General features: G+C 37.5%; 45 protein-coding genes and 3 pseudogenes (2 of these 48 cut by a window edge). 10 read left to right on the top strand and 38 right to left on the bottom strand.

The features are described 5' to 3' along the window. The 8 genes from J7E81_RS09060 to J7E81_RS09025 form a co-directional block, all read right to left on the bottom strand. A protein-coding gene (locus tag J7E81_RS09060) for a YncE family protein (protein WP_215041832.1) crosses the window boundary here: on the bottom strand, window positions 1–639 show its 5' portion. Its footprint begins 381 nt before the window's first position; 639 of the gene's 1,020 nt are visible here — the first part of the coding sequence; the start codon lies at window positions 637–639; the stop codon falls past the left edge of the window. 161 nt (window positions 640–800) lie between these two features. Continuing rightward, on the bottom strand, window positions 801–1,271 hold the full coding sequence (locus J7E81_RS09055; RefSeq protein ID WP_215041831.1) for a DUF4288 domain-containing protein: 471 nt from the start codon (window positions 1,269–1,271) through the stop codon (window positions 801–803). An 82-nt stretch (window positions 1,272–1,353) separates the two neighbouring features. Further along, on the bottom strand, window positions 1,354–1,824 hold the full coding sequence (locus tag J7E81_RS09050) for a hypothetical protein (protein WP_215041830.1): 471 nt from the start codon (window positions 1,822–1,824) through the stop codon (window positions 1,354–1,356). A 160-nt stretch (window positions 1,825–1,984) separates the two neighbouring features. Further along, entirely contained in the window at window positions 1,985–2,395 is a 411-nt protein-coding gene (locus tag J7E81_RS09045) for a hypothetical protein (protein ID WP_215041829.1), read from the bottom strand. A 160-nt stretch (window positions 2,396–2,555) separates the two neighbouring features. Next, window positions 2,556–2,936, bottom strand: a complete 381-nt coding sequence (locus J7E81_RS09040) for a DUF6262 family protein (RefSeq protein WP_215041828.1) — start codon at window positions 2,934–2,936, stop codon at window positions 2,556–2,558. Then, a complete protein-coding gene (locus tag J7E81_RS09035) occupies window positions 2,929–5,043 on the bottom strand; it encodes a tyrosine-type recombinase/integrase (RefSeq protein WP_215041827.1) in 2,115 nt (704 codons plus the stop codon). Before J7E81_RS09035 ends, J7E81_RS09040 begins: the two co-directional genes overlap by 8 nt. 13 nt (window positions 5,044–5,056) lie before the next feature. Continuing rightward, window positions 5,057–6,175: a tyrosine-type recombinase/integrase gene (locus J7E81_RS09030; protein WP_215041826.1), complete on the bottom strand. Its 1,119-nt coding sequence runs from the start codon at window positions 6,173–6,175 to the stop codon at window positions 5,057–5,059. Between the two features lie 159 nt (window positions 6,176–6,334). After that, complete coding sequence (locus J7E81_RS09025; RefSeq protein ID WP_215041825.1) at window positions 6,335–7,060, bottom strand: zincin-like metallopeptidase domain-containing protein; 726 nt, start codon at window positions 7,058–7,060, stop codon at window positions 6,335–6,337. A gap of 867 nt (window positions 7,061–7,927) precedes the next feature. Between J7E81_RS09025 and J7E81_RS09020 the strand changes: the two genes are divergently transcribed. Together J7E81_RS09020 and J7E81_RS09015 are read left to right on the top strand one after the other, a co-directional pair. Continuing rightward, a complete protein-coding gene (locus J7E81_RS09020) occupies window positions 7,928–8,905 on the top strand; it encodes a DUF3231 family protein (RefSeq protein WP_215041824.1) in 978 nt (325 codons plus the stop codon). 733 nt (window positions 8,906–9,638) lie between these two features. After that, window positions 9,639–10,646: a DNA/RNA non-specific endonuclease gene (locus tag J7E81_RS09015; protein ID WP_215041823.1), complete on the top strand. Its 1,008-nt coding sequence runs from the start codon at window positions 9,639–9,641 to the stop codon at window positions 10,644–10,646. 246 nt (window positions 10,647–10,892) lie between these two features. Here J7E81_RS09015 and J7E81_RS09010 read toward each other — a convergent pair whose 3' ends face one another. From J7E81_RS09010 to J7E81_RS08985, 6 genes are all read right to left on the bottom strand, one after another. Then, window positions 10,893–11,396: a hypothetical protein gene (locus J7E81_RS09010; protein WP_215041822.1), complete on the bottom strand. Its 504-nt coding sequence runs from the start codon at window positions 11,394–11,396 to the stop codon at window positions 10,893–10,895. A 404-nt stretch (window positions 11,397–11,800) separates the two neighbouring features. Continuing rightward, on the bottom strand, window positions 11,801–12,181 hold the full coding sequence (locus J7E81_RS09005; RefSeq protein ID WP_215041821.1) for a DUF6262 family protein: 381 nt from the start codon (window positions 12,179–12,181) through the stop codon (window positions 11,801–11,803). Next, complete coding sequence (locus J7E81_RS09000; protein ID WP_215041820.1) at window positions 12,174–14,288, bottom strand: tyrosine-type recombinase/integrase; 2,115 nt, start codon at window positions 14,286–14,288, stop codon at window positions 12,174–12,176. Before J7E81_RS09000 ends, J7E81_RS09005 begins: the two co-directional genes overlap by 8 nt. Further along, the gene (locus J7E81_RS08995) at window positions 14,285–15,412 is read right to left on the bottom strand and encodes a tyrosine-type recombinase/integrase (RefSeq protein ID WP_215041819.1); all 1,128 of its coding nucleotides are present in this window, start codon (window positions 15,410–15,412) and stop codon (window positions 14,285–14,287) included. Before J7E81_RS08995 ends, J7E81_RS09000 begins: the two co-directional genes overlap by 4 nt. A gap of 248 nt (window positions 15,413–15,660) precedes the next feature. Then, window positions 15,661–16,104 carry a JAB domain-containing protein gene (locus J7E81_RS08990; protein ID WP_215041818.1) on the bottom strand — a complete coding sequence of 148 codons (444 nt, stop codon included), beginning with the start codon at window positions 16,102–16,104 and terminating at the stop codon, window positions 15,661–15,663. 712 nt (window positions 16,105–16,816) lie between these two features. After that, complete coding sequence (locus tag J7E81_RS08985) at window positions 16,817–17,005, bottom strand: hypothetical protein (protein WP_215041817.1); 189 nt, start codon at window positions 17,003–17,005, stop codon at window positions 16,817–16,819. 569 nt (window positions 17,006–17,574) lie between these two features. Between J7E81_RS08985 and J7E81_RS08980 the strand changes: the two genes are divergently transcribed. The 3 genes from J7E81_RS08980 to J7E81_RS08970 all read left to right on the top strand — a co-directional run bounded on the left by J7E81_RS08980 (window position 17,575) and on the right by J7E81_RS08970 (window position 19,057). Further along, a complete protein-coding gene (locus tag J7E81_RS08980) occupies window positions 17,575–17,748 on the top strand; it encodes a hypothetical protein (protein ID WP_215041816.1) in 174 nt (57 codons plus the stop codon). 478 nt (window positions 17,749–18,226) lie between these two features. After that, window positions 18,227–18,430 carry a hypothetical protein gene (locus J7E81_RS08975; protein ID WP_215041815.1) on the top strand — a complete coding sequence of 68 codons (204 nt, stop codon included), beginning with the start codon at window positions 18,227–18,229 and terminating at the stop codon, window positions 18,428–18,430. Window positions 18,431–18,907: 477 nt separating this feature from the next. After that, the gene (locus J7E81_RS08970; protein ID WP_215041814.1) at window positions 18,908–19,057 is read left to right on the top strand and encodes a hypothetical protein; all 150 of its coding nucleotides are present in this window, start codon (window positions 18,908–18,910) and stop codon (window positions 19,055–19,057) included. 1,012 nt (window positions 19,058–20,069) lie between these two features. On the opposite strand, the gene J7E81_RS08965 is transcribed toward J7E81_RS08970, so the two are convergent. The 12 genes from J7E81_RS08965 to J7E81_RS08910 all read right to left on the bottom strand — a co-directional run bounded on the left by J7E81_RS08965 (window position 20,070) and on the right by J7E81_RS08910 (window position 34,507). After that, the gene (locus tag J7E81_RS08965) at window positions 20,070–23,222 is read right to left on the bottom strand and encodes a type I restriction endonuclease subunit R (protein WP_215041813.1); all 3,153 of its coding nucleotides are present in this window, start codon (window positions 23,220–23,222) and stop codon (window positions 20,070–20,072) included. Window positions 23,223–23,225: 3 nt separating this feature from the next. Further along, window positions 23,226–24,443: an SIR2 family NAD-dependent protein deacylase gene (locus tag J7E81_RS08960; protein ID WP_215041812.1), complete on the bottom strand. Its 1,218-nt coding sequence runs from the start codon at window positions 24,441–24,443 to the stop codon at window positions 23,226–23,228. A gap of 15 nt (window positions 24,444–24,458) precedes the next feature. After that, a complete protein-coding gene (locus tag J7E81_RS08955; protein ID WP_215041811.1) occupies window positions 24,459–25,838 on the bottom strand; it encodes a restriction endonuclease subunit S in 1,380 nt (459 codons plus the stop codon). After that, the gene (locus J7E81_RS08950; protein WP_215041810.1) at window positions 25,828–27,540 is read right to left on the bottom strand and encodes a type I restriction-modification system subunit M; all 1,713 of its coding nucleotides are present in this window, start codon (window positions 27,538–27,540) and stop codon (window positions 25,828–25,830) included. Before J7E81_RS08950 ends, J7E81_RS08955 begins: the two co-directional genes overlap by 11 nt. Before the next feature lie 406 nt (window positions 27,541–27,946). Beyond that, complete coding sequence (locus J7E81_RS08945; protein ID WP_215041809.1) at window positions 27,947–28,327, bottom strand: ubiquitination-like system serine protease family protein; 381 nt, start codon at window positions 28,325–28,327, stop codon at window positions 27,947–27,949. Further along, complete coding sequence (locus J7E81_RS08940; RefSeq protein WP_215041808.1) at window positions 28,317–29,483, bottom strand: ThiF family adenylyltransferase; 1,167 nt, start codon at window positions 29,481–29,483, stop codon at window positions 28,317–28,319. Before J7E81_RS08940 ends, J7E81_RS08945 begins: the two co-directional genes overlap by 11 nt. Next, entirely contained in the window at window positions 29,458–29,703 is a 246-nt protein-coding gene (locus J7E81_RS08935; protein WP_215041807.1) for a hypothetical protein, read from the bottom strand. The genes J7E81_RS08940 and J7E81_RS08935 overlap by 26 nt, the downstream gene beginning before the upstream one ends. Before the next feature lie 286 nt (window positions 29,704–29,989). Continuing rightward, entirely contained in the window at window positions 29,990–30,163 is a 174-nt protein-coding gene (locus J7E81_RS08930; RefSeq protein WP_215041806.1) for a hypothetical protein, read from the bottom strand. A gap of 204 nt (window positions 30,164–30,367) precedes the next feature. After that, entirely contained in the window at window positions 30,368–30,922 is a 555-nt protein-coding gene (locus J7E81_RS08925; RefSeq protein WP_215041805.1) for a hypothetical protein, read from the bottom strand. 63 nt (window positions 30,923–30,985) lie between these two features. After that, the gene (locus tag J7E81_RS08920) at window positions 30,986–31,852 is read right to left on the bottom strand and encodes an ATP-binding protein (RefSeq protein WP_215041804.1); all 867 of its coding nucleotides are present in this window, start codon (window positions 31,850–31,852) and stop codon (window positions 30,986–30,988) included. Window positions 31,853–32,098: 246 nt separating this feature from the next. Continuing rightward, window positions 32,099–32,674 (bottom strand): hypothetical protein, encoded by a 576-nt coding sequence (locus tag J7E81_RS08915; protein ID WP_215041803.1) that lies wholly within the window; start codon window positions 32,672–32,674, stop codon window positions 32,099–32,101. Between the two features lie 492 nt (window positions 32,675–33,166). Then, entirely contained in the window at window positions 33,167–34,507 is a 1,341-nt protein-coding gene (locus tag J7E81_RS08910) for a uracil-DNA glycosylase (protein WP_215041802.1), read from the bottom strand. Between the two features lie 380 nt (window positions 34,508–34,887). Between J7E81_RS08910 and J7E81_RS08905 the strand changes: the two are divergent. Beyond that, a pseudogene (locus tag J7E81_RS08905) lies at window positions 34,888–35,459 on the top strand (recombinase family protein). Between the two features lie 481 nt (window positions 35,460–35,940). Beyond that, on the top strand, window positions 35,941–36,201 hold the full coding sequence (locus tag J7E81_RS08900) for a hypothetical protein (RefSeq protein WP_215041801.1): 261 nt from the start codon (window positions 35,941–35,943) through the stop codon (window positions 36,199–36,201). A gap of 287 nt (window positions 36,202–36,488) precedes the next feature. On the opposite strand, the gene J7E81_RS08895 is transcribed toward J7E81_RS08900, so the two are convergent. From J7E81_RS08895 to J7E81_RS08880, 5 genes and pseudogenes are all read right to left on the bottom strand, one after another. Next, window positions 36,489–36,926: a hypothetical protein gene (locus tag J7E81_RS08895; RefSeq protein ID WP_215041800.1), complete on the bottom strand. Its 438-nt coding sequence runs from the start codon at window positions 36,924–36,926 to the stop codon at window positions 36,489–36,491. 375 nt (window positions 36,927–37,301) lie between these two features. Then, window positions 37,302–39,245: pseudogene (locus tag J7E81_RS31500) on the bottom strand (RHS repeat domain-containing protein); the annotation flags it as partial. 504 nt (window positions 39,246–39,749) lie between these two features. After that, window positions 39,750–40,331 (bottom strand): annotated as a pseudogene (locus tag J7E81_RS31495) (carbohydrate binding domain-containing protein); the annotation flags it as partial. Then, the gene (locus tag J7E81_RS08885) at window positions 40,250–41,455 is read right to left on the bottom strand and encodes a DUF6531 domain-containing protein (protein WP_215041798.1); all 1,206 of its coding nucleotides are present in this window, start codon (window positions 41,453–41,455) and stop codon (window positions 40,250–40,252) included. The gene J7E81_RS08885 and the pseudogene J7E81_RS31495, both read right to left, overlap by 82 nt. Window positions 41,456–41,634: 179 nt before the next feature. After that, window positions 41,635–42,840, bottom strand: coding sequence for a DNRLRE domain-containing protein (locus tag J7E81_RS08880; RefSeq protein ID WP_215041797.1), 1,206 nt, complete (start codon window positions 42,838–42,840; stop codon window positions 41,635–41,637). 444 nt (window positions 42,841–43,284) lie between these two features. On the opposite strand from J7E81_RS08880, the gene J7E81_RS08875 reads away from it, so the two are divergent. Next, window positions 43,285–43,608, top strand: a complete 324-nt coding sequence (locus J7E81_RS08875) for a hypothetical protein (protein ID WP_215041796.1) — start codon at window positions 43,285–43,287, stop codon at window positions 43,606–43,608. 143 nt (window positions 43,609–43,751) lie between these two features. Here the strand turns inward: J7E81_RS08875 and J7E81_RS30480 are convergent, their stop codons facing one another. The 7 genes from J7E81_RS30480 to J7E81_RS08840 form a co-directional block, all read right to left on the bottom strand. Next, window positions 43,752–44,066: a hypothetical protein gene (locus J7E81_RS30480; RefSeq protein WP_251028549.1), complete on the bottom strand. Its 315-nt coding sequence runs from the start codon at window positions 44,064–44,066 to the stop codon at window positions 43,752–43,754. A 753-nt stretch (window positions 44,067–44,819) separates the two neighbouring features. Beyond that, complete coding sequence (locus J7E81_RS08865) at window positions 44,820–45,017, bottom strand: hypothetical protein (protein ID WP_215041795.1); 198 nt, start codon at window positions 45,015–45,017, stop codon at window positions 44,820–44,822. A 56-nt stretch (window positions 45,018–45,073) separates the two neighbouring features. Further along, window positions 45,074–45,526 carry a JAB domain-containing protein gene (locus tag J7E81_RS08860; protein WP_251028548.1) on the bottom strand — a complete coding sequence of 151 codons (453 nt, stop codon included), beginning with the start codon at window positions 45,524–45,526 and terminating at the stop codon, window positions 45,074–45,076. A gap of 697 nt (window positions 45,527–46,223) precedes the next feature. Further along, window positions 46,224–49,112 (bottom strand): AAA domain-containing protein, encoded by a 2,889-nt coding sequence (locus tag J7E81_RS31080; RefSeq protein WP_215041794.1) that lies wholly within the window; start codon window positions 49,110–49,112, stop codon window positions 46,224–46,226. Window positions 49,113–49,213: 101 nt separating this feature from the next. Further along, window positions 49,214–49,591 carry a hypothetical protein gene (locus J7E81_RS08850; RefSeq protein WP_215041793.1) on the bottom strand — a complete coding sequence of 126 codons (378 nt, stop codon included), beginning with the start codon at window positions 49,589–49,591 and terminating at the stop codon, window positions 49,214–49,216. Window positions 49,592–50,861: 1,270 nt separating this feature from the next. Continuing rightward, on the bottom strand, window positions 50,862–51,245 hold the full coding sequence (locus tag J7E81_RS08845; protein WP_215041792.1) for a hypothetical protein: 384 nt from the start codon (window positions 51,243–51,245) through the stop codon (window positions 50,862–50,864). Between the two features lie 906 nt (window positions 51,246–52,151). Next, window positions 52,152–53,270, bottom strand: a complete 1,119-nt coding sequence (locus tag J7E81_RS08840) for a hypothetical protein (RefSeq protein WP_215041791.1) — start codon at window positions 53,268–53,270, stop codon at window positions 52,152–52,154. Window positions 53,271–55,574: 2,304 nt separating this feature from the next. Between J7E81_RS08840 and J7E81_RS08835 the strand changes: the two genes are divergently transcribed. Together J7E81_RS08835 and J7E81_RS08830 are read left to right on the top strand one after the other, a co-directional pair. Further along, the gene (locus J7E81_RS08835) at window positions 55,575–56,066 is read left to right on the top strand and encodes a hypothetical protein (RefSeq protein ID WP_215041790.1); all 492 of its coding nucleotides are present in this window, start codon (window positions 55,575–55,577) and stop codon (window positions 56,064–56,066) included. Further along, window positions 56,060–57,671, top strand: the 5' portion of a protein-coding gene (locus tag J7E81_RS08830; protein ID WP_215041789.1) for a helix-turn-helix domain-containing protein. Its footprint extends 44 nt past the window's final position; the window shows 1,612 of its 1,656 coding nt (coding positions 1–1,612); it begins with the start codon at window positions 56,060–56,062; its stop codon lies beyond the right edge, outside the window. The genes J7E81_RS08835 and J7E81_RS08830 overlap by 7 nt, the downstream gene beginning before the upstream one ends.

Genomic DNA, 57,671 nt, shown 5'->3' with positions numbered 1-57,671 from the left:
CTCGTGAACAAATATATATACTTGATGAACGGGCTCATAACAAACCAAATCCCAATTTGTTATTCCTAAATTTTCTACAATAGAATAAGATGGTTTTACTGAAGGGTCTACAACCTTAATTAACTTATATCTTAAATAACCTTTTACCCCTACCAAATAACTTAAGGTAAATAAATAGGAATTATCATATGGGATAAATTGATTAAATTCAATATGCGTCCCTTCAAGTTCAGTTAATATCTGATAATTCCCTGTTTCAATATTAAGTGAACAAACCTGTTTTTGGTTATTGATTTTAAGGACATCTAGAATAGTAAATGGATTTTCAAGCAGTGCAAAGTTCCCTTCTACTATTTGAAAAGATTTCCCAGATTTAAATGTCTTGACGAGTTGAAAGTCCTTAGTGTCATAAACACAAAATGTTCCAACAGTGTTTTTTATGTACAGCACTTCATCCTTTTGGGAAAAGTGAAGATGACTTGGATTATTTGGCTTTTTCAATTCTATAACTTTTTCCCAAGTTTTTGTATCGAATATGACTGTTTTTCCTCCCATAATATGACATAATAACTTCTTGTCATTTGATAGCACTATTCCATAAGAAGTTTTTAAATTCTTTATTAGGTTCATTTGAAACATAAAATCTGCCTCCAAGTTAGTTTCACTTTAAGTCTACTTTCACCGTTATCCTTCTGCAACTAACCTGCCCAGTTTGTGATACAAGAAAAAGAGCCGCAGCTACGACTCTTTGCTAAACTCAAACACCAGTTAGTTCAAGAAGTAACACAACCCTAAATCGCTTATTTAGAGTTTGGTCTGGCATTAAAATTCTTGTTTCTCAAAATGAAATTCTGGTCAACTTCATCTTCTTCAACTGTTTCTGGATAGTAATGAGAAATAACATTCTCCCTAGATATATCTTTAGGAACACGCAAAAATCGAGAATATAATTCTGTACCTGATTGAAGTTTTTCATCAAACATTTTAAAGCAATCTAACGCTTCAACAAATTTCCATTCAACCAGTTCTTCGTATGGATTTAAGTAATCAATTTCAGCTTTTTTTGCTTCTTTTTCAGCTATTACATAAGCCTTCTCAAAAGAAGATGCTTTAACAAGAATAATGCTTTCTTCAAAAGTCTTGTGTGTATTAGAGTAATTTTCATCAATGATTTCTGGAGAAGGGTTTCCTGAGATGTTGCATTCATACAATACTTTTACTGCATACCATTCCCATTCCTTGGACAATTTTTTTCTAAGTCTTTTTTTCATGTTCCCCCTCCTAAGTAAAGTCATTTCTGTCTTATAAAATCTATTATATTTTAATTTTTTAGGAATCCATAAAAACTTAACATCATTTTTTCAAATTGCTTTTTTCTTCCCAGGTTTGTATTAAGTTTTCGTGAAACTCATTTGGACTTTCTATTAATATCCAAGCAATTGAATAGGCAGTTGTTGGCATCCATTTATTACGACGAATTCTTATCTTTTCGTGATTTGTATAATGTGGATAAATAACTGTGGAGGTTCCAGACCTACCTTTAGAATATTTAATGCTTTCTATTTCTTTCCAATAAACCCTATTACCCTTCAAATCAATTACAATTCCTTCATCATCCCAATAAAATCCCTTACCCTCTTTACGTTTCCTCCAAAGGTAAATACCATAGCCAATAAAAGTAAATGGAAAAATTAATGAAATCATATAAGCGAAAGAAATCCCTTCTTTTAAAGCCAAAATGAACAAGAGACACCATAATAATCCAAAGCATATAAAACCTAATATTGGTAGTAGGGAAATTCTATATATTCTAACTTGTTCCAAATATAAGCAACACCTTTTTATACTAATTTATTGTTATTTTATCAGTTGTTCTTGTTAAACTAAACTGCCAGTTACTTCAATAAGAAAAGCGATACCCATGTTTAAGTATCGCACCAGTTAGTTCAAGAAGCTACCGTTTCCGCATAACTTTTGAGGGTTATTATAGAAACCTCACACTATGAAACAAATGATTCTTTTCACTCCATTCGATTATTAATTTTTCAACTCCTAAGATTGCTGTTTCTGGTTTTGCTACTTGTTCTTCGATCCATTTTTTTATTTGAGGTAAAATTGCGTTATTGAATTCTTCGTACGCTTTTTCATCATAGATGTTTTGAGGTATTGGAAAGAACGAAACACCTATTGTTTTATCTCTGTTACAATAAGCAGAAGCAACAACTATTCCTTTAATATTAAGCACATTTGAGCATCTGCTATCAAGTTCAAATACTCTTCTTAAACCAAATACAACAGTTATATTTTCATCATTAGAGAGATAAGATTTAACTTGTTTTTTAGTTGTCACATACTTTTCGTTTTTATTAAGATTTCGATAATAAGTAAATCTCATATCATCACCTCAGTAAAGATAGTAGTATTATAATTTAAATATTCAATTTCCTTCTTGAAGTAACCTGCTGCTTTAGTTTAAGTGTACTTCTTCACAAGATCCATTAGCGTTACTAAAGAATCTGGCCCTTTCGTTGAAGAAAGAAGGGAACGGTGTTCCCTCAGATTTTTTTATATACTTCTGCGTAAGCCACTTTCAATTGTTCTCTTAGTTCTTTGTTTTCACCATCTAGCTTCTTAATGCGACGCTGTAAAGAAGCAATCAGGGCATCTTTATTATTGTCATCCATCTCTCGTTTGATTTGCTTCGATGTAAGTGCTTTCGCTTGTTGTTGTCGCAAGGATTCAATCCGATCACGCAACTCAAGGTTGTTGTATAGCGTAGCTTTCGCTACGCCCGCCTCACTTGCTACGCTGTTGAAATTGATGTTCACGTTAGCTCGTACGAGCCGTTGAATGGCCTCATCGACCTTTTGATAGGTGGCAGACTTCCGTGAGGCATGAATCTTTTTTAACTGTTCTCTGCGGTCATAATCAGCCATTTTTTACACCTTGCTTTCTCTTCATGCGATCTTGTCTACCGAAGACGACATGCCCCTCACGGATATTGTCCAATATACCTTGGTATCGCTGTAAGTTCCGTTCGTGCCTTTCTGCCATGTCATCACGGCCATGCTGTTTTGCGACCTCCACGGCTCTGGACGTTGTTTTTACGTGCATTTCGTATTTCTCTACATCCAATTCTGAAAAGCCGATTGCCAAGTCTTTGCACGGGCTTCCTCCATTGCACGTGAGGCAAGGTGGGGCTTCCATATGAGGGCAATTCCCTTTCAACCTTGAATGACACGTCCCGTATGGGTTGTCCATCGCATTCAATTTATGATCCTGCCAGAGAGCTTGAAGGATGTCTTGCGGGATGTCTTCACCTGCTTTAATTTCTTGTACTTCACCGTTCAAGTCGAAACTGAATACACCCTGATTGATGACAGATTCAAATGCCTTACGCTTTGTATCATCTAACAATTTGGCATACCGTAAGGTCATTTCGGGGGAAGCATGGGCTAATAACTCTTGCACTGTTAGAATGTCTGCACCGCCGTTCAACATTTTTACTGCGTAGGTATGGCGAAATTGATGATTCGTAAAATGAAATAAGTTCCCGTTCTCATCTACAATGTTTTTCTTGTAAGCTAATTTATTTAATTCTAGTCGAACCCAATATTGGGTATAAGGTTTCCCCTTCCTAGAGCCACGATAACGTACAAAAATGAATTCCTCTGGATTATTGTCTTTGTTACTGTTTTCCTTGGACTCCTCAATGAGAACTGCGAGAATGTTTGCTAGCTCATCGTCAATTGGTATTCGATGTCCTTGTACATAGGTCTTCTCAATATCTGTAACTATAGAATATTTACTGTTTAGTCGCTCTAAACAATCAAAGGTTAAGCCTAATACATCCGAAATTCGTAGACCTGTTTTAAAAGCTATCCATATAACTGGAATGACTTCTTTATGTAAATCGTTTATATGCTTGAAGAGTTGTTCTAACACAAAATCAGGAACATAGTCAATTTGGTCCAATGTCTTCTTCCTTAGCTTTGGCCTGTCTTCTGGAAAAAATAATAATCTTATATCAGTTTCAGGGGCAATATCATACTCATACCGCTGTATATCATCAAGAAATTTTCTAATAACACTAAGAGTTTGTAATATATAATACTCAGGGTGTGCATTTTTTATTGAAATCTCTTTCGCGTGCTTATTCAACCATTTGATATATTGTTCTATATGATAACGTTTCAACTCTTTTAAGTCAGTCCATGTCGGCTCTAACGAAAACAGGATTAAAAAAAAATTAGGTAGGGCTTTTAAGTAGTGTGTAGCCCTTGACCAAGAGAAATTGTTCTTTCCAAGTAAGCGTAAACTAATATATCTTTTGACATGTTGGCGCATATTAACTTGTTCAATTTTGGTAAAATCAATGTAATGATTAGTAGAGCTCTTCACATAATTAATCCCATACTTATCATGCAGTATTCTTACATCCCATCGGTCTTTGTCCAATTCTTCCCGTGTATCAGTCAATGCAAATAAATTGGAATAGATTGTACGCAAAATGTAGATTATAGGCGTGTATTTGCCATACGTCCAAACGTTTTTGATTTTTTTTTGTGTTGAAATCCCCTGCTGTTCTAACCAAAACAACCATTCTCGTTCTGTTTTCTCTATGTCTAAATCAAGGATAGAGTGAAGAGAAGGATATTTTTCTTTCAAAAATATTGCCAATTTTCTCAGGTACCGTGAATGAGATATAAAAAGGGTAGTCAACGTCCATTTGTCGTTAAATAGATTTTGATAAAAGACATATTTCGCTTCTAGGTTGACGTTAGGACTGTTAAATTCAAAATGCACATTCCTTTTTGTGTTTTTTTTGACATTAAAGTCCTCAACCATTTTCTTAAATTGTGGAATGTTTTCCAAAAAAGCTATATTCCAAACATCATTAATTAAGAAATAAGGGTCCTTCACATGATGAATGGTAACAGAACCATCACTTTGAATTGTTTTCATAGGATAGATTGATAGCTCTTGCTGCAATCGTTCATGAAACCCTAATTCCCCTGTATTTGTTTGTTGTTTCTGTTTCATTTTCTCCCGCCTTTCAGTGTTTTTTCTGCATCTCAAATGCGCCCTGTGCCTTTTCCCAATCCTTACGGATGTCTTCTTCTGAAAGATGAAGGTACAGGTTCATGGTCGTTTGGATTTGGGAATGTCCCAGACGCTCTTGCACCTGTTTGATATCCTTTGTCTCCTGATAGTACATCGTCGCATGTGTGTGACGGAACAGATGTGGGTGAACATCAATCCCTGTTTTCTGCCGCAACCGTTTGAAAAGAGCCTCGACATCACTGTATGTCATGGGCTTACCCATATTCTTTCCACTCAGCTTCACAAACACGAAGTTGGTATCAATGTCCAGTTCATCAATCACTTCGTACAGGTAATCATCGTATATATCCATCAACGCTTGCGACACAAATATCTCTCGTTCACCTGTTTTGAGCTTCGCGCCGTTCTCCAATTCCCCGCGGTCCGTCAGGCGGATACGATGCCCTTTTCCATGGTCGAATTTGAAATCCTCCATGAACAAGGAGAGAGCCTCTCCAATCCGCAATCCTGTCTCAAATAGGAGTTGAATCAGGAAGGTGTCCCGTATGTTGGTTGTCGCTGCAATCACTTGTAGTACCTGTTCCTTTGTGAGTGTTTGAATCCTCTTGCGAGGTTCTTTTACCTTCAGCACATTCCGTACGGACGGTTTGCCTTTATTGACGTGATGCAAGAAACCCTTATATCGTGTTTTTCCTCCTGTAAAGATTTGTCGCATCAACTTCTCACCCATGTCATGTGGCAGCTCTTCATTACGATATAAGTAATCATAGAAGTTTGTTACCACTGTAACCGTAAGGTTCACTGTCCTCTCTGTTTTCTTTGCCTGTACAGGTCGAAGAGACGTCACCTTCGTGCTCTCATAGGGATTCCGTAACCATCCCACAAACTCCGCCAAGTCTTCTAATCTTATATGCTTGTAATCTTTCTCTTTCTCCTGTAAATAAAGGAAATACTGCTTTAGCGCATAGCAGTAAGTCTTCTGGGTGTTGCTGCTTTTCCCTGTCACATCCAAATATTTGAGGTACTTGACGACAGGAATTACAGGAATGCCCTCCCTATCTACTAATATGTATCTCTTTCCTTCCTCTAGGATTACTTCTTGTACACGCATAGATCCTTCACCCCCTAAACCCTTTTTACACTCGGTCTTACGACCTCACTACGCCTCCCGCTGTGGGCTACGTCCTCCAACTAAAAAGCATATGTTCCTTAATCTTTATATACATATTAGACTATCCTTTCAACATCTGGTTATAGATTCCAATATGTATTAAAAAAGAGGATATATGCCATCAAATTGGACATAGTATCCTCTTTTAAATATAGTCTGTTTAACCATTTCAGCGACTAACTCTTCTTTGGAGTAAACCTCATCCCCGAATGCAACGCCTTGTGTCGTGATGCCTGGACGAGCTAAACGGTTTTGAAGTCCAGTCGAATGGACCATTTCATGAAAAAGGGTGCAATAATATTCCTCCGGAACCTTAAAATCTTTGATAGGGGGACAATTAATTTTATCCCATGTCGGGTAATAGACTGCCTTACCCGAATTAAACGTGTAGTCTGGTGCGTTGATATATCCTTTATAAATCCCCTCGGCTTTTTCGATAGGGTTATGGTCAAAAGTTTCAACCCTTCTTTTACTTTCTAAGCCGTTACACTGTCTATTTATCTCCCAAACTCGGTAATAGAAAGGCTTGGCAAAAGTCTTTTTTTCCTTTGTTTCTTCGTCCTCAGTCTCTTTCCAAAGCCAATAGACAATGATATGGGAATTTTTTAGTTCTTCTTTTTTAATTCGTCCACCCGCTTCTAAAATCTGCTTTTTTGAAGCATATTCCCCCGGCTCCACTAGGAAAATATTGATTCCCCGGTATGGTTTTTGTGTTTTCCAGTTAACCGCATTTGAATTGGTCCATGGCGCCATCCAAGGCACAGTTCCCTGTTCCAGTTTCTCAATAATTTTGTTGGTTACGAGTTCATAAACACTATTTGTCACTTGTTTTTCCTCCTTTGATTTTTCTTTTAAGGATTTTCATTTTTTCTTTTTGCCTTGCGAAGCGAGGAAGTCCCCTAAAGGGGAGTATTTTTCCCCTTTTGCAAGGAGAACGAAAAACACGCATAGGGACCGGTCAAGGGATCAGCACAAAAAGTTTTTTGCTGTTGCGTTTAGCGTTCTTAAGCAAAAAAGTTTTTTGCCCCTTGATTGGCTCCCTAGCCGTCTTAGTTTCCAGCCGGAAAGGTTCGGGTACCTACCGGCTGGAAGGTTAGTCGGCTTGCGCTGTTTTACGCTCGGAAGGCAAAAGGGAAAAATACATAATAAAAAGCAGCCATAAGACTGCTTTCCATTGTTTTTAAGGTTTTGTCTTTTCATCTTTTAAAGATTTTCGGCTCGTTCGGTATGGCGGCGTCAGCCGTAAATGGAACAGTAACCTACGGAATGTTAAGAAAGGCGTTTTTTTCCTTGCTTTACATTCCGTGGTTATCGGGCCATTTAATGCCGAAGCGACACGTACAGAATGACAGAAAGCGTTCTTTGCTTTCTGATCAGTCTGTAGTGCTGCCGGGCAAAGCAATTTTTTTAGATTAATAACCAAAGCTTTTTTATAGTTATTTCTAAAGAATAAAACTAGCCTTAAGGCTAGTTAAACAAACGGGCCAGATTGTTGAGGAAACACAACAGCAGATATACTGATTAAAGATTGTTTGTGAAAAGTCACACTTAAAGTAACTAGCAGTTTAGCTAAATAAAGTTAAAATTTGTAAAGTTATCCCATATATTATTAAAATCCATAAATTAAAAAATATAGGTAATAATACATAGTAAAAATTAAGGAAGAAAATTATTAAAAAGGAAGTTATCACTGTGGAAAGAAGCAAATTGGAACCAGCGGAGATTTCTAATCTTTGGCAATCCTATGTATCAGATACGATGGGAATATGGGTTTCCCGTCATTTTATCGCAACAACTAAGGATAAGGACATCTATAAAATGCTTCAACTTGCTGAAAAGTTTGCAACGGAGGAAGCGGAACAGTCTAAATCTTTCTTGATTGAAGCAGGTGAACCTCTTCCTCAGCCGTTTGATGAAAAAGATGTAAATGTAAATGGAGAGCCCCTTTTTACCGATAATTATGTTTTACTTTTAAAATATAGTTTAGCTCAGGCAGCAACTACTGTGTTTTCTCTATCATTAAATACTTCGACTCGTCCTGACATTCGTCGTTTTTATCAGAAATGCATTCAAAACGCCTCAGAAATACTTAATCGTTGTATGGATATTATGGTAAACAAAAGATTCGTTTTGCCTGAGATACATATTCCAACGCCAAACACGATTGAAAAGGTAAATTCACAAGAGTATTTGGGTGGATGGTTTACGAGTAAAAGACCAATAAATGCTCAAGAAATTGGGCAAATTGTTTATAATTTTCGAGCAACTGAAATTCACAAGGAATTTATTAGAGGAGCTGCACAGGTAACAAAGTCCTCTGATTTGAAAAAACATTATCAAGAAGGGGTTGAAATCTTCCAAAAGCATCTGAATGAATTCCAATCAATTCTTTCCCAAAATGGCTTGCCTAATCTTCCTTCATGGGACAGTGAAATTTTAGAAACGGTTACTTCACCTTTTTCCGATAGACTGATCCATTATAAGCATTCAGCATTAACTTCACAAGCTGCAGCACGTTATGGTGCTGCACTCTCTAGTGTTATGAGAAAAGATATAGGAGTTCATTTCATGCGTTTTATGTCAGAAACCCTTGTTTATGGAGAAGACGCAGCTAACCTTATGATTAAAAACAATTTCCTTGATCAATTACCTATGGCGAAAGAAAAATGAGCCTGAAACAATATAATAGTGCACATATCAATCTTAATCTATCGGTGATTAGATGAAAATCAAGGCTGCCAATATACTGATTGAAGGATGAAGGTCGCCTTTATTAATTCAATAACGAGATTGTGAAATGTTACACTTAAACTTTCTGGGTGCCTTGCTTCAATAAGGGAGCAAGGCATTTTCCTTATCCAAGTAACGGGCAGTTATATGTAGTATGATTTTTGACCGTATTCATCGTAAATAACGAAACAAAAACAGCCTATTTTCTAACTTTGTTTACTTATTATATTGAGTAAGTAATTATAGTTCTCAACGTAAACAACGATAGGACTTTACTTGAAGGGGTGGGTATGTATGATAGGCTCGTTTGCCAGATGAAACAACGGCTTCAGCCTTTCAAGACCAATCATGCCCACAGAGGCTCCAAGTCAAGTCCTTAAACGCTTTTCTATGGTTACATGTAAACAATGATAAAAGGTGTACCATATCAATGATTTGAAACGGATACTATATATAAGCACCCTTTAATGGAATAAGGAGTTTTAGCATAACTAGGTTAATAATATTAGGATTATCATATGGGGAATATAAATTTGTTGGAGTTAAGATTAAAGGGTTTCAGCTTTAGCTTGGAATCCTTTTTAAATTATATAAATTTATTCGTTTTTTGAAGTATTTTAGTAGTATAATAGTATTGGTATTTCTACAGATATTTACAAAAAGGGGACAATTCATGAAGAAATTAACCTACTTATTTATGGCGTTTTTATTAGTTTTCCTTGCAGCTTGTTCATCAAATGAAACAACTAGCAAAGAGGAAAAAATCAAAATAAATAAAACTCAAGAAGTAAGCAAAAAGAAAGAGGCCACTGTTGAAAGCAAAAAAAATACACCTAACGATGAAGTCAAAAAAACGACTAGTGAAAGCGCAGTTAGTCCAAGCGTTCCTGCCACTAGTACACCAACGATAACAAGTGTTAATGGTGACTTTGACTACAGTAAATATACACTAATTGCAATAGATGGCGGAGATATGTCAGGATATAGAAAGCCTAATGTAAGAGTTGATATCGGGTTTGGCGACAGGGAATATTGGGCTTTTACAAATGAATACGGACAGCTAATTCGTGTTGAGGCAAAAAATATAACACTCCAAAATCCGAATACTGATCATGTTTTGTCATCAGGTAGATATTACTCTGATGAAGCAAATGTTCCTGGTACAGAGAGTCCAACCTTGGATAAAGGGCATGTGATTGCTGACTCACTTGGGGGAGTATCAAACGCATATAACATTACACCTCAGGACAGCACTCTCAATAGGCACGGCGATCAAGCTTATATGGAAAAGGTGATTCGAGATGCAGGAGGTTGTACAGATTTCGTAGCAGTGATTCAATATCCAAATACTCAGACACAAATTCCTAATCATTATAAATTCACATACAAAATTCAGGGCAGAAGCATTACAGATGAATTTGACAATGTAAACCCAGATGAAGTGAACAAAAATTTAGGTGAAACGACAGGCACAAACAGTACGCCACCGAAAACAGACAATGTACAAGCAAACGAACCGGTAAGTAGTAATGAAGATGTTAGTAAGGTAGATACCAATCATAATGGAAGTGTTACGATCGCTGAAGCCAAAGCTGCTGGCTTTAAAATGCCAATTACGCGTGATTCATGGCTCTATAAATATATGGATGATCGAGATGGTGATGGCTTAGTAGGTGAATAAATGGGTGGAAAAGCTTAAGAATTGGTTGCATTGGCAGCTTTTTTTTGCTCAAAAAACAAAGTTTGTGAAGGGTTGTACTTACACTAAAGGGTAGCGATTCTTCAATAAAGAAGGATCGCTTTTCTTGTTCAAGGCTAGTTGAATCAGGTGGACGCTTTGACGCTACCTTTCACAATGTGCATAACATTCATTGATTTTAAGGTTAACCAAGTACTGGTTAACCTAGTCTGGGTTGTAACTCTTACCTTATTCCTTTTTCAATCGTTCCTTCTCCTGTTCGCAAAACATTTCGACTGTAGATTTGCTCCAATAGGGGGTACCAGCAAATTCAACATCTGCTTTCGGCAATTTACCTCGACTGTAATACACATTTAATTTTCGTTTATCATAATTCAAGCCATTTTCCGATAAGAAATCAGCAAACTGCTTTTGATTAAAATAATGATCTGGCGTTTCTCGAAGAATGGAAAAGGTAGGTTGTTGAATTAAATACGTATCCTCTCTGAAGAACTGAATCATTAATTCTAACGCAAATTCAAGCCATTCATTATCTAAATGGTGATAAAATAACCCGATATTAAAACTTTCCTGTTCAGGAGCCTCAAAAAACCAAGTTAGTCTTAAGAATACAGCTTCAACTTCTGTTAATCCTTGCATGGCTTCTTCCACTGATAAAATGTTCTCATAAGCCTTTAATTTAGCTTTAAAATTCGGAAACTTTTCAATGATCCGTTTTGTGGAGCGTTTCATTTAATTTCCCTCCTGTTGACTAAGTCAACTTAACAATAATACAAAACGTTGACTAAGTCAACAACGAGACCTATTTTATCATTTCTTTTTGCTGCATCCTTGCGTAGCATGGATGCAGCCGTCTTGTTGGGGCTCGATGCCCCATACAAGACGAAAACACAAAATAATGTAAAAAACAAAGAAGAGGGTTCGCTTATCAAGACCTAAATTATAAAAAGCCATAAAAAATATAGGAGAAAACATATTAAACATGTCTAATATGTTTTCTCCTTTTTATTTAAAACAACAATTATTTTATAATGAAGTTAATAAAACATATGTTGTTTTAAAAGGTGGTCGATATTATGACAATGTATAGTGTTGACGAAGTATTTGAAAGGAAGAGCACCTTTCTCCAATTAATACTAATACTTTTTATATACCTCTGCGTAAGCTACTTTCAATTGGCCCCTAAGTTGCTTTTTATCATCTTCTAATCTCTTAATCTTCCGTTTCAGTGATTCAATAAGGGCATCCTTGTTGCTCTCATTCATTTCTCGCTTAACTTGTTTATGTGTAGGTACTTGTGATTGTTCATGTCTTAATGTTTCGATTCTTTCACGAATATTCACATTATTATACAGCGTTGCTTTCGTCACACTTGATTCATTTGATACGCTGTTAAAATTAATTTTTTCATTGGCTCGTATGAGCCTTTTAATGGCCTGATCTACTTTCTGATAGGTGTTTGCTTTCCGTTGGACATGGATAGTTTTTAAGTGAGCTGAGCGGTCATATTCAGACATTCGTTACACCTGGCTTTCTCTTTACCCGATTTTGTCTGCCAAAGATAATGTTACCTTCTTGAATTTTACTTAAAATATCTTTATAACGTTGCAAATTTCTTTCATGCTTCTCTGCCATATCATCACGACCATGCTGTTTTGCGACTTCTGCGGATCTGGACGTTGTTTTTACATGCATTTCGTATTTCTCTACGTCCAATTCTGAAAAGCCGATCGCCAGGTCTTTACATGGACTGCCGCCGTTGCATGTTAGGCAAGGTGGGGCTTCCATATGTGGGCAATCTCCTTTTAATCTTGCGTGACACGTCCCATAAGGGTTGTCCATTGCATTCAGCTTATGATCCTGCCAGAGAGCTTGTAGAATGTCCTGAGGAATGTCTTCACCTTCTTTTATTTTTTGTACCTCACCGTTCAAATCAAAGCTGAACACACCTTGGTTTATGACTGATTCAAAAGCCTTTCGTTTTGTATCATCTAACAATATGGCATACCGTAAGGTCATCTCTGGAGAAGCGTGTGCCAATAATTCTTTTACCGTCAATATGTCTGCTCCACCATTCAACATTTTTACCGCATAAGTGTGACGAAACTGGTGAGTCTTAAAATGAAAGAGGTTGCCGTTCTCATCTACAATATTTTTCTTTTTTGCCAAGATGTTCAGTTGTTCTTGAATCCATTTTTGAGAATATGGTTTTCCTTTTCGAGAACCACGATAACGTACAAAAATAAACCCTTCGGGATTATTGTCTTGGTTGCTATTTTCCTTGGACCGCTGAATGAGAACTGCGAGAATGTTTGCCAGTTCATCGTCAATTGGAATTCGATGTCCTAGAACATAAGTTTTCTCAATATCTGTCACAATAGAGTATTTACCATTGAGACGTTCCAAGCAATCAGAGGTTAATCCTAATACGTCTGAAATCCTCAGACCCGTCTTAAAAGCCACCCTTATCACTGGAATGACATCCTCATGCAAATCATTGATATTAGTGAAGAGTTGCTCTAATACAAAGTCAGGAATGTAATCAATTTGGTCAATAGACTTTTTCCTACGTTTCGGCTTGTCTTCTGGAAAGAGTAATAATCGCACGTGCGTTTCAGGAGCTATATCGTATTCATATCGTTGAATGTCTTCTAAAAACTTCCCTACAGCGTGTAGTCTTTCTGATATATATCTCGCTGGATTCGCGTCCTTCCGTTTTACATTGCTATTTGCATACGAGTGTAGCCATTCAATGTATTTCTCCAAATGAGACCGTTTGAGTTGTATTAAATCGTTCCATGTAGGTTCTAATGAGAATATAAAAGAAAAAAATTGTGGAAAAAACTTTAAGTATTCCTGTGCTGTACCCCAAGAAAAATTGTTTTTGCTAAGGAGGCGTTGCTTGATGTATTTTTTTACTTGCCAACGCATATTCAGTTGTCCAATTTTGGTGAAGTCTACATAATAATTAGTCATGCTTTTTACATAAGCAATTCCATATGTATCTTGCAATACTCGTACATCCCATCGGTCTTTTTCCCATTCCTCACGGGTATCTGTTAATTCAAAGAGATTAGAATGGATATTCTGAAGGAAGTTTGCACTGTGACTATTAATTGTGTATTCACCATATGTCATATTTTGAGTTGTTCTTTGAGTTGATACCCCTTGTCGTTCTAGCCAATACCACCATTCTCGTTTTGCCCTATCTATATCTAAATCAAGCAGAGAGGGGAGGGCGGGATATTTTTGGTTTAGAAATTCCGCCAACCTTTTCAAATGTGGTGAGTATCCGTTGAAAATACTGCCCAACGCCCATTCCTCACGGAACAGTTTTTGATGCCACACATATTTCACTTCAAGACTCACCGAAGGACTATTGATTTGAAAATGTACATTGCGATTTGTACCTGTATAGTTCTCTACCATTTCCTGAAACTGCGGAATGTCTTTTAAAAAGTTGATACCCCAACTGTCACTTATTAGGAAGTAGGAATTCTGTACGTGTTGAACAATCACCGAACCATCAGCTTGTACCGTCTTTACAGGATAGCTTGATAATTCATGCTGTAATCGTTCATGAAATGTAATTTGCTCTGAATTAACTTGTTGTATTTGTCTCATTCCCTAACCCCGTTCTGTTGTATTTGAAACACACTCTGAACTTTTTCCCAATCGTTACGGATGTCTTCGTCTGAAGGATGAAGGTATAGGTTCATGGTTGTTTGAATCTGCGAATGTCCCAGACGTTCTTGTACCTGTTTAATATCCTTTGTTTGCTGGTAATACATTGTCGCATGTGTGTGTCGGAATAGATGCGGGTGTATATCAATGCCTGTTTTCTGCCGTAACCGCTTGAATAAGGCTTCCACATCGCTGTACGTCATCGGTTTGCCTACCTTCTCGCCACGTAGTTTCACAAAGGCAAAGTTTGTGTCCACATCCAACTCGTCAATGACTTCATACAGATAATCGTCATACAAATCCATGAGAGATTGCGACACAAAAATCTCCCGTTCACCTGTTTTCAATTTTGCACCATTCTCCAATTCGCCCCGATCCGTCAAACGAATCCGATGTCCTTTTCCGTGGTCAAATTTGAAATCCTCTAAGAAAAGGGAAAGAGCTTCTCCAATCCGCCCCCCCGTCTCAAACAGGAGACGAATCAAGAAGTTATCTCGAATATTTGTCGTAGCCCCTAATACTTGCTGCACTTGCTCTTTCGTGAGCGTTTGTATCCTCTTGCGAGGTTCTTTCACTTTCAACATATTCCGTATGGATGGCTTATCTTTGTTGACATGGTGAAGAAAGCTCTTATAATGTGTTCGTCCACCTATGAAAACCTGTCGCAACATTTTCTCACCCATGTCTTGTGGTAGCTCTTCGTTACGGTACAGACAGTCATAGAAGTTCGTTACGACGGTGACCGTCAGGTTCACTGTCTTCTCTGTTTTCATTGCTTTTACAGGGATTAGGGATGTTACTTTCGTGCTTTCATATGGACTACGAAGCCAGCCTACAAACTCCACCAAGTCCTCTAATCGTATCTCTTTGTAATCCTTCCCTGTCTCCTGCAAGTACAGGAAATACTGTTTTAATGCATAACAGTACGTCTTCTGTGTGTTGCTGCTTTTACCTGTAACATCTAGATACTTTAGGTATTTCATTACTGGAATAACTGGAGTGCCATCTTCATTCACTAACATATACCTCTTGCCACTTTCCAGTATCACTTCTTGTACACGCATAATTCATCTCCCCTAGAACCTTTTCAGGCTCGGTCTATTGACCTGACTACGCCTCCCGCTGTGGGCTACGTCCCCAACCCTTTTAAGCAAAAGTATGTTCCCTTAACGTAATATACTTAATAGACTAATTTTTTAACCTCTAGTTATGTAGTATACAATGAAAGAAAAAAGAGGACCCATGCCCTCATATTGGACATAGTATCCTCTTAAAATTATAGTACGGTTAAGCGAACCCTCTCCTTTGAATCTTACATTCTACCTTTTTCTTTCAGGCTGTAGTATTCGGCATCGGCATTCACGATTAGGTGATCAAGAACCTCGATTCCTAGTATCCTACCTGCTTCCACCAACCTTCTCGTGACTTCAATATCTTCATTAGATGGTTGAACATTCTGGGATGGATGCTGGTGGCTGACAATGATCGATGCGCAGTTATTCAGGATGGCGGACTTAAACACCTCTCTTGGCGAAACGATACTTGCATTTAAACTTCCGACATGACAACGATGGACCGCAACTACACGATTTTTCGTATTCAGGCACATCACAAAGAATACTTCACGATCGTCATCTCCAATAAACTGAGCAGCAATCCGCGCGCCATCTTCCGGGGAACGTACGATGTACTGTTCTCCTCCTTCTACCTCCTGAATCACTTGTTTAATGCGTTGAATTTCGTAAACCTTTTCCATATGTAACACTTCCTTTCTTTGTTTGAGGAGGAAGCAATGATGGGCGCAAACCGGGTGAAGGGTTCGCTTACGAAGAAGCGAACTTGCCAGTCAGGCATAGGCAACGGGCCTGCTTTTGCCCGTTGTCGTTCAAAAACGAGTGAAGCCCAATGACTTAGGGGCAGTTGGGGAGCGTTTTTTGCTTCCTTACTGCCCCTTAGCCTACTTGGCTTTGCTGATTTTGTTTGCCTGGCGCCCGCCCTTCACGCGGTCATAAGCCCATTCATTATAATTGAGAGAACAAAGAAGACTCACTACCGTCCGAGCGTGGCAGTCGAACATACCGCAGGTATAAGACGCCTAATGGTAAAGGGCTCGAAGCCCGTTTGCCATTAAAAAACATGGCCTGAGCGTCCCGAGGCGAATAGCTGCCGAAAGGTAGCAGCCTCGGTTGAAAAGCGAGGCTCGATACCGAGCTTTTCAATAAGGAAAAAAGCGATTTTTATTCAAAAGGATTTCGCTAGAAAGACTGAGAATAAAAAGAGCGTACTGTCTCCTTGCGTTAGCATGGTGGCAGTCGGGTTTTTAGGGGTTCGATGCCCCTAAAAACCCGGCTACTCGCTTTCAATCAGTGGGAGCAAAGCGAAGCAAGCGACATGATTCCTGGCGATAGCCGGGAATTTTCCATGCTCTTCAATACACTGTAGAAGATAAGAAAAACAAAAGAGGGGACTTACCCCTCTTTCCTCTCAGCCACCTCTTCCATCATGGCTTCGATCCACTCGATGGCTTCTTGTTTGTTCCTGAAATCATCGGTTAGTCGTACAAACTGTACACTAACTTCGTCTTCCTGAAAATATCTACCTACATAATATCCTGTGTTTAATTTTGCTATCTTCAACCCATGAAAACCTGTTTCCATCCTCTATCACTCCTTTTTTGTTTGACCTCTCCGAATCTTTGCGAAAAGGGCTGTCAACGGGCTTGAAGTTTGTGAAGTTTTTTAAGCGCTCTTCTTAAAAAAGTTCACAAAGTTTGCGAAGCGCTAGCGTAGCACCCTTGACTGCCCTTATGAGCAAACGATTACAATAAAGAGAACAAAGAAGGAGATGACTAGGGTCCGAGCGTATAATGCGATCCAACGGGCTTCCGTTGGCTGGGTTTGGGCGAGGAGCCCAAGGTCTTAACATGTCTATGTCATTTGCCCCTACAAACCTGTACTAAATATCAGGCAGGCAAATGGTTTATCAACACTCTCTTATTTGTTAGAAATATGTTAAATTCAAGTTAAACACTACCTTAACAATTCATTCATACTTTGTTCATTACTTGGTGCTAAGATATCTTTACTCCCATTCTTGGATGATCCGGCATAGCCGGATAATTAAGCTTTGCTAAAACATAAGGGCGACGAATATGTCTTTAATATGTTTACAGTTGTTAGCCAATGGGGAAGATAATCATGAGAACTTGGAAAAGGAGGAATGAAAAATGAATGTTCCATTAACATCAAAGGAAGTCATTACTCACATCCAGAAGTTACAGAGCGAAGGGCAATCTCTAAAGAAAAAAGAGGTAAAACAACTCTATCCTGATTTAATGCGGAGTGCTTTGTATTACTACCCAAGTTGGCAACATGCCTTAGAAGAAAGTAAAACAGCTTAAAATTAAAACATAAAAAAACATCATCTCTGTTAACAAACAGGCCATCCCATGGGATGGTTTTTGTTTTGTGTCTTTTAAACAGCTTGTAAAAGAAAAGGGTGATTGTACTTTAATTATTTCGTTTTAGTTTGTCTTAAGTTGGCTATTGTTTTAATAAAGTAATAGGATTATAGCCTAACAGGGATAAAATCTGTAAAATACAAAGCAATCTCAACGTAAGGGAAAAAGATATAACAGTTTGCTCTTCTTTTAGTCTTTAAGGTCTATTTTTAAGGCTGCTAGGAGCTACTCCCATCTTCCAAACAACCGTCCCTGACTTGCAACTTATTAAGCAAAAAGTATTAGTTACATATGCAACTAATTTGTACACGGGATTGCTGTGGCGATCCTTTTTGTCGCTTAATTAAGATGGATGCATTTTTTTAACATGATTCTAGACTCGTTCCCATTCAAAAATTATAAGAAAAAAGGATACGTAATGAATGTGACAATTGAAATACACTACAAGGCTAGCAGCAAGTTAATGCAGAGAGCCAGTCTTCCACTAAGAGGTAAGCGGCCGGAATTTGTTGCTTATCACTGGTGGAAACAAATACAAAAGGAAATGTCCTATCACGCAGCATTGGAGCAAGTAACCGTTAAACAACTAACCCCCCGAATTACTATACCGAAGGTGAATTAATCCTTGCCATGAAAACGCCGGTCAGGTATTGGACGATAAAGAAATATGTAAGGTCTTAAAATCCGTTTCTGGATTACGTACATATTTAGCAGAATATGAGATAAGAGAATTAAAAGTTAGAGGATTTTCTGTACATAAAAAGAAGAAAATGAACTGCGTGTTCGCTTTTGAAATATAAAATCTGAAATAAATAAAAAGCAACTGTATTTTTGCTCAGTAAGAACTCAAAGAGAGGTTTTGATGGGAGCTTTGGGGGTATATATAGATTAGCAGGGCTTCTAGCCTTGTACAATTTTCCTAACCAAAGGAGATGGTTCAATTGAATGAGCGCAGCCGATGGGATAAAGAAAGTAACGGAGTTCGAGGTCCAGGTGACAAGGACCAGTCATGGGTGGGCTCTGCCGACATAAAGCCCATGACATGAAACTTACGAATCGTGACAGATAGGAAAGGGACTTCCGAAAGGAGACTTGTACTATGAGGGCACGGAACCGTAAGCGTAAGCGTAAAAAAGTTTTTCTAAGGCAGGAGTTACGACCTTTTGTTGAGATTGAAGTTGTACGTCACCCAGAGCTTATGCTCGAAGGTACAGCATTGAATCCTACAATGAAGGAACTCAAACTTTAACAACGGCTTTTTAAGCTAACCGAGGAAAGACTTTGTTACTGTAAGGGTGGGAGCGCTCTTGTAGTAGTAAAGTCTTTTTTCGTTATTTTTGAATTTATATTCGTTCCACTTTAATTAAAACAACAAAAATAAAGCAACCAATTTGGTTGCATCAGACTGTCAACAAATTCGAATTAGTTGACAGTCTTTTTTCTTACGATTAGTCAAAATCAATTTTCAAAAGTAATTAAAGTTTTTAAAAATTGGTATGCGCCAATATACCATGGGTTAAAGAAGCGGTTATCATATACTATACGGGCCCCAAAAATAATTGGACCAAAGAAAATGGACTAGATAAACAAAAAGTAGGGGGAAAACAGAGTGAGTGAAGTTATTGTGAATGTTAATCAGAATTTCGTAGCACAAGGAGAAAGTAAGTCTTACTTTGATGGTGGGTTGCTGCGGACCAACAGGCAGATTTTTTTTAATGGAATATATTGAACAAGTGTAAGCATGAAAAACGGAAGGGAGAGTTAATTCATTCTACAACAAACTATTAGTATAATTAGTATTATACGAATTATATTAATTTGTGCATTTTTCCTCATTTTGAATGATTCTTTAATTTCGGCATGACCGTTCAACTATGGTATATCAAATGATTTTTATCCTTTCATGCAAAACATTTTTTTAAAATTTTATAATATATACTTTTTAACTGCGACTAAATCAATATTATATAAATTGCTTCGAAAAAAAGAAGACATCTGAAAACATCTTCTTTTCCCAAAAGCATATCAAATTGTTACCCTCTTTTTGGAAGTTATTTTCTCCCACCCTTTCCAAAGTCGATCATTCAGTCCAATTAACAGTACTTTTAATGTTTTCATTTAATTTCTTATACTACTACTACACCTCACTGTTAGAAACAGGAGAAAAGTAATATTTAATTGTTAAAGTCATTCTTTAGTACCTTTTACTCAAATATTCTATTTTCCTCTAATTTCTGAAGCAAAGATGGTGAAGGATTACATCATTTGCTCCAATCGTTGCTTAGAACTTCTGCTTGTTTCATTACCAATTCAATGGCTTCAGGGGCCTTGTCTGGTGGATACTTATACTTTTGAAGAGTGCGACGTACCAAAATTTTCAATTTTGCACGTATACTTTCCCGAACCTTCCAATCAACAGTAGTAGACCGGCGAAGTTTATCTGTGATTTCCACAGCGATTTTCTTCAATGTCTCGTCACCGAGCAAACGAACTGCACTTTCATTATTTGCTAGTGCATCATAAAAAGCCACCTCTTCAGGGTTTAATCCTATCTTAGCTCCTCTAGTTATTTCCGATTGGAAGTCTTTTGCCATTTGGATTAGTTCTTCAATAACTTTTCCCGTTTCTATGGCCCGGTTGTTATACTTGCGTAATGTCTCATGCAAACGTTCAGAGAATTTTTTCTCCTGTACAATGTTACTACGTGTTTTTGCTTTTATATCGTCTTTAAGAAGTTTTTCTAACAATTCCACAGCTAGGTGACGATAAGGCATCTGACGAACTTCTTGCAGAAACTCATCGGAAAGAAGGCCAATATTCGGTTTTTCAAGGCCGCAAAGAGTAATTACATCAAATACGCCTTCGGCCACAATAGAATTATCAAGAATTTGTTGCAAAGCAGAGTCTTTCTCTTCATTTTTTCGTTTCTTATCAACTGTGGTAAACTTGCTTATTCCAGCTCTGATTGCCGAATAAAAAGCAATTTCTTTTCGAAACACTTTAGCCTCATCAAGGGTACTACACAAAGAATAGGTTTTAGTACCTGCTAACACCAAATCAAAAAAGCGTTGCTTGCCATCTTTTAGACCTAGCACATAGTTAGCAGCAGGTACTAAAAGTTTATGAGCCTCTGTTTCAAACCTACTCAGATCAATACCATCGGCTTGTGGTGTCTTGGAAAACATGCAACGGATAGCATCCATTTTCTCCACCAATATAGCATAGGCTTCTTCTGCTCGCATCGTAGGCTCGCCTTTTCCCTTAGAGTCTGTGTAAGTTTTTAACGCCTGCTTCAATTCATTAGTGATTCCAATGTAATCGACTACCAAGCCACCCGGTTTATTCTTAAAAACCCGGTTAACTCTTGCAATAGCTTGCATCAGGTTATGTCCCTTCATTGGTTTATCCACATAAATTGTATGGCAACATGGAGCATCAAAACCTGTTAGCCACATATCACGAACTATTACAAGTTTAAAAGGGTCATTTGCATCCTTAAATCGTCTTTCTAGGCGTTTCTTGGTCCGTTTATTGTATATATGAGGCTGTAACAAAGCTTTATCTGAAGCCGCCCCTGTCATAATGATCTTAATGACACCCTTTTCTGGATTTGGATCATGCCACTCTGGTCGAAGGGCAACGATTTCATTATATAAATGAGCACAAATATTACGGCTCATGCCAACAATAATAGCTTTACCTTTTAGGAATGTTGTTCGTTCTTCGAAGTGAGCGACTATATCTGCAGCAACCTGTTTTAACCTTGGAGTAGCACCTACTAACTTCTCAAGGCTACTCCACTTGCCTTTAGTTTTTTCACGAGTAGCCATGTCCTCTTCATCTTCGACAACCTCATCCACTTGTTCAGATAAAGCTGAGATCTCTGAATGGTTAAGATCTAGTTTAGCGAGACGAGATTCATAATAAATAGGTACAGTTGCCCCATCATTCACTGCATCTTGAATATCATAGATGGACACATATTCTCCAAAAACAGAGCGGGTATCTTTATCTTCCTTTGAAATCGGCGTACCGGTAAAACCAATGAATGAGGCATTTTTCAATGCATCACGCATGTGTTTGGCATAACCAAACTTGTACTCTCCTTCTTTGGTTAGAACAGCTTTTAAACCATACTGACTACGGTGAGCTTCATCTGAAATTACCACAATATTATGGCGATCATTTAATAGAGGATGTTCCGTTTCACCTTCAAGCAAAGCAAACTTTTGAACAGTGGTAAAAATAATGCTGCCCGATTCACGCTCAGATAATAACTGACGCAACTCGTCACGATCCTTAGCTTGAATAGGCATTTGTTTCAGGAGCTCCTGTGCATTGCAAAAAGTGCCGTAAAGCTGACCATCAAGGTCATTTCGATCTGTCACAACAACAAGAGTTGGATTATTCATCTCGGCTTGCTGTAGAAGTTTCCCAGCATAACAGCACATTGAAATGCTTTTCCCCGAACCCTGAGTATGCCATACAACACCGGCCTTTTTGGATCCAGGAACAACCTTTCTTCTGTAGGTTTCCCTTGGTTCTGTTTCATATTTTACAGGTTTCTGAGCGGCAATAACCGTTGCTAGAACAGCTTCACGTACGGCATGGAACTGATGATAGCCCGCAATTTTCTTTATAATCTTTTCACTGTCTACTTCAAACAACACAAAGAATCGGATGTAATCAAGAAAGAGTTCACGGTCGAAGAAACCACGCACTAAGGTTTCCAATTGCCATTCAAGTACAGGCTTGTCTTCCTCGTTTTTGATTGTACGCCATGGCTGGAATCGTTCTTGAGTTGCTGTTAATGATCCAACACGGGCCGTGTAGCCATCGCTCACCACCAATGCTTCATTAAAAATAAAGAGTTCAGGAATTTCTTCTTTATAGGTTTGTAGTTGATTAAATGCATCCCAAATATCAGAATTTTCGTCACTTGGGCTTTTCAACTCGAGAACAGCAAACGGTATACCGTTTATAAAACAAACTACATCAGGACGACGTAATTTTTTTGTTCCAGTGATGGACAACTGATTAACCACAACAAATCTATTTTGATCGATCCTTTCAAAATCAACTAAAAAAGCATGATCGTAGACTATTTCGTTATCATGTTTGAACTCAACAGGTATTCCTTCCAATAATAATCGGTGGAAATTACGGTTATTGGTAATTAAATCTAGACTTTCTGGATTCTTAAGTTTTAATAACACTTGTTCATAGCAATCTGCTGGCAAGTGAGGGTTAATGCGAAAAAATGAATCTTCTATATCCGGCTCAAGCAGAATCTGGTGATAATCTTTGCGCAAAGGGTTAGTACCATCATGCGCAATATCCGGCCCATATAATATATCCCAACCATTGTCTCTGAACCATTCAAGGCAGAGATTCTCTAGTCTTTCTTCGTTCATTTTTTACCTCCTAAGCCTTGCTTTTCCAGAAGCACAATCAATAGCAAACTTAAGTAAACTTTCAAGTTGAGAGTGATCCTGATTATCCTGCTCATCAATTTTTACTTGGTACCAAATTGGACGAATTTTTGCTTTTGACAATAGATTTTCTTTTTCCTTTTTCTCCAATTGTTGACTAGGTTCTGGCAAAAAAGCGAAGTGTTCGGGAATATCAAAAGTATTAGAATCAACAATATCCATAAAAAGTTCTAACGTACGATCATGCTGTAGACTACATCCTAAAAACAACAGCGAGTGGCTGATAAAAATCTGTCTTAATACTTTAGCCAAAGGTTTTTTGTAGTCTAAGCACTCAGCACCATAAGCATTATCATATTGAGATTCAGAAAATATATAAGTTTCAGGAGAGTCAAAATGGCCATGCAGCTTTAATATGCATCGTTCACCTTGTATTAATCGTGAAGCAAATTGGTTTTGTGTTTGCGTGCCATGCATATAACCTTGAATTGCCTTGTTTTGCTCTTGAAAAACCTTTTCAATTAAACTATCAAAATTAGTAGTAACAATACACCCATCTGCTAATTGTGGAAGCAACGTTATTGGCCCGGTTATTTTTTTAGATTCAGCCCCATCAAATGTATTTAAAATGAAACTCTCCATTTGATAGGGCTCATTATCATAAATAAGTTGCGCTGCTTCAAGATAATTCCAGCTGTCTACGCACTGTTTTACTTCGTCTAAATAAGTTAATTCTGGAAGCATTGCTTTCTTTTCAGACGTCGATAAAACATCAAGTTTCTTAACGAGCTTTTTGATAGCCTCTCCCCATAATGGATAGTTACAGGGACGAGAGAGACCCGCACCAATGAAGGGGGCTATGCGCTTGCGTTTAAGCGATTCTACTAATCTAGCAAACACATTCATTTGTTCCGACTTTTCTAAATAAAGCATTGTGTCAGAGTGTTGAGTAAAATATTCTTGACCTTCAAAACGGTCCAATTCTTCGATATAAGCTGTTGGATCATTCCAAAATAGAACATCACTTATATCAACATAATAACTGTTGCGTTCATCCAAATTTGGACCAAGTCCTTGAATTGAGAGAGGTTCATCCCCGTTCAATGCGACATGAAACGATTTATTCTTTTCGTCGAGTTCATTTTTTACTGACTCTCTAAACTTTTGTATTGTTGAAATTAACCCTTCCCATTGGTTACTCATTTCATCACTCCTCCCTTATGATCTTGGACGTATGTTAAGTTCTATTTCGCCTGAGAAGAGTTTGGGAAGGAGAGTATCTTTTATTGCTTCCAGGCTCAGAATTTCAAATTGAAAGTTTTCTATCTGTTGGTCAATCCTACTTAATTTTGAAATATATTTATCGATTATTGGCTGATAAGGACTAACAACTTGTAAAGATTTTAAATCATTTTGGTTTATAGACCCAAAAACGGTACCTTCACCGTTAAACCTATCTAACTGATGTTGCAAGTCTTTTAGTTGATAAAAAGAGAACGTAGTGCTTCCACTTTCGTGCCGCAATGCCGATAACCCACGTCCAATACAACAATTCTCCAATGCAATATTAAGATCCCCTACAGGTGCTCTGACGCTCATCAAAACATCACCCTTTTCTGCCATTTTCTTAGGATCAGTTGTATATAATCGTGGTGTGGGGAAACGCCATCCAAATTCAGCACGGCCTTGATAAAAGACAACTCCATTTTTATTTTCATTATACGTGTCACCTTTTGGCGATTGCCCCATCACAACTTTGTAAGAAGATCCTATAGTACTTACCTCCCACCCAATAGGAATATCTCCCAGCTCGGATTCCTGCATCGCTGAAGGAAATAGCGCTGTCGTCTTAGCCAGTTCTGCAAAGATTTCAGGTTGTTGTTGTTGCAGTTCGGTTAGTGCCAATTCATCCTTACCCGAGATTACCCTCATGGCTGCACGTTCGGCTTCGTCGTAAGAGCCACCTGCTTCCAACGCGGCTATTTTAGCTTTAACTGGTTCAAAATCAACAAACCAGCTTTTAAAGATCAATTGTGCAATGGATTCTAGGGTTTGATTGATTTGGGTGTTTACTTTGATTTTATCATCCAAACTTCTTAGCCTTTTAGAGATTTCCTTTTGAATATATAAAGGTGGAACTTTAATTTCTGCCTTTCGGAAGTCTTTTAACACAACTCTTGGAATAGCAGCACCAGAAATAAAGTTTTTCTTCAAATACTCTATGACTTGCTTCGAGCAAAAGTAGTATTTTAGATAATCAGAATCTAATTTATCTTTATTAGGTCTTAATATTGCCACTGAAGATAGCAATACAGCATTAAGCGGTTCATCGACGGTACAAACAGTATCTAATGCACTGTTACCATCTTTGGCGATAAGAACATCACCTACCTCGGGCCGACAACCTTGCTTAACTAACTTTTCGAAGTCTTCTTCCGAAATTAACCTTGCCCCATTTAAATTAACACCAAATCGAGTAAGGTCTTTAACCGAGGCCATAGGTTTTCCGCGACCTACTGACTTTGGACTATTATGAGCACCATCGGTTATTTTTTCACAAACATCGCCCAGCGTTTGAACTGGCCAATCAACACTCATAACCAAACGCCTCCATACTCTTTTTAATTTCTTCTACCAGGCGATCACTTTCCTCAAACTGGTTTTTCAGCTGTTTCGTGAGTTTTGCCATTTTTTCAGCGAAACACTCGTCATCGTCTTCTTGTTTGGCTGCTCCGACATATCGTCCTGGCGTGAGGACGTAGCCACGTTTTCGAATGTCTTTTATCTCTGCTGAGAAGCAGAAACCAAGTTGGTTTTCATAGCCCTCTCCACGCTGCCATGAGTGGAAGGCAGTTGTGACTTTATCAATATCCCTCTCTTTATCAAAATCACGTAATACTCGGTCTTTCATATAGCCGAGGTTACGAGCGTCAACGAATAAGGTTTTACCGGTACGGTTAACTTTTCCATTGCCACCTTTCTTGTTTTTGGTCAGAAACCAGATGCAGGCTGGGATTTGAGTATTTGTAAATAGTTGTCCTGGTAATGCAACCATACATTCGATTAGGTCCGCTTCAATCAATGCTTTGCGTATATCTCCTTCGTTATTCGTATTGGAGCTCATTGATCCATTAGCCAGCAAGAGTGCCATTGATCCATTATCGTTAAGATGGTGTATCATGTGTTGTATCCAGGCAAAATTAGCGTTGTTTTGTGGTGGTGTACCGTATTTCCAACGCACATCATCGTTAAGTTTTTCATGCCACCAATCTTTAACGTTAAACGGTGGGTTAGCCATTACAAAATCGGCTCGCAGATCCGGGTGTTGGTCATCAAGAAACGAGTCAGCGTTCTTATTTCCAAAGTTAAAGTCAATGCCACGGATCGCCATATTCATTGCTGCTAATTTCCAAGTAGTAGGGTTGCTCTCTTGACCGTAGACAGAAATATGTCTTTTTTGCTCTATCGCGCTATAGTGCTTCTCTTTGGCATGTTCCTCAATGAACTTTTCACTAGACACGAAGAAACCACCCGACCCCATAGCAGGGTCGTATACTCGTCCTTTATAAGGTTCTAGCATTTCAACTATTAAAGTAACTATACTTTTTGGAGTATAGTACTGACCTCCTTGCTTACCTTCGGCAAGTGCAAACTGCCCAAGGAAGTATTCGTAAACATGGCCAAGAATATCCCTACTGTGTAGTTCCAGTGGTTGTCCATTGAATTCTGGGTTACTAAAATTGGTATCTGAGAAGCTATTGATTAGACCAATTAACTTATCATTGTCCAATTGATACTGACTAATACGATTAAGAATGCCTTTTAGTTTGTTATTAGTTTTTTCAATCTCATCCAAGGCGTTATCGATTAGCCATGAGATTGAACGCAATTTTACGTCTTGGCCCTGTTCGTTTTTCCAGATTGCTGAACCAATGGGTAAGGTGGCTGTACTTTTTAATGCGCTCCAACGAGCTGTTGTTGGCACCCAGAATATGTTTTTCTCTTGATAGTATTCAATAAGTTCTAATTCTTGTTCGATTGCATGTTGATACTCTTCGTCCGATTCATAATCATCTCTTGGCATAAAATAAATATTGTCATCATCCTCTTGTTGGAACAGCTTTCTTAGCTCATTTTGGCGTTCTTCAAATGCATCTGATACATATTTTAGAAAAATGAGTCCCAGGACAATATGCTTATAATTGGCGGCATCCAAATTATTGCGCAATTTGTCTGCTGCTTTCCATAGTTTGTCATCAAGCTCTTTTAAAAATTGTTGTTCGATGTTGTTATTGTTCATACGTTATACTCCTAACGGTACACCTTAAATTGTTTGAATATCCTTCTAATTAGTATAAATTAATTCTAATCGATTGGTCCATTCTACTAGAAGAAAAAAAACTCAAATCAACCAAAAGTCACATTTTATAGTGTGAGCATATGGAAAATCAAGTAAAGTTTATATTTGTAATTATAAAAAAATATTTTTCGGAGAGAGTAAGAAACATATTTTAATATACTTGGTCTTGTTTTTGTTTCTTCCAAGTAAAAAAGCCAGGAGAATATTTCTCCAAGCTTATGACTACCACACCGTTCCGGCGTAACTGGGATATTAATTTTTCTCCATGGGGGGGAATTTATCCATTTAATCTATACGAAAAGTTTCTAATTTTGCCTATGACCTCTGAAGCATTCTCCAAAAAGAATTAAAAACTAAAAAGTTTCTTAAGTATATTAATAACACGATTCTCTTTTGTTCCTTTTTTAATATGCCTTTTTAATGACTCTTGATCATTTTTTACTACTTTCCGAATGGCTCCTTCAGAAATAGGGCCTGACCAAAGCACCTTGTCATTTGTAATAAAATAATGAGATTTACATGGATGACTCCAGTTGCCAATTGACGGGGAGAGAGATACAGTTTCACCATCATATGTTAATCTCCATCTAGCAGGCGAAAGAGATGTAACAATATCAACACCGCATCCACAGGCACATTTGTGTTTAGCTACATCATACTCAATTGAGATATATAGCACATTTTCTTCGATTTCTGATGGTATAAATTCAACAAACTTATGTTGCATTACTAATTACCTCTTCATCGACTATAAAAGTCGAATTATAAATAGTTTCTTCACTTAAATAAAATCCAATCATCTTTTTCCAAGCCAATATCCCTAGAGTTGCATTTAATGCATTTAACTCTGATATTTGAATATTTTGTGCGTAAACATCGTTATCTGCTGCATATCCTATGGCTATTTTATTTATTGATGAACTATTATCTGGAGTAATTAATGTCTTTCTTATGGTTCCTCTTATTGAATTGCCTACAACGGTTAATCCCATCCCTAAATCAACAAATGGAATCCTTGAAGTCATTAGATAATCTATAATAGCATTTTTGGCTTCTGCTTTATCCAATGCTAAAAACACAAAATCGTGTCCTTCTAATAGATCCACATTTGAACCATCAAGAAAGACTTCGTGTGCTATAATACCGTTCCGCAATTTTTCGTATTTGTTCTTAAGGTAAGATACCTTACTAGGTCTTTGACTTAAGTCTTCTTCACTCATTACACCAGGAATTCTGAAGGCGTTATGATTATACATAATGTCACCATCGAACAGTGAAATTAACTTAACTGGAGTTTTACTAACAAAATCTAACACATATGAACCTGTTCCACCTAATCCAACTATAGCAATTTTTTGATTTTTTAATTTATCCGATATATGTGTTAGACCTGCTCTAGCCGAATTTGTATCAGGGTACTTAAATACACTATCTTCGTGATAACTGACATAATCAAATTTTTGTGCAGTTACACTAGGGTCGATTGACTTTGCTGGTGCAGATAACAAATCAACATATCTTTTAATCTTTGCATAAAAATCAGGGTAACTACCACTTTGGGGTTTTGATGAGAAATAAAAAGACCCCACAATATCCTGTGTAAGTGGAAAATTTTGCTGACTATTAACATAAGAGTTATCCTCTTTCCCAAATTTATCACAAGGATGTTCACCAGCAAACCTAACTGTATGGTCATGTTGTAAAACCGCTTTTTCTCCAGATAAAGTAAAAGGACAAAAGATAGTGCCAAACACTATCTTTTTATTTCTATTAACATAGGGAATCCCTTTTACAACAATGTATTGATTGATAATAGAAATATTGTATCCTTCATCTTTTAACTTTTTTAAATCGTCGTTATGATCTATTAGTTGAATCGACATTAATCCTCATTCCCTCTTTCATCTTAATTACATCTCCGAAGGAATACTCTCTGCTGTGTTTCTCACCTTTGTCATTTTTCAAAGTGGATACCATAGTGTAGGATTTTTGTGAATCATCAAAACTTCCATATGCAAGTATAACTAATTCTTGAAAAGAGTAGTCTCTTTTTTCAACTTGTTTTGGCTCAGCATTAACTATTACAGTGATTACTTTTTGCATATACATGCTCCTTTTTATTTATTTAGAAGAAAGAAGCCCCCTTCTTGAACCAACTTATCCCCCTATCCCGGTCATTTCACCTACTAGAAGATATGAAATTTGATATATACGCGAACATAGTATATAATTTAACCGACTAAAGTTTTTTAAACTACATATCTTTTTTGGGTGGAAACGTTATTTTAGCCTCTTTCCACTTTTTCCTTGTTTTTTAAACAAAATAAATAATGTACTGATAACAACACCGATTAGTTTGGTAAAACTCATATAATTCAACAATAGGAAATTACCCTTTTTCTCTTCGAACACCTTTAAACGGACTTTGTCCACTTGTTTTTTGGTCCATAAATCTACCTGTATCAGCATCTCTCTTTATCCAGTTGCCGTTTGGACCTTTAAATTGAGAACGACCTTTCACTGCCCCAGCTCTCCCTTTTCCTGGTTCACCATTTTTAGCCATGTAAATTCACCTCCTTTCAAAGGTTTATACTTTTTTTGTTTAAACCATTACAGATTCTATCTTATTATTAAAAGGTTATCTTCATATATTTTGAGTTCTACAGTGATAATATCTCATATAAGAAATCCTCTTAATATTTAATTTTGCTGGTTTAAATGTTTTTTGTTTAAACCCTAATAACTTTTAGTATAACCAATAGAATAGTTATACTAAAGACTTATAAACGTACTCCATACCCTCTGATGTCTTGCTTTCAGCTCTTAACAACATCCCTTTTTTATATAAATTTCCCAACTTCATACTGATATTGGTAATTTCATCTTGTAAATCGTTACTTAATTCTCTAGCTGTGATTTGTTGATTTATCAAAACACGATGAAGTATTTTGGTTAGATGATTCGGTAGCTTTCCTATAAGAAATGTTCTATCGTCATTAATTACCCAAATCCCTAATTTCTTTTTTTCCAAAGCTGAATGTATGTTTTCTTTATGACTTTCTGATAAATTAATTAGCACGATTTTTTTACCATTTAACCATGTATTATTTTCTTGAAGCGCAACTACTATTTCATCTGAACAAGAAAAATCAATAACAGTAACGTTCTTGAAATCTAATGCAATAATGTCAGTCGGAGAAGCTATGATTTCATTTATTAATGATTCCCTTATTTGAGAACCATCATCTCTAAAGAATAATAACGAGGTTTGGAGGATTTCATTACTTAACAGTCCAATATCTATGGTTGTAAAGTTATCCAAGTCCTCACCACATTTAAACAAAAAATATTTAAACCTTAAAAACAGTATATATCCACATTTTAATTATGTCATTGTCTTTTGAGGTAAAGTTATTTCAATTTGAGTACCTTTAAAGTAAGGTACCCCTTCTTCAAAAGTAAAGGACTTATTAAAGGCATTAATTCTACAATTTCCCGTTTTGACAAAAAATGCCCCATTCAATTTAGAAACCTTTTCTTTAATTCCTTTATATCCATTTCCTCCACGTTCTCCAGTAAGAGAAAATCTCGAGGATTCTTTAATTATTGCCAACTCCAATGCACCTTTATCTTCTAATTTATTTGGATAACCATTTTCTAAATAACTCTGTTTCATACCTATTCCAGTATCCGATATACAAACAGAAATATATTTATAATTGCTGTTTTGAAATCGATAACTTTGTGCACTTATATAACCATTACTACCACTATGCCTTCTAATATTATCTAATAACTCGGAAAGCAATACCACAAAATCTTCAATATCTTTATTTTCATATTTTAAGTCATTAATTAAAATATTTCTTGTTTGATTATTAACTGCTACTAATGTTGCCAATATATCTTGTTTATTTTCAATTTTTGTTACTGCAATTAGGGTTTTATTATCTTTGCTATATTTAACATTATCATTTATCTTTTTTATATGGTCGTCTAAATTAATGATTTCCTGTGCTTGGTCAAAAAAACCTGCTCTTGCCATATAAGATATAGTATGGTTATCAGGAAATATTATTTCATCAATTTGTTCTAAATAATCAAAGATCTGAAGTAGTAAAACAAGACCAAATGGTTTTACAAACCTTATTTTTGATAAGTCAAATATAGAGACTGATTTTTTACTTCCTATCATTTTTAAAATATTATCAATCATGGTAACATCAAGAGTTCCACTTAATCTAATTTCCACATTCCTACCCCTTTTAAATTCTTGAAAAATAATATCTTTTATATCAAGGAATTTAACATTTCCTTCTTTCAATTATACTAAAAATATTTGAATATGATAACACCCTCAATTTATAACTACTTAAACCAGGTTTTGAATCACGGGTTTCTTCTTTATTAAAACTATATATAAATATCCCAATTCATTAAGTAAATTAACTATAGTCAAAATTGTTCCATAAGGTGGCTTGCTTACTCTTGCTATAATCTAAGAAGCCAGTTCAAAAATACGCTTTTGTGTTTCAAGATAACGCTGCAGATTTATAATTGGATTCTCCGACTGCGAAGGTGTTTCTTTCTCTAGACTGGTTAATTCAATCGCATTATCTGCTGCAAGTTTTTTTGTATACTCAAATATTCGATTCAAAAGCACAGCCAACTCCTGTACAATATTGATTTCTTCAAAATTAGGATGCATTTTCAGTTCACCCAAATGTTCCATCACATATGAAATTATCTCCATTGTAAGAGCACCCTTGCGCACAGCGTTTAGGTAGACCTTTAGAGCCTCTCTAAATTTTACAACAACATCAGGCTCTTGTTTTTTCTTTGATTTAATATAACTTTTTACACCTGCCATACCTAACTTACCCACCATAAAAAGGGGTTTCCTATACTTCCAGCCATAGTATAAAGTAGCCTCCAACTTGCTAACAGGTCTAAGAAGTTTTACAATTTGCCCTTTGTTATTACGAACCTCGCCACCAAATATCTTATAATCTCCCGTAATAACCTTCTTCATTATTTCATCAGGTATGAAAAAGGATTCTTGAAAAATTGCCATTCTAACAACTCCTTTTATCTATCCCGCCGGCTTAACTACCGACTTTTAATCCCCCACTCGCAAATGGAGGCAAAAATATCCAATGAGGCTAGTTATTAAAGTCTTTAAACACCCTACTTGCCCCTAAACTCAAATATCCTTTTTTCTTGGTTCTACATAGAACAATATTATTCCTTCTTATGGAACTATCCTGCCCCGTAAATAGCTTTGCTCCTGATGAGAAAGTGTTATTTTGACGAGTTTCTTCTATTTTATTGTTTCAAGCCAAATTTACTCAGATAGGAAGATTATCATCAATATTTCATCCATTCAAAATCACTTCGAAAACTATTACTATATCAACTCATGACACTGTGGAAAGAACGGTTTCTAATGCTTGGATTCCTCAGCAGGGGTAAGCACCCTTAAGATAGAAATTGCTAATTGTGTGATGTGGAGCTATTGAGAGAATTAAACTGGATGTCTGGCTGCACTTAACACATAATTATCTTCCTAACTATTTCTCAATTTTAAAATTTCATATGCTCTTTCCCATCTGTATAGTCTGCTTTTGTCATTAGATATTCTCTTTTTAACTTCAGTGATGATCTCATCTGCAAATAACGGGTGAAGATCATGTGGTACTAAATGAACCCAAGGATATTCATCTAACAAACGTAATCCATTGTGAAACCCCTCTACAATTAAACTTTTACTTATAAGGTGGTGAGATAGTTCTTCATCTTCTAAGAAATCTACCAGGGCTATCTCATTCGTATGTAAAGAGAAGTACCATTTTCCCTTGTGCTCTTTACCATATAAACTAATTGATCCACCCTCTCCACCTAACCGTAGAATAACCTGATCCTCAATGGTATTATTCGTCACACCTACTGTCCCTTTCAATAAAGATATTGGATTTAAACCTTTTAAAATTCTTTTTTCATAATTTTGTACTAATTGTAGGTAATCCGTTTTTTGTTGCTTCATGCTTCTTAAACCAGTATTTATTACTAAAGGGCTTGGATGATAGAGTGGATATATGAACCTATTATTCCAATGATAGAAAGTGGCAATATGACTTTTTAATGTCAATTGATGTTTTTCAATTTGTTTTAGGGCTTCTAAAGCAACTGACCCTAATGTTACAATTACTTTAGGATTTATTAATTCTATGAGAAATGCTAAATATCCGCTGCAATTTTTTATTTCGTTAGTCTTAGGTTTCCGCACCTTTCCATTAATATCTGTTGGGCAACAAAGTACTGCATTTGTTATAAAGATATCCTTTCTTTTTAATCCAACTGCTTCTAATATTTCATCAAAGTTTTTACCTGTTACGTCACCTGTTAATGGAATTCCCGTTTTATCTGCTCCCCTAGGACCTGGTGCTTCTGCAATAAACAATATATCAGCATTAAGATTGCCATTTTGATAGCCTATAATTGCTTCTTTATCTAACATCGATTCACAGATAGTGCAATCTTTTGCAAGCTTTACTAACTTATCAAAATTAATATAATTATCATTCGGTTCTCCCATTACGTTGATCCTTCCAAATTCCTGATCAGGCATAAAAAAGAAAAATTCAAAAGAACGATCTTTTGATAATGGGTCATAGTTAATAATTTCTATACCCTTTACCCGAATTTCAAATTTAATTGAGTTTTTTTGAATAAGTGATATTTTTGTATAACCATTTTCTCTAGCATCATCTTCGAAAAGGATAGTGGTATCCCCTGTTAGGTTTATACAATCGATTTTATCCCTTTTATGAACCTCTATTTCAATATGATTTGGTAGTATTCCTCTAAATAGATCTTTAACCTCTTCGAGACTTTCTAAGTAACTCATTTTATTCACTCCGATTTTCCGTTGAATTCAAAATACTCAGTTATAATATTCTTCCTAGAATACATTAATTCCTATTTGAAGTAATCATTATTTCTAAACATTAATAGGGTCTCACCAACAAAACGGTTTATCTTGACTATAAAAATCCGGAGTATTTTCAAAGAAAGAAAAATTGAGTAAAGAACTACTTAGAATACCGTGCCCCTGAAGGGGCAAAAGTCTTTATAAATCTAAAAATCTATGTATCTAAAAGTTGTAAGTTTTGTACACTACCAAAATATCGTTTTTTTTCAATTATTTCTTGCTTGCTACTCATCTAAAAGATAGTCTAAATTATATGTACAGGAAGTTAATTAACTTTTAGACAGAAGTTATCAAATATGGGTGAATTTGTTGGATACGCGAGGGTTAGCACCTTGGATCAGGATTAATCCTTACAAGTTGAACAACTAGAAAATTATGGATGCGCTAAAATTTTTACGAAAAGAAAGTGGAAAAAATACTGGAAGACCAGAGCTCCAGAAAGCACTGGAGTTTTTAAGAGCAGGCGATAAGTTAGTCGTTTATAAGATTGACCGCTTGGCGAGATCCACTAGAGATTCACATAACATTGTCCATGAATTACAAGAGGAAAATATCGGTGTTGTTTTCATCAAGGAACAAATCGACTTTTCAACACCGGCTGGAAAGCTCATGTTTACCATGTTGGGAGCTATTGCTGAATTCGAGCGTGATCTCATCACTGAACGGACAAAAGAAGGGAGAGAACGGGCGAAGGCACAAGGAAAACACATAGGAAGGCACGGGCAAGATACTAGGTCAATTAAACGGGCGTTGAAGATGTTTGCAGAACGGGAGAAAAACGGATTAAGTGGTAAATGACATTTCTAAACAAACAGGGGTGCCACGGTCAACCATATATGCTAAAGCAAAGGGAAATACAGAAGAATAGCTATGAAGATGTGTGCCTACTACGCCAAGTGGTTCCCCCAAAAGGAAATGCAGCATCTTCCAGACGGGGAATATGGGAATTGGATTGCTCGAAATGCCACTCCGAAATGTTAGAAGCGCATTGGAAGTTACCTTGGAATCGAAAAAAGATTTAGGAGGGTAGATAATGAAAGTAAAATACAAAGACGGTAGTATATACGGACCAGGCCTAACAGATTTCCCTTATCAGGAAGGTGACTATATAACGGACTATATAACGATTGTTGTCAGGTATTGAACGGTTAAGGAAGATGAAGCAGATATTTATTATCATGGCCATATAACAAAATTAGAAGACGAAAGGGTAGGTTTTTGGGCTGTTTTAGATGATGACCCCAATCAAGAAGAATTTTTCCATTTTGGTGATATTGAGGCTGTTCTTGACGGGGATAGAATCCCCTTCCTTGGAGGTTCCACAAAGACAAAAAAATGAGTGTAGATTTATGACAATTGATGATCATTTAATAGACAGCTTAAGGCGTTATTATAATACAGCTTACGATGAACTGAAAAAAGTATGGAAAAGCGAAGCAAATGGGCGGATTTCTGATTGTCCGTCTTTTAAATCGGCATATACCTATAGGGAAGCAATGGACATTTTAATAAAAGGGCCTAATTATATCGACAATGATAAGACAGAACGATTAAAAAAAGAGTTTGACGAAGAATTGGAACTTGAAAACTTCTGGAAGCAAAACAAATAAAACGGGCTGCGTGCAGTCCGTTTTATTTTGAAAAATCCTTTTAAACATCATTCTCTAAACAATATCTCCTGGCTTGCTGAAGCATTTCGATGCGAAGAGTTGTCATACTGTCGACCATCATACTCACAATTCTACAAACCTCAAACGAAGAGTTTTGTCATCATCTCTCCACTTATCTGCTACTTTGCGGTCTATGACAGCAACCCTGTGACTAGGCCTATTTAAAATAAAAAACGCTGGAATTTGAAGTTATTCTCCAACGTTTTTTTAATTGATTGTTTTGCTAATTAAGCCCTTTGGTCGAGGAATTTACTTGGATCTTCACAAAACTTGTAGGCATCTGAATTTTTTATAATTAAAACTAAATTTTCTAAAGTGGGAGGATAATAAACATTATTTATAAAAATTTTTGCATTATTTATCACTATAAAATCGATAATTCCTTTTAAAATTTTAATAGTTACATTTCTAACATCGATTCTACAAGAAATTTCGGAAAGAACGGTTTCCTCATAGAATAATTCTAGACAGCTTTCTTCTTCATTTCCATAAAGAACAATTTCATCAGACCAACTTTTTTTTCGGTGAAGTAACTTTGAAAGTTTTAAAAGTGAATTACCATCTAGGGGCGTATCGCCCCATATAAGAATATCTTCTGGTTTTCTTTTTTCTGTTGTTAAATTACTTCCCTTGACAATAAAGAATTGTATTTGCCATACGGCCATTTCATCCCTCCTAATAAAAAAAGTCTTCAACTTTTTTATATCCTTTGTAGGGAAGTTTTACCTCCCTGGCTGGTACCTTATTAATTTTAGGTGCTTTGCAGCTGCTAAACGATGATGACCATCTACAACATATTTCTTACCATTATATTTTACATATTTTATAGATTTCTTAATTTTACCATCTGTTTGCACTTGTTTTACAAACTGCTTAAACCTACCTTTACTCATAGTTAACCCATGAGTCGGATGTAAGTGATAGGGGTTAATTTTAACAAATTTACTACTTCTTTTAATCAAGCGGGCTGCTTTTCCGGCATGAGCAACGGTGGAAACTGCCCCTGTTGGATCAGCAAAAGAAGCGACATCTGCTGCAAGCCAGGCAGCACCTCTTAAAGAAGGATTAGCCGCAAAGGCTAAACCATCCGCCACTAACCACATAGCATCCACAGCCCAGTTTCCATCCGGGTCTACATTCATTATTGGATTATTATTCGCATAACTATAACCATTTTGAGTTATTGGATCATCATCATCTCCCGAATCAGGGTCCAGAGAGATAAATACACCATGCTTCGGATTATAATATCTGTCCATTAGATAATACATGTTAGTTTCTATATCATACATGTATCCCGCATAGCCAAATGGGTTATCTGCTGCAATTCCTGTCAAACTTGGTGAAATTACATTGCCCCATGCGTCATACTCATACTTAGCTACCACATTACCGCTTTGGTCGGTCATTGCTATAACGTCTCCATGCTGATTGTAATGATAGTATAAGTTTTGTCCTTGGGTTTTCATTGCTAAACGAGTGCCATCAGCCCCGTAAACGTACTGTCGAAGGACATTCCCGTTTCCATCCGTTTCGTAAAGAACATTGATGCTGTCACCATTGTAGTAATAACGAGTAGTTATTCCGTTTACTGTCTTTTCGATACGTCGGTCATCATCGTCATATTTATACGTCGCAAATGGAGTGCTTTGACCCTTTTTAGTAATGGCTGTTAGTTGATCTGCTTCATTCCAGGTATAAGTAAACTGGCCATCTGACAAGCGATTTCCATTTGTATCATAGGCAATAGATTCGCCGCCGTAAGAAATAAGCTGATTCCCTTCATTATAGGTCGCGGTTGTCGTGGTTGGTCTCTTTCCTGGTTCTGTCACGATTATAGACTTTCGATTACCAAAACCATCATACGTGTAATCCGTAGTCGTACCATCTTTCCGGGTTTCCTTTATTAATTGGTTGATTGAATCGTAATCGTATAGTGTTTTTCCGTTTTCTGATCCATCTGCTAGGTAATGAGTAATGGAAGTCCGATTGCCATTTTTGTCATAGCCATAGGACTCAGACAGAATCATGGTGTTGTCTGCATTACCGATTTGAAGGCTTGTGATCTTCCCGGTCAAATCATAATCAAAGATGGATCCCGATCCATTGCCTGCTGTATAAGTACGAGTATTGCCTTGCTCATCAAAATCAAAATAATACTTTTTATCATCACTGGAATCCGTAGAGGTCCCATTATCATCTGTTACCGTCGTATTTTGATCGAGCTTGTTGTATTGGAAACTGCTTTTATTTGTAACGCCTGCCTGTGAAAGAGTAACATCTTTTAATTTCGACGAATTCGGTTGATATGACCACGAGATAGTCCCTCCACGATCCGTCATTGTCTGAAGACGGTTGGCAGAATCATACCCTTTTGACCGAACAATACTATTGACCGAATCAGTGACTTTGGTCTCGTTGCCATTGGCATCGTACTCATAGGTAAAGGCTACAGCCCCGTCCCGTTTCTCTTCTCTCAGGCGGTCTGCCGTATCATATGTCCATTCTAACACGTGACCATTAGGTGCGGATGTTTTTCTTTTATTGCCGTTGTCATCGTAGGTGTGAGTGGTTCGATTATTAAACGGATCGAGATAGCTGGTCAGTTTGTTATCCTTATCATAATCATATTTCATGACCTGGGACGTTCCGTTGGCTGTGATGGTTTTGGTTGTGTTATTCCCATTCAGGTCATAACTGTATGAAACCGATGTATTGTTTGGAAGGGTCACTTTTTTGAGTTGGTCCTCCGCATTCCATTCATACGTCTTATTATTTCCTTTAGGGTCGGTTTCGGACGTTTTATTTCCAAAGAGGTCATACTGATATTGAGCTTTATTGCCCAGTTCTTCATAGGCCGCAGTAACATAGTTGCTTTTGGCATCATATTCGTTCTTGCTAAGCACATTTCCTTCTACTACACGAATGTCGTCAAAAAAGGCTTTACCCGTGTTTCCATTGCGGAACATAAGAGACACTCTGATTTTCTGAATTGGTTTCCTCGCATCACTCGCTGGGATTTTTACCGCACTGCGATTCCAATCATGCGTACCCGTTGGAAATTTAGCCTGATAGGCTCCAGTCGTACCATCGGTAAACGTTACATCCGCCCATAACGAGTAGTCCGGATTTAATGATTGACTATTGGAATTCACAACATTTTCTGCTTTGGACATGCCGGTTACGGTCAAATCTTTTGGCGTGGTTTGGTTTACCACAATGTCTTGATCATACTGGATATTCGGATCGGTTGTTGTATTGCGTTGTAGATAAACCCCATTTGAACCGCTAAATCCTTCTTGTCCAATTCCGTTATTTGTTGTACTAGTAGACGTTTTTGTCCATCCTGTTGCTGCAGAGGCGCTTTGCTCAAATCCGCTGTTGACCACTGGATTAAAGGACGATGATACTGATCCCTCTTCTAACTGGATTGCATCGAATAAGGCGGATCCTTTTGCCTGACTATCACGATGTTCAAATTCAAGATAAATCTTAACTTTTGCCGTGTTTTCCGTAGTCGTAAATGACAACTGGCGTTCCAGCCACTTGGTTGTGCCTGTCACTTTATTATGGCGGTTTGCTATCCAAAGTAAGGATTGGTTCTGGGCATCCATATACTGCACATTATAGAATGCATGTGCCTTCTCTAAGCCTTCCGCCTTAATGAACCCGCTTAAGGTATAGGTTGTATTAGGTTTTACTGTAATTACTTGAGTAGCTGCCAAAAAACCATGTTGAGTAGTAGTGGAGGCGGCGTTACTACTGTCTAATCGAAGGGCTTTCCCTCCCGACAATCCTCTTGCAGGTGAAGTCACATCCACTACACTAATTGTTCCGCTATTCAATCCTGAATTCTTAGTCCAATTAGAGTCTAAACCATTCTCAAAGCTTGGATTAGAAACCTGGTTCCTGGATGGAGCTAATTCTGTACTAGATTCTGTAACATTCCCATAAGTATCATAATTTGTGACAGAGGCTGTTTTTCCTGCTACATCTGTTTCGGAGACAGCATTGGTATCTTCATAGGCAACAGTTGTGGGGTCACCTTCCTTATCAACGGCCGTAGTAATATCATTGTTGGCATTGTATTCGTATGTCTTGTTCCCACTGCATCTGTTTCTTGTGTAACATTTCCGTTTCCATCAAACGCATAGGTTTCGAAAGTTCTTACCCCTTGATCTTTGGGGTCTGTTTTCTTAATCAAATTATTGTTTTCATATTGATACGTCGTCGTAAGCTTTAGATTGGTTGAGTCCATTACCGTTTTGACTGGATTTCCAGCTTCACTATAGGTATAAACATCTAACGTGCCTTTTGGGTTTGTCACGGTTACTTCCCGTAAAGCCGTATTATACGATAGAGTGGTTTGTTTCAGTAATACATCCTTCACAGCTGTAAGTTTATCAGTAGTATAGACATATTCTGTGACAGAAGGAGTATCTGTCGTGTGCTTCGGATCATAAACAAAACGCAGCTTTCCGTTCTCATATCCATATTTATCAATCCGATTTTCGGGCGTTTTTACTTCTGTTAGATTCCCTGTATTATACGTATAGGAAACCACCCGAGTCTCATAGGTAACGTTCGAAATAAAGCCATCTGTTTGATATTGAAGGGATATGATACGGCCGGATGCATCGGTTATACTTGTTAATTTTCCGGAAGTATATTGATACGTAATCTTATTTCCATTGTCATCTTTTTCAGAGGTTAGTTTACCTGTCGTGTCAAATGAAGTGATACTTTGATCTTTATCCTTCAGATAAAAGCCGTTTCCATCTTTGGTTAGTTCCAGATAAACACCTAGTGGTGCTTCATATTGATTGGTGGCTACTTTTCGAAAACGATGAATGGTCTTATCATCGTCGGTAAACAGAACATCTCCATTTGCCTGTTCTGTCACTTTCTGTTCCAGATTACTGTACCATCCCTTACCGAATAACCCAGTACCTGTATCTTGACTATTGTAAGTTCGATTTATTGTTACGTCTGGTCCCCGACCATCTAACTCAAAATCAGTTTCTGAGAGTGATAGGTTTCCGGTAAACGCATTGACTATTCCACCAACAACAGGGATTGATGCCCAAAATTCTTCTCTCCCAAGATACGAGGTTTCTTGTCCTGGAATATAGACAAAAGCATAGTTAGAAAGTGGGGTTTCTCCTCCATCATTATAACTGTGACACGGAACCAATAATTGGTACTTGTCGGATAAACCCCGCCTGATACTTTATAAACAGGCGATGGATCTCGAGCCAATTCGGTGCCTGCGCCGTCATGATGCAGTGTGTATCGTCCACCCGTAATTTCAGCAGGAGTAGGCCAAATGTTCTTTCCCTGTGTGGTCCAATTATCTGTATCTCCCACATCAAATTATTCATAATCTTTCCCATTATAAATCCACACTTTATACCCTGCCGCAAGAGAATCTTTTGGCCAAGACAGATTGACATAACCTGTAGTCGAATCTGTAGGATTTGCATATGTCTTTGCCTTAGGAGTATCCATCGGCATAAGAGGTGTGTAAGGGCTCGATAATCCTGTTTCTCCGCACTCGAAATAAGCGGAAATACGGATAAAATAGTAACGGGAATTGCCATATGGTCCTCCCGAGTTTTGATAGACCGGCGTCGGAGAATAAGCCAGTTCCGTTCCTTGTGAATCATGATGGAGGGAAAAACGTCCTTCCTCAATTTCAGCAGAAGTAGGCCAGATACCTTTTCCTTTTGAAGTCCAGCTTAATGAAGTCCCTGCGTCAAATGATTCGTAGTCTTTACCATTGTAAATCCAAACTTTATAGCCTGTGGCTCCCCTCACATTGCTCCAACTTAAATTGACATATCCTCCTGTTCCGTTATTGTTGGAAAGTGCCGTCCCTTGTGGAGCATCTAGCGTCGGATAGTGGTAATCTACGGATAAATTAGGCTTTTTTGTACTATTTTCAGACGCGTAAAACTTTTTCCAATAGGTTTGTCCATTTCCGTTTGTATGAAGCTTAAATCCATAATTTGTTTTGTTTCCATATACCCAATCCCTCACCGTATTCAGTACGTTGAATGAGGCGGTTTGTCCTTGATAAACGGATGCTGATGCAATATTTACAGAAGGTGGTACACTATTCCACGTTAAGGTGTTGGAAGCCCAATTCCCATCTAACCGATCTAGCCACACCCCGGTTGCTGTGGAGGGATAATAAGAATGGGCGGTATAAATATTAAATGTTGCCGTATCTATAATGGCTCCCGATAGTTTGGAAATATTGGGTTTTACGAATGAATAGTTGGTTCCGGTTGTCCCATCATAATAACCCGTTTTTAATGAATAATAGCCCCCTGTAGATTCCCAAAATGCTTCATAGTTGGTGGAAGGATAAGCACTTGAGACAAAGGTATCACTACTATCTGATAAAGTTGTAGAGGGATCAATATAAATAGGATAAACCCGGTTGGGATCTGTCAGCCAATCCTTGTCAGCTACCACTACTAATATATAACCATCTTCCACTTTATCCAGTTTAAAAGAGACCCCATTAGAGACTTGAGGTTCACCTGATTGAGCGTTTATATTCGAATCGCTCATAAATGGCTTTGGAATAGTAAATACTACATTTTCTTGTCCATCTTTAAATTCAATGGATCCGTCTTCTTGCAGCTGTGCTTGCAGGGGGGTTTTGACATGAAATTTAAATTGATTCCATCCTTCATTTTTATTTAAAACAATATTGAGTTCTAATGTAATTTGTAATGTGTTTTCCTTAAGGATGCAAATGATTAGAAGAATAGCATTTACTTTTAAGAGTTACATGAATATATAAAGTTTATAAAAACGGAGTATGTCACCAATTTACGCCAAGTGCGACATAACCAAAAAGTGCATTCTAAGAATTCGTATAGGTTAAGATATTATTTGTTACGTCGTATTTTCTTCCATTTACGAACTTTCCTTGCTCATAGCTTCTCTAATGGGCATAAAAAACAGCAATAAAAAATCCTTTCTTCATTACGGAGTCATCTTGCTCCTGTAATGGAAAAATTGACAAAAAACAAAAAAACGATCGTCAGCGACAGGCTAGAAACGATTTCTCAGTACCAACCTGATTTCCACGCCATCGGAACGAATGGCTATCGAGGATATGTTATCTTTGGTTTTACCAACCAAAATCTTTATATCTTCGAATACGGAAATGCCACTTATGTTTTTGAAGGTGATTGGAAGCAACTTTCCCAAATGACTAAAGCCGAAATTCTTACAGCTAATTTGCAGAAGCATCGCTTTGTGCATTTGGAAGGATGGAAGCAACAAATCGAAGGATTATTTCCGCACGAAAGCGATAAAAAAATCTCTTAATCAATCGAGCACGGCTTTTTACAGCCATGCTCTTTTTTTACGTTTGATTTGCTCCAAAAAGGGGTCCCGGTAGCAAAACAGGGAAACATACGCTAAGGAACATTCGACATAACAATTCTTTATTTTCTTTAAAAAAGCGTATGTTACAGATTTCTGAACTTACGCTTTTTGGTAACTTGTTTTTTGTTTGCAAGTAAATCGTTATCGGGTTGGGAAAATGAAGCAAAGAGGTGTAATAATCCAGATAAGACGGTCACCATGCCAATAATCGCATATATTTGACGCGTACTTAAATCTAAAAATGATGAGGAAGCAAACAATATCCCTAACGGCATGGTAACTCGAAGGAAAAGTAATCTAACTGCACTTAGTTGGGTCAAACGATCTCTGGGAGCTTCAGGCTGAAAAATTGCTGCACTTTGGGCATTGAAAAAAGGAAATAACATTTCCCCAAACAATTCAGACACCATGCAATAGGAATTGAATTTACAAAAAACAAGAGTATGAATTTAAAGACCTCCTCCGGTTAAACCGAGGTACATAGTTTGATAGGTTTTCGATAACTTCGTAAGTAGTACCATACCTACAGCATAACCGACTGGGAAAGCCTCAGAAAAGATAGCATATTCCTAAGAATGACCATTAAGGTCTCCATGTATAAAAGGAACACTTAAAGGTTTTCGGCTCGTTTGGTACGGCGGCCTGCCGTAAATGGAACAGGAACCTACGGAATGTAGGCGATAGCCGTACAGACCGTGGTTATCGGTCCATATAGTGCCAAAGCGACACGTACGGAATGACAGAAAGACGCTTTACCTTTCTGATCAGTCCGTAGTGCTGCCGCCAGAAGCAGGTTCTATGTATTTTTGAAGGATTTCTTTTAAAGTCATGATTTCTAAAGAAAGACAGCAGCCTTAAGGCTGGATAAAACAAACTGAATGGTAAAATAGGAAATAACGGTATGGTTTAATTCAATTATTGACTATAGACGGTGCATCTTCAGAGCTTCCTTATGTACAAATCTTATAATTTATTGAAAAGACCATTTGCCTAACAAATGGTTTCCTTTCTTCTCCGAATAATCTTTCAAAAGGTTGCTTCGGCAACCTTCAAGCAGGCTCGATGCCTGCGTCATATAATAAAGAAAAAACGAATGTTTTTTATCCATTCGTGAACCAACATCGGCGCTGATCCGGCCGATGTTTTTTGATTCAATTTTCGACTGATAAGATCATTTGATGTTTTGTTGGTTTATATTTGTCACTCATTGCCTCAATAAATGGAAGGATATAAATTTTCTTTGGCTTGCAACCGTATTCCATTACATGGTATTCAATTTCATCTTTTAGACCTGCCTTTTCAATTGCTTCCGCCTCATCTTGGTAAAAATCAGATACGATAATAATCAAGTCTGATTTCTCCTTTCAAGCAAGGAGGAAAAATCCCCCTTGCATTTTTGGTATTTTTATAGATAACCTTTCTCCTTTAGGCTGACATGCTTCCCGGTATGGGTAACGATGACATGGTCAAGGACTTCAATGCCTAAAATTTTCCCTGCTTCTGCAAGTCGCTTGGTGATGTCGATATCTTCCCGGCTTGGTGTGGGGTCTCCGCTCGGGTGCTGGTGGCTGACAATAATGGATGCAGCATTATTGAGAATAGCGCATTTCATTACCTCTCTAGGATGAACTATACTTGCGTTCAAGCTTCCTACATGAGCTCTATGTAGCCCAACCACCTGATTTTTTGTATTGAGCATCATCACAAGAAGCACTTCCCGGTCTTCATCCGCAATGTAAGAGGCCGCTAATTTTTGGGCATCTTCTGGTGAACGAACAGCATACTGTGCAAATGGTTCAGATGTTTCCTTAATTTCTTGTTTGATACGAACGACTTCAAAGATTGACATGAATTCCATTTTTCAAAACTCCCTTTTGTTTTGATTTTTTCTTTCATTTTTTCTTTTGCCTTGCGAAGCGAACTACTTCCCCAAAAGGGGATGATTTTTCCCCTTTTGCAAGTAGAACGAAAAACACGCATAGGGAATGGGTCAAGGGCGCTCTTTGCACAAAAAGTTTTTTGCTGTTGCGTTAGTCGCTTTTAAGCGAAAAAGTTTTTTGCCCCTTGACTGATTGACTCGCTTTCTTAGCTTCTAGCCGGAAAGGTTCGGGTGTCCTGCCGGCTGGAAGGTTAGAAAGCTTGCGCTTGTTTTACGATTCGGAAGGCAAAAGGGAAAAATCAACAATAAAAGCAGCCGAAAACGGCTGCTCTCCTTTTGTCTTTTATTCTTTTGATCTTTCAATCTTTTGGTTTTTAGGTTTTCGGCTCGTTCGGTATGGCGGTGTAAGCCGTAAATGAAACAGGAACCTACGGAATGTAGGCATAAGCCATACAGACCGTGGTTATCGGTCCATTTAATGCCGAAGCGACACGTACGGAATGACAGAAAGATGCTTTTTCCTTTCTGATCAGTCCGTAGTGCTGCCGTCTAAGTGGTTCGGTATTCTTCACCTAAACCCTTAAGCCCATATTTTTGAAGTAAACACCCAGCCTTAAGTTAAAAACTACGACTATTTATTTTAACAAAGTACGAAAAAAAGAAACCTCATGACTTTTCAAGAGGTCATTTTGGTTTCCGATTCCTTTACTAATTCCTGTATCCTTTTTTCAATCCTCATTATTTCCTCATTTGGACGTTTCCACCAGTTCCTACTCCAAATTCGTTCAATTATCCACCCACGATTCTCCAGAAACCGTTGCCTTGTTACATCCCGTTCCCGAGCAGTTTTCGAACTATGATACATTGCTCCGTCACACTCAATACCGAGTAGATACCGACGAGGATTATTTGGGTCCACTACTGCTAAATCAATGCGATATGTGGAAGCTCCCACTTGGGTACGTATAAGGTATCCCTTTGCCACTAGAGCATCAAAGATCTCTTCCTCAAAAATACTATCAAATTTTGGAGGTCTAAGGCTATCATGTTGTATCTTATAATCGGCATTCATATTGGCTAGTACTGCTTGTGCTCCTTGAAGATTCCGTTCGGCGATTGCAAATGCGTATTCCAAATAACGTTTAAAGAAGTAAACTCCTGGATTTTTTTCATCCCCCGGTAGCTCTAATGGATGAATAGAGGATACAATCCAAATTCCTTCTTTAGCACGTGTAATCGCTACGTTTAAGCGATTTTCTCCTCCAACTTGGTTAAGAGAACCATATCGGGCATAAATCTCTCCACTACTATCCCGAGAATAAGTGATGGAAAATATCATAATATCTCGTTCATCTCCTTGTATGTTCTCGATATTACGAATGATTAAGGTCTTTTCTAGTTCCCGACTCATAATCCGATTAAAGGCCATCGCAAATTCAGGGTCTTCTGCCACGCGTTGTTTAATGAGGGTTTCTATTAATTCTGATTGTTTTTGATTCATCGTTACAACACCTAAGGTCTGGGGATCTTGTCGTTGATAGTGTTCTACAATCAAATTCACTATCTTTTTAGCTTCTTCCATATTCGAATTGTTAACCCAGACCCCACCATCTACTTTAAACCATTGGATTGCGGGCGGATCTTGGGTTGGTAGAACATTGGGCGCAACCTGGATATTTTTATAGAACGCATGGTTCGAGAAGTTTATAAGCTCCTCAAATCTCGACCGGTAATGCCATTGGAGGGGCTTTCGCTTAAAAGTTCGAATGGCTAGGTCAAGTAAGGACTCAGCTGTTTGGATTTCTTCGATGTATTCATCATCATCTTCATCCATAGAAAAACTTTTCTTTCCTACTTTTGTAGGACGAAGCTGTTTGTCGTCTCCAGCAATCACTAACCTTCTTCCACGATATAACGCAGGAATGCCATTTTCAGTTGGACATTGACTTGCTTCATCAAAAATAACAAGGTCGAACAAGTCCTTTTGCAAAGGAAAGACAGAACTAGCTATTTCAGGGGAGACCAACCATATTGGTATAATCTTCGAAAGAACATCTGGGTATGATTGTAGTAATTTCCGAATGGGCCATATTTGTTTTTTTTGACCACAACGATAAACGATCTCTTTAGTGTCTTTTTCCAGGACCTCCGTTAAAGCCTGTTGTAGTTTTAAACGAAGGTAGGCTGCTGCCACGTCTCGTTTTCGATCTAACATCTCTCCGTACTGTTTTCGGTGTAGTTCAAACTCTCCTTCCGAAATATCATAAATGTGGGGATTGGCATCCTCCGCCCAATGAATCCAGTACTCTAAGTATGCATTTTCAACTTGTTCCCACCATTGTGTTCCAATCGGCTGATCTTTCATTGGAGGAATTTCTTGCAAACACTTCTCGTAAATGGAACGGATGACAAGTGTGAGGTTTTCTACTTCACGGTCTGCCTGTTTCATGGAATCCCAATCTGATTGCAAAGTGTGTCGCAGTTGTTGAACCCATTCTTTTAAGGACTCTCCTTTTTTCCATCCCTCTAATTTCTTTTGTAGGACTAAATCAGGAAAGAGAATGGTTAATCCCTTAATCTTCTTTTCGTTTTTCTCCCGAATTTCACTCCATACTCGAATATGAGCGAACTTTTCCAATAGCTTGTCCCATTCGAGTTCGGAGGTCCCTCCTAATTGAATAAAAAATTCTCTATTCTTCCGTGTCCACCGTTTCCAAGACCATTTCGCAAGCATCTTTTGGTCCATTACCCTTTGTAGGAGAGCTTGTCCTTGCTCAATCAAAGTCCTATGGAGTTGTAGGTAACTGACGGGCAGATTCCATGCTTCCAATTGTTGATGTAAATCAGTTTCCTCTTTCATATTGATAAAGAGGTTATCAAAGGATTCGAGCCACTGATTACGTTGATCTAAAGTCATCGATGAAAGGCTTTTTCGTTTACCCCACGGATAATCAGAATGGCGATACCGTATATCATAACGACCTAATCGTTCCAACTTTTCTTTAATTGACTTCAATTCCGGCTCCTTCAAATCATATGCGGTTGATGGAAGGCTAAACTTCATTTTTCTTCCTCGATATGGCAGATAGCGATCATACATCCGGAAGAGAGATAGACCGTTTGGCTGGGCATCCCAAAGAGTGTTAGTGATGTTGTTTAGATAAGATGTTTTTGTTGCAATATCATTCGAGCATTTTACGTATTCCTCTTTAATCTGTTCCAAATCGACTTCGAGGGGATTTCCTAATCTTTGGACAATCTTCTTATACAAGACCTTTCGGTCATCTTTTTCATCATGGACTAATGCTACAAAATCTTCTAACCCAATCTCCTGAAGACGTTGAAGTACAACTGCTAACGCTGTCTTTTTTTCGGCAACTAGCAACACAGGTTTGCCGTGGCGTAGAGTATCCGCCATTAGGTTAACAATCACTTGTGATTTCCCTGACCCTGGCGGTCCATCGATTACTAATCCCCGTTCAAATCGAGCGGTTAATATTACTTCTTCTTGAGAGGAATCGGTAGGAAGTAAAAAGAAATTGTCTTCTTCGGGTCCTTTGTCCACATGAGTTATCCGGTTGTCTTCTATCCCTGTGGGCGCAGGATCTGTTTCATTTAAAAGGATCGATATTAACTCGGCTTTTTCACCGTTCTCGACTTCTTTAATTAAAGCTTGATAGTCTTTTGAAATGCCTTTTTTCCTTGGCTAAATTGACCTAGAATAGCATGCTGTACAATTGTCAACGGAACTTGGATGTCATCCCACGAAAAATGTTTTCTTTTTTCTTTTCCAACGTTAGCCGTTCGAAAGGGGGTCAAATAATCATGCAAGGACACAAGATGCCTACCTTGATTCGGAAGAGGAGAGTTTATTGGAAATCCAAAATCCCAAAGTTTTTCAAGGTATTCCTGTATATTCAAATGGCTAGAAAATAAAAGAGCCTGTCCAAACTTATCCTCCGAGATACGAATTTCATTTGCTTGCTGCACGGTTAACATTAAAGAACGATTCCATATAATCTCACCTTCTTCTTCAAATGCCAAAAACCAATCGCCATCTTGTTTTGTTAACTGTATTGGATAATAAAGTATAGGAGCATGGATAAAGGTTCCATCCTGTAATGTGCCAGAGACAAATGGAAAGCCTAAATATAAATCGCGTTCACCAGTCTATAAATGTCGAGCCGTCCATTCTTTATTTAAGTCTTTGAATTGATTAGTCCACCGTATTTCTTCAGCTATTGGACTTTTTGAATCAGTGACTTGGAACCTTCCTCCCTTCGGCCCATGAAGTAGACATTGAATTATATCAAAAGGCGAGTTAGCTCTCCCCTTAGGCATTGATGTTAAATCAATATATGATTTGTTTAATTGAGTGAAACGAATGTTTTTATTGTCTTTATTTAAATCATTTAATTTATCCTGTAGTTGCTTTAGCTTGTTCACGAGTTGCATGCAGATCACCTGTAATAGAATTTGTATTATCCTAAATATCATTTGTTAATATCTGGTTACATATTCATCCCGTTGGCTGGGTTCGGGCAAAGAGCCCAGCGTCTTAAGTTTTCGACCCGTTTGGTACGCTGGTTCCGTCGTAAATGGAACAGGAACCTACAGAATGTAGGCACCAGACGTACCGACAGTGTTATCGGGCCTATTAGTGCCAAAGTTATACGTACGGAATGACAGAAAGACGTTTTTCCTTTCTGAAAAGTCCGTAGTGCTGTGACCAGAAGCAGGAACTATGTATTTTCAAAGAATTTCTTTTAAATCATGATTTCTAAAGAAAAACAGCAGCCATAAGGCTGCCTGGCTGAAACAAACTGAACAATAAAAGCAGCCCTTTCGGCTGCTCTCCTTTTGTCTTTTATTCTTTTGGTCTTTCAATCTTTTGGTTTTCTGGTTTTCGGCTCGTTCGATATAGCAGTGTAAGCCGTAAATGAACAGGAACCTACGGAATGTAGGCGTGAGCCGTACATTCCGTGGTTATCGGTTCATTTAATGCCGAAGCCACACTTACGGATTGTCAGAAAGGTGCTCTTTCCTTTCTGAACAGTCCGTAGAGCTGCCGCCCAGTGTAACTCTGTATGCCTTAACATGGCACTTTAAAGCCCTAATTTCTGATGTCATGCCTATTCAAGGGGTGGAGGCCAGTAATCCTAACCTGATGGGTCTCAGTGCCCTTTTGTTCATTAAACTTGGTCCTCCGTACATATTTGCTGCTAAAGGGATTGAGTGAAATAGCGGTTATTTTCATTAGCTACCTTCACACCCGCTTCCTTTTGATAATGTTCTTTTACAAGTGCTAGTCCTGCTACCGCATTTGAGGTTTCCTCAATCTTGTATGCCTATATTCTTTCTTTCCTGTATTCTTGATTCCCATCGTCCAATGGATATTCTGAATGGTCCCATCTTTTTGCCGTTTACCCCAGTTGTGGAAGATACTCCACGTTTCACTTTCCGGCTTAACCCAAAAGGTCGCTGCTATTGCAAAATCCTTTTTTTCTCCCATTAACAGTTGAAATTTGTTAAATCTAGCATCAATCAGCCTCGCCCACGGTGATAGATTTCTTTCCTGATAAGGCTTTATAAGCTCGAACCAAAATTTGTAAGCAACTTCCTCTGGCTTAACGTCATTGTTTTCAAATGTTATGGCCATCTGAAGTTTTTTATTAAAATCGACCTTGTAAATTCTCAATAAAAGGCCCCCTCCTACAAATAGGACAGCACTACATACCCCGATTACAATACTAAATGTCCATTTTTTTCACCTGCCATCTTCCGACTCCTTTTTATATATTCTTCATCCCTTTTTTAGCACTTTTTATTCCACTAACCTGCCTAGTTTTTGGTTACACGAATGCTTAATGAGCCAGTTTGGCGGATGCTGTAAACACCTTCAATAAGCCTTTTAAAAAGAATAGTCCATTTGTTTTTAATAATAGAAATAAATTTTTAATAGGGTATTAAATACCAGTTTAATATATTCATGGATTTTCATCGTAAAAAACATAATTAGTAAGAATATATATTTAGTAAGAAAATATATATTTAGTAAAAGAACAAAATTAATAGGCACTTTTACTATTTCGAGTGGATCCGTTATACAACAAGGCTTTCAGCAATTTTGGAGATGATTAATAACATAGTTTCCACTATTTCACAAAGAGTATGTAATAGAATCCAGTTTTTCACAAGCATTTATTAATACTATTTACATATTCACAAGGACATATTTTAGTTATTCACTAATACACAAGTAATCATACGGAACACTATATTCAAAAAAAAATTCCTCCCTTTTTCTTCTATGATTAATCCAGTTATTCACTAATACACAAGTAATCATTCGGAACACCATATTCAATGAAAAAAATTCCTCCCTTTTTCTTCTATGATTGATCCAGTTATTCACTAATACACAAGTAATCATTCGGAATACAATATTCAAAAAAAAAATCCCCCCCTTTTTTCTTCTGTGATAATTCTTAGACAGAAAAAAAGGAAGGAATTTTTTATTAAGCATTTAATTTGCGATTTCTTTTTTTGATAGACCAATAGCCCTGTGATGGTCATTTTTTTTTCACAAGGCTGATTGTCTCTATTAAATTAAATTGTGGAGTACCGGAAATTGGCCCGTTGCAGCATACTCCCTCATCTTAGCTTCATGAATAAGCTCCCTAGGCAGCTCTTTTACAGATCCAATAAAATACCTTCTGAAGGCCATTCTGAAAAAAGCACCGATTGAGTAAAATTGGAAAGATCCTTTTCGTTGTTTTTCCGTATGTATAACCTCTCCAATCGAATCCATTATGTCTAAGAAGTATTTTTTCATGAAACGATCACGCACAGTGAATTTCTCGTTTTCGTCATCCATGAGATAGTTCAGCTTATTCACTACTTCCTGTTTAAAAGAAAGCATGACATCGATTTGGTCTCTTGGTTTATATTTTATTTGGTGACCATCTAAGAAATAGGTTAGCTCTTTCGATAATTTTGCCATGAGCGGATTAACATTGAATTCATCTGTATTCTCTTCCACGCATTCCGGTTTTAAGGAAAAGGAAATCTTCTTAATCCATAATTGTTTCCCACGGATTTCAATCCCAGTAAATTCAATGGAAAATAGAGCCTCTAACACGCTCAATGTTTTACGGACTCCTTTTGCATTTTTGTTAAGTTGTAATTTGAGTGTCTTCATCGTCCGCTCTTGCTTTATTTTCTCTACCTCACCTGTTTTACTAAAAGACATACCAGTTCGAAATTGGTTAAGTAAGGATAAGAGCAGTTCAATCCCTTCCGGATTTGAAGTACGAACGAATTCTGCTAATATATTTGTTTCAAAAAGGCCATGTGGTATGATCAAGTAGTTGAGAACCCCACCATTTTGTTCAGGTGTATTATACTTTTCCACATCTTTTAGCACTAGAACAGGCAATCCTTCGTGTATTTCCTCTCTCACGAAATGATGATCTTCTAAATACTTCTTTCCTCCCCAAAGCGTAGAATACGAGATTCCAAGTTTCTTTGCCCAAGCAGAAAGATTATATTCTTTTAGCACGCCCCGTTGATTCTGTTCTACTTCAAGTTGTTTTAACATGGTCATATAAACGACATAGCATGATGCAGGAGGGCGTTCAAATGACTCATCGCGTAGAAAACGGAATTCTTCCAGTATGGCATGATGCATTCTAAATCCGTCAATTCTCATTTTACTCTTCATTGTAGGCCCTCCTCTCGTCTATTTTCCTAGCTTGAATTATAGCAGAATGGAAATCGAGGAAATGATGCCCTTTATTAAGGGATTTTCAAAGTTGCACAATAGGCGTGAAACCCTTGGGGGACAAGGGTTTGAAAAAAACTTTGAATTTTTTTATGTGAAAGGAAACGTCATTATTTTTTATGATTTGTGCATAATGTGACAGGAAACGTCATGCTTGCTAGATAACTGGATTGAGAGAAATGTTGTTAAATCAGCGTTTCTCTCAAAGGTTTAATCAAAACCCAAAAATAGAACCAAAAACTTGCACAGGAATATTTGCTGATTTGTGTGAGAGGAAACGTCATTATCTTTCATATTCAAACATTAGAAAGAGAAAACTTTGCAATATTTTGTGTTTATATTAGATAGGATTTAATTTTTTCCATTCATTAATAGGTTTTCATCCGACATATAAACATAGTGGTTTCAAGATCTTGTGCACAATGTGAGAGCAACCGTCAGGCAAAAAAAAGTTGCACAGGATTTACTGGTGCACTACAGTGAAAGGAAGCGTCAATCTTTTTATGATGGACAGTTTTGAGTAAGATAGGAGTAACAATGATTCGTGGATTCATTTGTGCACATAGTGAAAGGAAACGTCAAAGTGGAAAATGTAAGTGCACGACCCCCATTCCTCTCTATATAAAAATGTGCACAATGTGAGAGGAAACGTCAAAGTAGAAAATTTAGGTGCATTACCCGTAATTTGGGGAGCATACCTCTCTATTAAAAATGTGCACATTGTGAGAGGAAACGTCAAAGTAGAAAATATATGTGCATTACCGGTAATTTGGAGAGCATACCTCTCTATTAAAAATGTGCACATTGTGAGAGGAAACATCATGGTTGAAAAAATAAGAGCACGACCAAAAATCGAAAGCATATCCCCTCTTATTCAAATGGATGATCTTTAACAAGCTGTGCACATTGTGAAAGGAAACGTCAAAGTAGTAAGTATTAGTGCACGACCAGTCAATAAAAATCAATCTCTGTTCTTCCTGAATGACGGTATTCATGAAGAATTGCTGTGCACATTGTGAAAGGAAGCGTCAAAGAAGAGAATATAAGCACACGATCCGTAGAATGTCAAAAGCTTGAGATTCAGGAATGGATGACTTTTAGGAAAACAAAAGCTGTGCACATTGTGAAAGGAAACATCAAAGAAGAGAATATAAGCACACGCCAGTAGAATGTCAAAAGCTTAAGATTCAGGAATGGATGACTTTTAGGAAAACAAAAGCTGTGCACATTGTGAAAGGAAACGTCAAAGAAGAGAATATAAGCACAAGCCCAGTAGAATGTCAAAAGCTTGGGATTCAGGAATAGATGACTTTTATAGGAAAACAAAAGCTGTGCACATTGTGAAAGGAAACGTCATAGAAGAGAATATAAGCACACGCCCAGTAGATTGTCATAAGCTTGGGATTCAGGAATAGATGACTGTTAGGTTAGCAAAAAGCTGTACACATTGTGAAGGGAAACGTCAAAATAGAGAATATATAAGCATACGTTCACTAGAATGCCATAAGCCTGTAATTCAGGAATGAGTGACCAGTAGGAAAACAAAAAGCTGTGCACATTGTGAAAGGAAACGTCAAAGAAGAGAATGTAAGCACACGATCCGTAGAATGTCATAAGCCTGTGATTCAGGAATGAGTGACTAGGAGGAAAACAAAAAGCTGTGCACATTGTGAAAGGAAACGTCAAAGAAGAGAATTAAGCACACGATCCGTAGAATGTCATAAGCCTGTGATTAGGAATGGATGACTAGGAGGAAAACAAAAAGCTGTGCACATTGTGAAAGGAAACGTCAGAGTTGAGAATATAAGCACACGACCAGTAAAGGTGCTATTCTAAAATGGATGACTTATGAAAAACAAGAGGTTATGCACATTGTGAGAGGACCTCTAAAGTAGAGATTACAAGAGTTCTACCAGTAAAAGTCCACATGTCTGTGATTTTTGGGATGGAGGGCTTTTAAGAACTCAAAGGTTGTGCACATTGTGAGAGAAACCGTCAAAGTGAAGATATTAGTGCGCGACCAGTTAATGGAGAGCATATCTCTATTTTGTTTGAAGAAAGGATCATTAGAAATAAATAGTATGCACATTGTGAGTGGAAACGTCAAGCAAGAAATAGTTGCACATCTAGGGGTACCCTTGATGTAGAAAGTAAACCATGGATTTTATAAGGACAAAGACGTGTTGACAAATGCAACAATCCTCAATCATAATAACCTTATACGGTATATAAGGGGAAATATGGATGGGTTTTTTAGTAGGTGTTAAAGAGGCGGGGGAAATCCTTGGATGGGATCGGAGAAAGGTCTCCACCTATCATTTTCGTGGTGTGCTGCCTAAACCAGTAATCAGCTTATCAAGTGGTCCCATATGGTTTCGAAAACAGATTGAATACTATAAGACTAGTAAAGAATCTGGTCTAACTACATATTATACCGATGGTGAAATAGTATATGAATGTAAACATAATTATCCTATGAGAGAAACCATCTATTCACCTGAAGAAATTAACGAATGTGCGGGGAATTATATTCTTTATCAAGAAAAGGACATCAAACAGTTGATAAATATCATCCTAGAAAAAAATCCGATTGCTCAATTCCTTTCTTTTGAATCCATCAGCTTTTTGCATGATTTGGGTATTATAGAAACAGATATTTTCCATGATTACATTCAAAACAGCTCATTTGAAAACATAGGGCCGATCAGGGAAGGACGGAGTGAAGAATCATGTTAAATACCTTGCAAAATAAATTTTTGAACGTTACGAAGACGGTTTTTCCAGATCAACCTCAACTCTTCGTTGAGTGGAATGAAGATATCCGTCATCTTATGGCAAGTGAAGGAGAATATCAGCCTTGCCAATCCTTAAAGGCTTTTTTCGTGATCATGGATCGTTTAGGGAAAGACCATCAATTGAAATTTGAGAATATGGAACAATGGGTCCAGGAATATAAAGACGAAATTCGTAGTTTTGTCAGTCCATACATACGGATTGTTGGGGAAGAGACTACCCTCAGTTCATTAAAATCTAGTAATAGACAAGTAATAAATTCTTTGTTAAATCAGAATTTTGCAGATTCCGGTTCAGCTTTATTATTTCATAAATTAAGGGAAACCATCAGTAAAAATGAATTTGACATTGCAACGGAAATACCTACTGCAAAGATTGCCGAGAAGGCATTAGAAGCGACTGCCCAGGTTAGATCCGAAGATGCCTATCTAAAAATGAAATCCAATGCAGCGATAGAGCAATGGAAAAATCTCACCTCTCAAGCCATAACCTCGATGGATGACTTAACAGCAGATATATTCGATATCGTTTCCATACTATGGATGCAGCAGGCCACTCATAAAGACCAAATGATTCATTTTCATACTGATGATGCCTTGAATCTAAGGAGGTTGCAAGGACGAAGCGAAGATTCAGATGGATATCATACCTCTTATCGGAAAAAAGAACGGGACGATATTATGAAAAGATTGGCTGCTCTTACGACCATATGGATTCGGATTGAACGAGAAAATTTGAGGTTCATAAACGAGGATCAGGGTAACTTTGAAGAAATTGGTCAAGTGCAATTCAATCCGTTATTTTTGGTGGATAGCGTAACGGTTGCTTACCGGGGGGATAATCCGATTGGTATATATGAATGCAGTATCCGTCCAGGGGAATTACTTTCCAACTTCTTGTTCGGATCCCAAAAGAGCAGTGGTTTATTAGCATTAAAGACACTCGAATACCATCCAACGAAGCAAAAGTATCATAAACGGTTATCACGCTATCTATCCTGGCAGTGGAGGATTCGTCAAAAGAGTGCCGACTATTTAAGAGCCTATCATATCGGTGGAGAAAAAGGCTTGCTAAACGTCATGGATTTAGATGTGAACCCTCGATATGGTTCAAGGATTAAGGAGCAATTTGAAGAAATATTAGATACCTTACAAATGGACGGAATCATTAAAGAGTGGAGCTATAAGGAAAAAGACTTGGAACAGCAAATTGAGCAGGAGAGAAACTGGTTCGCAAACACTTGGTTAAAAGCACGTGTTCAAATTATTCCACCCACTGAAATCACAGGAATTGGGGATGACCGGGATTTATTGATGATTGAAGACCATGATTATGAACCCGTAAACTTTTCGACCATGTTAAAAGGTTTAACGGAAATAGAGGCGGCAGCTTCGATTGAAGCGGTGGAAGAAAAGTTAGTGACCCCTGAAAACGTAAACAAGGAAAGAATTGACCGAGGATTAAGCATTTCACAGGCGGCTAATGAAATGGGCATTTCCCATAGTACCTTATCCAGATATGAAAGGAACTTAATTAAACGCCCATATA

The organism is Bacillus sp. ISL-18, from assembly GCF_018613415.1.
In the GTDB taxonomy this organism is placed as follows: Bacteria; Bacillota; Bacilli; order Bacillales; family Cytobacillaceae; genus Neobacillus.
The sequence above is the reverse complement of the archived record's forward strand: the minus strand, read 5'-3'. Positions and strand labels throughout refer to the sequence as shown.

Coding starts and splice junctions, on each gene's coding strand:
- J7E81_RS09055 (WP_215041831.1), bottom strand. CDS start 1,271: ATGAAAAAAAGACTTAGAAAAAAATTGTCCAAGGAATGGGAATGGTAT.
- J7E81_RS09045 (WP_215041829.1), bottom strand. CDS start 2,395: ATGAGATTTACTTATTATCGAAATCTTAATAAAAACGAAAAGTATGTG.
- J7E81_RS09040 (WP_215041828.1), bottom strand. CDS start 2,936: ATGGCTGATTATGACCGCAGAGAACAGTTAAAAAAGATTCATGCCTCA.
- J7E81_RS09035 (WP_215041827.1), bottom strand. CDS start 5,043: ATGAAACAGAAACAACAAACAAATACAGGGGAATTAGGGTTTCATGAA.
- J7E81_RS09030 (WP_215041826.1), bottom strand. CDS start 6,175: ATGCGTGTACAAGAAGTAATCCTAGAGGAAGGAAAGAGATACATATTA.
- J7E81_RS09015 (WP_215041823.1), top strand. CDS start 9,639: ATGAAGAAATTAACCTACTTATTTATGGCGTTTTTATTAGTTTTCCTT.
- J7E81_RS09010 (WP_215041822.1), bottom strand. CDS start 11,396: ATGAAACGCTCCACAAAACGGATCATTGAAAAGTTTCCGAATTTTAAA.
- J7E81_RS09005 (WP_215041821.1), bottom strand. CDS start 12,181: ATGTCTGAATATGACCGCTCAGCTCACTTAAAAACTATCCATGTCCAA.
- J7E81_RS09000 (WP_215041820.1), bottom strand. CDS start 14,288: ATGAGACAAATACAACAAGTTAATTCAGAGCAAATTACATTTCATGAA.
- J7E81_RS08995 (WP_215041819.1), bottom strand. CDS start 15,412: ATGCGTGTACAAGAAGTGATACTGGAAAGTGGCAAGAGGTATATGTTA.
- J7E81_RS08990 (WP_215041818.1), bottom strand. CDS start 16,104: ATGGAAAAGGTTTACGAAATTCAACGCATTAAACAAGTGATTCAGGAG.
- J7E81_RS08985 (WP_215041817.1), bottom strand. CDS start 17,005: ATGGAAACAGGTTTTCATGGGTTGAAGATAGCAAAATTAAACACAGGA.
- J7E81_RS08980 (WP_215041816.1), top strand. CDS start 17,575: ATGAATGTTCCATTAACATCAAAGGAAGTCATTACTCACATCCAGAAG.
- J7E81_RS08975 (WP_215041815.1), top strand. CDS start 18,227: ATGAATGTGACAATTGAAATACACTACAAGGCTAGCAGCAAGTTAATG.
- J7E81_RS08970 (WP_215041814.1), top strand. CDS start 18,908: ATGAGGGCACGGAACCGTAAGCGTAAGCGTAAAAAAGTTTTTCTAAGG.
- J7E81_RS08965 (WP_215041813.1), bottom strand. CDS start 23,222: ATGAACGAAGAAAGACTAGAGAATCTCTGCCTTGAATGGTTCAGAGAC.
- J7E81_RS08960 (WP_215041812.1), bottom strand. CDS start 24,443: ATGAGTAACCAATGGGAAGGGTTAATTTCAACAATACAAAAGTTTAGA.
- J7E81_RS08955 (WP_215041811.1), bottom strand. CDS start 25,838: ATGAGTGTTGATTGGCCAGTTCAAACGCTGGGCGATGTTTGTGAAAAA.
- J7E81_RS08950 (WP_215041810.1), bottom strand. CDS start 27,540: ATGAACAATAACAACATCGAACAACAATTTTTAAAAGAGCTTGATGAC.
- J7E81_RS08945 (WP_215041809.1), bottom strand. CDS start 28,327: ATGCAACATAAGTTTGTTGAATTTATACCATCAGAAATCGAAGAAAAT.
- J7E81_RS08940 (WP_215041808.1), bottom strand. CDS start 29,483: ATGTCGATTCAACTAATAGATCATAACGACGATTTAAAAAAGTTAAAA.
- J7E81_RS08935 (WP_215041807.1), bottom strand. CDS start 29,703: ATGCAAAAAGTAATCACTGTAATAGTTAATGCTGAGCCAAAACAAGTT.
- J7E81_RS08930 (WP_215041806.1), bottom strand. CDS start 30,163: ATGGCTAAAAATGGTGAACCAGGAAAAGGGAGAGCTGGGGCAGTGAAA.
- J7E81_RS08915 (WP_215041803.1), bottom strand. CDS start 32,674: ATGGCAATTTTTCAAGAATCCTTTTTCATACCTGATGAAATAATGAAG.
- J7E81_RS08910 (WP_215041802.1), bottom strand. CDS start 34,507: ATGAGTTACTTAGAAAGTCTCGAAGAGGTTAAAGATCTATTTAGAGGA.
- J7E81_RS08900 (WP_215041801.1), top strand. CDS start 35,941: ATGACAATTGATGATCATTTAATAGACAGCTTAAGGCGTTATTATAAT.
- J7E81_RS08895 (WP_215041800.1), bottom strand. CDS start 36,926: ATGGCCGTATGGCAAATACAATTCTTTATTGTCAAGGGAAGTAATTTA.
- J7E81_RS08880 (WP_215041797.1), bottom strand. CDS start 42,840: ATGAGCGATTCGAATATAAACGCTCAATCAGGTGAACCTCAAGTCTCT.
- J7E81_RS08875 (WP_215041796.1), top strand. CDS start 43,285: ATGGAAAAATTGACAAAAAACAAAAAAACGATCGTCAGCGACAGGCTA.
- J7E81_RS08860 (WP_251028548.1), bottom strand. CDS start 45,526: ATGGAATTCATGTCAATCTTTGAAGTCGTTCGTATCAAACAAGAAATT.
- J7E81_RS08840 (WP_215041791.1), bottom strand. CDS start 53,270: ATGAAGAGTAAAATGAGAATTGACGGATTTAGAATGCATCATGCCATA.
- J7E81_RS08835 (WP_215041790.1), top strand. CDS start 55,575: ATGGGTTTTTTAGTAGGTGTTAAAGAGGCGGGGGAAATCCTTGGATGG.